The sequence below is a fragment of the Sporosarcina sp. G11-34 genome, from assembly GCF_026931025.1.
Window position 1 is genome coordinate 1 of record NZ_JAHNZW010000022.1, and the last position, 41,204, is coordinate 41,204.

Here is a 41,204-nt window from a genome sequence, read left to right on the forward strand (position 1 = left end):
CTTGCCAAGGTCGGGGTCGCGGGTTCGAATCCCGTCTTCCGCTCCATTTATTTGCCGGGGTGGCGGAACTGGCAGACGCACAGGACTTAAAATCCTGCGGTAGGTGACTACCGTACCGGTTCGATTCCGGTTCTCGGTACCATTTTTTACATGTACAAATATAAGCGCCCGTAGTTCAATTGGATAGAGCACTTGACTACGAATCAAGAAGTTGTAGGTTCGACTCCTGCCGGGCGCACCATTTTTTTGAAAAACATTATAATTCTCGGGAAATAGCTCAGCTTGGTAGAGCACTTGGTTTGGGACCAAGGGGTCGCAGGTTCGAATCCTGTTTTCCCGACCATTAAGTTTTTTAAGCTGGTATTTCGCTTAAACAAACATCTAATACCCTATTAAGGGGCCTTAGCTCAGCTGGGAGAGCGCCTGCCTTGCACGCAGGAGGTCAGCGGTTCGATCCCGCTAGGCTCCACCATTAGTTTTGTTTTAAAAGTATTTTTTATATCTTGGCGGCGTAGCTCAGCTGGCTAGAGCGTCCGGTTCATACCCGTAAGGTCGGGGGTTCGACTCCCTCTGCCGCCATCTTCAAAGGACCTTTAGCTCAGTTGGTCAGAGCAGACGGCTCATAACCGTCCGGTCGCAGGTTCGAGTCCTGCAAGGTCCACCATTTCTTTTGAAGTTTCTGGAGGAATACCCAAGCCTGGCTGAAGGGATCGGTCTTGAAAACCGACAGGGGTGTCAAAACCCGCGGGGGTTCGAATCCCTCTTCCTCCTCCATTATTTTTTTAAAACACGAACTTCGTGTTTTAAAGAAACATTCTATTACTTAGGTTTAGATGGAAAATGTAATTAAAGTAATGTTTATAAAGTTAACTATACTATTATCGCGGGGTGGAGCAGTGGTAGCTCGTCGGGCTCATAATCCGAAGGTCACAGGTTCAAATCCTGTCCCCGCAACCAATTTTAAACGTTAGTAAGTCTTACATAGTATTATTTATACCGTTTATCAAAATAAGTAAATTTAATACACATAGTAACTATTATAATAATATTGTCGCGGGGTGGAGCAGTGGTAGCTCGTCGGGCTCATAATCCGAAGGTCACAGGTTCAAATCCTGTCCCCGCAACCAAAAAGGTCCCGTGGTGTAGCGGTTAACATGCCTGCCTGTCACGCAGGAGATCGCGGGTTCGATTCCCGTCGGGACCGCCATTTTAAAGAAGTGATATATTTATTGGCTCAGTAGCTCAGTCGGTAGAGCAAAGGACTGAAAATCCTTGTGTCGGCGGTTCGATTCCGTCCTGAGCCACCATTTTTATGCGAGTGTAGTTTAATGGTCAAACCTCAGCCTTCCAAGCTGATGATGAGGGTTCGATTCCCTTCACTCGCTCCAATTTTAGGGCCTATAGCTCAGCTGGTTAGAGCGCACGCCTGATAAGCGTGAGGTCGGTGGTTCGAGTCCACTTAGGCCCACTATTCCGCAGTAGCTCAGTGGTAGAGCAATCGGCTGTTAACCGATCGGTCGTAGGTTCGAATCCTACCTGCGGAGCCATATTATGGGGAAGTACTCAAGCGGCTCAAGAGGTGCCCCTGCTAAGGGCATAGATCGCGTAAGCGGTGCGAGGGTTCGAATCCCTCCTTCTCCGCCATAATTTTGGCCCCTTGGTCAAGCGGTTAAGACACCGCCCTTTCACGGCGGTATCACGGGTTCGAATCCCGTAGGGGTCATTAAAGGATTTTCGATGAATTTGTCGAAAAGACCTATCCACAGAGGTTTATCAACACGAACTTTGTGTTGAAAATAGCTATCCATAAAGGTCTATCTGGTATACTTACCGGATAGACCTTTTCTGTATCTCTTATCAAAAATTAGTTTTAATAGTAAAGTAATTACCGTGAAGTATCAATAAAAAACTGTTTCATTTACTGGGTTTTATACAGTAAGTGAAACAGTTTTTTTATTGTTCATTATATTACTAATGGGTTAAGACTCGTTTGGAATATCAGTAATGCTGTTTCCAACGATTTTATCAATATATGAAGTGTCGTCATCATTTTTATCTGAATAAGTTGGATTTTCGCTATCTGTAAAGTCGGATGGGCTGTCAGATGTACCGAACTCTGCGACCTCTTTGAAACTGTTCTCATAATCAAGGGCTCGGCCATCCATCGTACTTTCAAAGGGATTCTTCACTGAGTTTACTGTTGCGTCTTCCTTAACAGATTGTTCTTCTTCTTTGGCGTGTTCGATACATAAGGTCGTATATGGGACAGCTTCCAGTCGTTCGAAAGAGATGTCTTGTTTGCATACTTTACACTTGCCGTAAGTCCCTTCTTCCATTGCCGCTAAAGCGTCATTAACCTTTCCGAGTTCGGATTCAGCATGCTCATGTAGTGCCAAATCCTTTTCTCTGTCAAACAGTGCGGTTCCCATATCTGCGGGATGGTTATCGTACATTGAAAGCTCACCAGATGTTTCCTTAATTCCCTTTTTTGGATAGGTTTCATCCTCAAGTGTCTTTGATTGATCTTTCATTTCAAGTAATGCTTCCTTTAAAGTAGATTTCTGCATGTCATTTATCATATAAATACACATCCATTTCATATTTAAATGTAGTATGGTCATCTTCGTTCAATTAATCAAAAAATATTTATGTATGAAAAAAACTGTCTAATATCCTGAGTGAAGCCAGGAGATTAGACAGTTTTTATTTTTATTAAAACAGATGTCCAATAAGGATACCGATTCCCAATAATAAACCGAACAATGTGTTTGTGATTGCGGTATCTTTCATTGCGGGGGCGACTTGTAATGGTTGAAGATTATTTCTGAATATAGCTATTGCAGCCATTGGTTTTGGAATACTTAAGAAAATGAGTAAAGCCCATGGTGAAAGGCTTGTAAAAATGACGAGTGCGATAATCCAGCCGTATGAAATGATGAAGAACGACATCAGGATAGTAATTGCACTCGGACGTCCTGTAAGAATCGCCAGGGTCTTTCTACCGCTCTTCTTATCGCCTTCAAGGTCGCGGATGTTGTTAGCCATCATAATTGCAGCGACAAGGAGCATACTAGGTACTGAGAGCATGACAGCCTCGGTGGTAACCGTTCCAGTCTGAATATAAAAGGCGATTAGGATAAGGAACATCCCCATAACAACACCGGATACTAATTCCCCGAATGGCGTGTAAGCAATTGGATATGGTCCACCTGTATAGAAGTAGCCAATAAGCATTGAAACGACACCAACTAAAGCAAGTAACCAGGAAGTTTCCATACATATGTATATTCCGATAAGAACTGAAATTCCGTATAAAAGAAAAGCGAGATTTAAGACGGTTTTTGGTTTGACACCATTACGTACAATAGCTCCGCCAATACCAACGGACTTTTCAGTATCGAGTCCTCTTTTAAAATCATAATACTCATTAAACATATTCGTGGCCATTTGGATAAAAATACTGGCAGTGAGCATGGCAAAGAATAAAGGGAAGTGTATTTTGCCATATGTTAAGGCAATCATGGTACCGAGAAAAACAGGCGCGAAAGCAGCTGTTAACGTATGAGGTCTTGTGAGTTGCCACCAAATTCGCCAACCAGTATCGGCTTTTATAGTTTGTTGCAATCGTATTCTCTCCTTATTATTTAGTTAACCTTATTTATTATACTCCAAAAAGTAGGTTCTGGGTATGCTCCTTGCTTATTAAGTATGAGGTGGTGTGATAGAATAGAGGTATGAGATTTTATTATGATCGTATAAAGAGGGATGAAAATGAATCGAAAAATTACAACTACCCGTCATATACCAACTAACGAAGGGGTAAATGATTTACGATTTTTTACGGAAACTATAGAAGTTGGTCGAATTTCGCCACTTGCATTTTTAGAAGCTGGAAATACTTATTATAAGGATCAACATTTTTATTGGCAAAATGCTAATCAAACACTGACACTCGTCGGAATTGGACATGCAGCGGTGTTAACGAGCGAAGGTAACAAAGACCGCTTTTTAGATATTTCAACACAATGGAACGAATTGCGAGCTGCATTAATTAAGGAAAAGAGAGACCGTGCACCTGTACTCTTTGGTGGCTTTTCATTTGATCCGAAAAGTGTGAAGGATTCTGAGTGGGACGCATTTCCCTCGGCTTATTTCTTCGTACCTTCATTTCAATTAACAAGTGAAGGGGGACAAACTTACATATCGATTAACCTAATCAATACAAGCGGGGATGCCACAGAGGAATTTGAACAACTTCGTGAGGAAAGAGATCGACTAATTCATATTGCACAAGTGAATGAATTCGAACCGTCTGTAAAACCAACTGTGGATTCATTAGTCGAAATTGCGAAGCCCCAGTATGTAGAAGCTGTTGAAAATGTGACAACACAAATTAAAAACGGGGATGCAGATAAAGTAGTGATAGCGCGTTCCGTGAAAATGAACTTTAAAGAAGAAGTTTCTAGTGTTGCAGCACTTCATCATATTTCCAATGAACAACAAGAAAGTTATCATTTCGGGTTGCAAAAAGATGGTCAGCTATTTTTCGGTGCAACACCGGAACGACTCATTGAAATATCTAATGGACGAGCGTATTCAGCGTGTGTCGCAGGATCGATTGAGCGGGGTAAAACGGCTGTAGAAGACCGTGAACTAGGAACAGAGCTATTGACTGATATTAAAAACCTAGCAGAGCATGATTACGTCGTTAAGATGATTTCCGAAGTATTTAATGATTATTGTACGCATGTGACGATGCCAAGCGAACCAAAATTAATGAAAATCCGTGACATTCAGCATTTATTTACTCCTATTGAAGGAAATATTGAACAGCAAACGGATATATTTAGTTTGGTTGCTGCGCTACATCCAACGCCAGCACTTGGCGGAGTTCCGACGAATAAATCTATGGAAATCATTCGAGAGCAGGAACAAATGGACCGTGGCTATTACGCCGCACCCATTGGTTGGACAGATACTGAAGGGAACGGAGAGTTTGCGGTTGCGATACGGTCTGCCTTACTCGATGGGGATCAAGCCTATCTGTATGCAGGTGGAGGTATTGTAGCGGATTCGCAGGCAGAAAAAGAATATGAAGAAACTTGGGTGAAATTTAGACCGGTATTACGTGCGCTTGGAGGAAAGTTGAATGGCTAATAAACAATATCTAACAGATTATGTGCGACGTATGACAGGCTCACTAATGAATGCAGGTGTTAAGAAGGTTGTTATTAGCCCGGGATCACGTTCGACCCCACTTGCTTATTCATTTGCATCTACAAAGGAACTCGACGTGTATATGCAAGTTGACGAACGTTCAGCGGGCTATTTTGCGCTAGGATTAGCCAAAGCATCCAGCGAACCAGTTGTTCTTCTTTGTACATCTGGAACTGCTGCATCGAATTACTTTCCCGCGGTAACAGAAGCACATTATGCTCGTATTCCATTAATTGTTATAACGGCTGACAGACCTCATGAATTAAGGGAAGTCGGCGCACCGCAAGCGATTGATCAAATTCAGCTTTATGGAAATCATGTGAAATATAGTGTCGATTTCCCGCTTGCAGAAGATAACAGGGATGTTGAGGATTACATTGAACGCCAAACACAGAGAGCTGTGTCGGTCGCTTTGACGGCTCCAGTCGGGCCAATCCATTTGAACGTACCTTTTAGAGAGCCACTTCTTATAGATTTCGATTTGGCGGTTCCAACGAGGACGTTCAAAAAGCATTTTAAGTCGACTAGCACATTGGATGAATCGACGGCAAAATTCCTGACAGATATCGTGAAAGATACCGAAAAAGGCTTTATTATCGCTGGAGAATTACCAGTAGGCGTAAATAACGAGTCATTTTGGAAGTTTGCCGAAGCGTTGCAGTGGCCTGTTTTATGCGATTCACTGTCCAATCTTCGTTCTCAGGTACCCGAGCAATGTTTACCGCTTTGTATTGACCGTTACGACGCACTCTTGAAAAGTGAACGCTTTGCAGAAAGTGTAGTTCCAGATACCGTTATTCGTTTTGGGGCACAACCTGTATCTAAACCGTTGTCTCTTTATCTGAGAAGGGTGAGACCGGGAACAGTAATCGCTATTGACGAGTCGCCAGAATTTCGAGATCCACTTGGTGTCGTTACTCATCATATTCAATCCCCTGTAGAAGCAATTCTGGAGCTAGTTGTGGATAAAGAACAAACTCCTTACGCAATAAAATGGATTGAAGCTAATGATGTGGCGTCTGAAGTAACTGAAGAAATTACTAAGGTAGCTGGAGACGAGGGCGCCTATGCGCAAATGTTATTCCGTCACTTACCAGATGGTTCTGACATAATTAGCGGGAGCAGCATGCCGATTCGTGATGTAGATACATATTTTGGGAGTACGGCCAAAGATATTACGATATTTGCGAACCGTGGAACGAACGGGATTGATGGTGTTGTGTCCACTGCTTTTGGAATTCAAGCAGCGCGGCAACGACCTACTTGGTTGTTAATTGGTGATTTATCATTTCTCCATGACGTCAATGGGCTGCTCATCTCAAGATTTCATGACACGGATTTAACGATTGTCATCATGAACAATGACGGCGGGGGAATATTTTCCTATCTTCCACAAGCTGAATCAGGTCCACATTTCGAGGAACTCTTTGGTACGCCGACAGGGTTAACATTTGAACATATTTCGGCCATGTACGGCGCGCAGTATAAAGCGATTGAAACATTAGAAGATTTTGAAGTAGAGCTGGCAAAAGAGAAAGTGCAACATGTACGGATTATCGAAGTGTTTACGGATCGAACTGTGAATGTCAAAGCTCACCGAGCGCTGTGGAATGAAATTGTGAAAAGACTCGACGCGAATGAATGAAAAGATCATTCAAGTACGGGGACAAGGGATACATGTAAGAAGTAGTGGTAGCAATTCGTTGCCGGTTATTGTTTTTTTGCATGGCTTTACGGGAAGTACAGCGACTTGGCTGGGTCTCGTTGATATGCTTGAAGGAGAATATAAGACCGTTACTGTCGATTTAACAGGACACGGGAAAACGACTGTACCGAATGAGCCAAGTAGATATTCAATGGCAGAACAAATTACTGATCTCGAGGCTTTGTTTGATAAGCTACAACTAACAAGCTTCACACTTGTCGGCTACTCAATGGGCGGGCGAATTGCGCTAGCTTATACGTATCGCTATCCAACCCGTGTGACGTCGCTGATACTAGAAAGTTCATCCCCAGGAATTAAGGATGAATCAGAAAGACTTGAACGACAAATAGCGGATAATAAACTTTCAGATAGAATTAGACGAGAGGGAATACCACTTTTTGTTGAGTTTTGGGAAAATATCGCTCTGTTTAATTCTCAAAAGAGGTTATCTGCAGAAGTCCAAAGCGCTGTTCGAGAAGAGCGATTGAGTCAAAATGTCACGGGCCTTGCAAATAGCTTGATTGGTATTGGTACTGGAACTCAGCCATCTTATTGGGATAAGCTTCAGACGATAAATATACCAATTTTACTAATTACCGGGGAAATCGACACGAAGTTCGTTAATATTGCCCAGGAAATGATGAAATATTTACCTTTGGCGAAACATCGGACGATAAAAGATACGGGTCATGCAATACATGTGGAAAAACCGACTTTATTTGCTACAATGGTAAAGGAGCATGTTACACAGGTACTTAATTTGAGGAGGTAATTTAATGACACGTCAATGGGAAACCTTACGTACATACGAGGACATTAAATATGAACAGTTTAGCGGGATTGCTAAAATTACGATTAACCGCCCGGAAGTGCGCAACGCATTCCGTCCGAAAACAGTTACAGAATTAATCGATGCATTTTCACGTGCACGAGATGATGTAAATATCGGTGTTATTGTTCTTACAGGTGAAGGCGAAAAAGCATTCTGTTCAGGTGGAGACCAAAGCGTTCGCGGACACGGTGGATATGTTGGAGACGATGAAATTCCACGTCTTAACGTACTCGATCTACAACGACTTATTCGTGTGATTCCGAAACCAGTTGTTGCAATGGTAGCAGGTTTTGCAATCGGCGGCGGACATGTTCTTCATGTTGTTTGTGATTTAACAATTGCTGCGGATAACGCTGTATTTGGACAAACTGGACCAAAAGTTGGTTCATTCGACGCTGGATATGGTTCAGGATATCTTGCACGTATAATTGGTCACAAAAAAGCGCGTGAAATTTGGTTCCTATGCCGCCAATACAACGCACAAGAAGCGTTGGATATGGGCCTAGTGAATACAGTTGTACCTTACGAGCAATTGGAAGACGAAACGGTCCAATGGTGTGAAGAGATGCTCTCTATGAGCCCGACAGCACTTCGCTTCGTTAAGGCAGCTATGAACGCTGATACAGATGGTCTTGCTGGACTGCAACAATTGGCTGGCGATGCGACACTTCTATACTACACAACGGATGAAGCGAAAGAAGGCCGCGATGCATTTAAAGAAAAACGCAAACCGGACTTTGGTCAATTCCCACGTTTTCCGTAAATTTATCTTACAAAAAGCTGCCTATAAAAGGGCAGCTTTTTCTGAATGAAAGGTGAGTTAATTGATACCAAACTGGCTTGTACAACGCGCATATTTAACGCCTGAAAAAATTGCCTTAACATTTAAAGAAGAGCAGTGGACATTTCAACAGCTAGTGGGGGAAGCGAAATTGCTTGCTCAAAAGTTACATACAAACGGCTTGGTTAGTGGGAATCGTATAGCGCTGCTTGGTCCGTCCAATGAAAAGATGGTCTTTATCATTCATGCGTGTATGCTTCTCGGGGTAGAAGTGGTCATGTTGAATAGCCGTTTGACGGAGAAAGAACTCAAGTGGCAAATTGAGGATTCGGATGCGGTTGCCGTCATCGTATCAGATGATTTGGCAGGACTTATAAAAGAGTCATCTATTCGTAAACTCACTTTTTCGTCAATTGGAGAAAGTGAGGAAAAGTCGTTTGACGTTGAAGATACGTGGGAACTGGATCAGACGATAACGATTATGTACACATCAGGGACAACGGGTTTTCCAAAAGGTGTTCGGCAAACCGCAAATAATCATACGTCGAGTGCGCTGTCTTCAGTCTTGAATTTAGGTCTTGATGAAAATGATGTTTGGCTGTGCACAATGCCGTTGTTTCATATAAGTGGGTTTTCAATTCTTGTGCGGTCGGTGATCTACGGGATGGAAGTACGGCTTTATGATAAGTTTGATGCAGTGAAAGTCACAAATGACATTCAAAACGGTGCAGTAACGCGTATATCAGTCGTATCTGTTACTTTGGACAATATCCTACGTGAATTTGAACAGAATGGAACGGTTGCTCATCCGTCATTTAAAACGATGTTAGCTGGTGGTGGTCCAGTTCCGATTGATTACTTGGAACGGGCAAGTCGATGTAAACTACCCGTTCTCCAAACATATGGCATGACTGAAACAAGTTCGCAAACCGCGACTCTGTCTGCAGCAGATGCAATGCGGAAAATAGGCTCTGCGGGAAAACCGTTATTTTTTAATCAAATAAAAATTAATGGAGCACAACAGCCAAACGAAAACGGAGAAGTCTATATTCGTGGGCCACACGTTACATCAGGATATATTGGACGATTCTCTGACCAAAATCCACTTGTGGACGACTGGCTTCCAACGGGTGATATCGGTTATTTCGACGACGAAGGCTATTTGTATATCGTCGATCGGCGTTCAGATTTGATTATTTCAGGCGGAGAAAATATTTATCCTGCTGAAATTGAAAATGTGCTTGCTGCGCATCCTCATATACGTGAAGTAGGTGTTTGTGGTAAGGATAGTGCACTATGGGGGAGCGTTCCCATTGCGTTTGTTGTTGCGTCTGAACAGGTAAGAGTAGAGGACTTGAGGTTGTATTGTGAAGAGCGGTTGGCGCGTTATAAAGTGCCGGCAGAATTCCGTATTGTAAACAAGTTGCCACGCAATGCCTCAAATAAGTTATTACGTCGGGAGTTGAGGGAATGGGCGGATTTATCATAAAAGATATTCGTTTGCACCGCGTTGCTGTTCCACTGAGGAAGCCATTTTCAACCCATCTCCAAACGGTAGTTGAAAGGGAAAGTATTTTCGTTGAACTGATTGATGAAGACGGCGTAATTGGCCTGGGGGAATGTGTTGCGTTCACTTCACCTTGGTATACAGAAGAAACGGTCCAAACGTGTTGGGATGCGCTCGTTAACTGGCTAATCCCAGCTGTGCTTAATAAAACGGTTAGCCATCCATCAAAGCTAAGTGGATTGTTTTCACATGTAAAAGGAAACCGTATGGCGAAAGCATGTCTTGATCAAGCCGCGTGGGATTTATATGCACGGAAAAAAGAAATGCCGTTGTGGGAACTGCTTGGCGGGACAAAAAAACAAATTGACGCGGGCGTTGTATTGACAGGCGGCGTAGATCAAGAACTATTCAATGCCGTTCAGACTGCACAAGTAGCCGGTTATAAACGCGTAAAGTTGAAGATTGACGAGCATATGAAACCAATGAAATTAAAAAAATTAGTGGACGCTTTTTCCGAAATGCTCTTTTTTGCAGATGGCAATGGGATATTCACTCGATTAGGACTAAATGCGTTATTGGAATTTGACCAGGTTGGCTTATCGTTAATCGAACAACCTTTTAAGGAAGATGACTGGAATCATCACATCGAGGCATCTCGCTTGATGAGTACGCCAATTGCGCTTGATGAAAGCATTCGTTCAGTTTGGGATGCGGAGCATCTGGCAAGTAGTGGAGCCGGTTCAATTATCGTCTTGAAACCAGGGCGTGTCGGAGGAACAACCGAGTCGTTAAGAATTGTCGACGTTGCTGTGAAGTATGATTTGCCAATTTGGATTGGTGGAATGATTGAATTCGGTGTGTCGAAGGCACATAACTTGGCGCTGGCTTCGATTTCACAACTGTCGTTACCAGGCGATTTTAGTGCATCGAACCACTTCTGGTATGAAGAGCCAGTGGAGCCGGCTGTCGTTATTGAAAGTGGCGGCATACAACTTTCAAAACTTCCTGGAATTGGTGTGAATTTAAACGAAGAAGTCTTGAGAAAGTATACAATAGAGCGTTATAAAGGAAAAAGTTGAAAGAGCTGTCCGATTAACTCAGGACAGCTCTTGCTTATTTTCCGCTCAGCGCTTTCTCAAGCGTGCGAATATTATATTCCATTAAAGAAAAATAATCTTCTTCATTTTTAATGTCTTCAGTGGTTAGAACACCAAGGTTATGAAGCATGAGTGATTCCGCTCCCACTTCTTTTTGCACAACGCCCGTAATTTTTGACGTGACATTTTGTTCGAACAGTATATATTTCACATCATTTTTCTTCGCTTCTTCAACTAGGGACGCAAGTTGTTTCTGTGAAGGTTCGCTTTGTGAATTCATACCAGCGATTGCGATTTGCTCAAGTCCGTAAGTATCGGCAATATAACCAAAGGCTGCATGTGAAACGAAAAATGTTTTTGTCGGTGCATTTTCAGCCATGTCTATAAATTTACGGTCAAGATCGAGTAAGTCATCGCGTAATTCTTCGAAGTTTTTCTCGAAATCAGCTTTTTTGTCGGGTGCTGCTTCGATAAGTGCTTCTTTAATAGAATAGGCAAGTGCATCACTCAACACTGGAGATATCCAGACATGGGGATCCAACGTACTGTGGTGATTTTCTTCTTCATCCTCGTGATCCTCGTGGTCATGGTCATGATCATGTCCAGCGCCAAGCATATCTTCGGTTATCGCATCGGCCGTCGCAATCATTTTCACATGTTCGTTCTTCATTGTTTTTTCTGCATTTTCTACAAAACCTTCAAGTCCAAGTCCAATATAGAAAAATAAGTCGGAATCTGCAAGACTAATCATATCTTTTTGCGTAGGATCAAAGGTATGTTCGTCGGCACCAGGTGGATAGATTGTTTGTACATCGACAGCGTCCCCGCCAATACGTTCTGTAAAGTACTGAAGTGGATAGACAGTTGTAAAAATAGATAACCGATCTTCAGCAGTCGGCTCATTTTTTGATTCTTTGTCGCTACAAGCGGAAAGTAGTAAAATTATTATTAATGATAAAGTAAGAAGTAGCTTCTTATTCATAGGGAGATTCGCTCCTGTTCCTAAACAGTAATGATTACGGTTTAACTTAATTTCTTTTTTATCATACAAGACTGAAGAAAAATAAGCAACTATATAATTTGTATTAAATAATAAAGTTAAATTAGTAAAATTTAGACTTCTCTTTCTAATTGCACTAAATTGGTTGGTGTCTTATTTGATTCACGAAAAAAAAAAGGTCCAGCGCTAAAGCTGAACCGGGTTTAAAATACAATTAAAAGGTCATTCTTTTTTATCAGGAACGGGATCGAATCCACCTTCATGAAAAGGATGACATTTTGAAATGCGACGAACCGCTAGCCATGAACCCTTTGCGGCTCCGTGTGTTTCAATTGCTTCCAGGCCATAATGCGAACATGTGGGATAAAACCGACATGATGGTGGTGTTAACGGTGAAATTACTTTTTGATATATTTTTATTATCGATTTTAGTATTGTTTTCATTTGAGTTCTCCCTAATAAATACTGGTTGATGTTTAGTATATTGGTTTTAGTGGTAAATTAATAGTAGGACGATTCTATAAAAAATTAAGGAGATGTTTTTTTATGTCAACAGCACTTATTAAAGAAATGAACGTACAGGTTTCAACTTGGTCGGTTATGTATACAAAACTACACAATTATCATTGGTATGTTAAAGGGCATCAGTTTTTTACATTGCATACAAAGTTTGAAGAATTATATGATGAGGCCACTGCGCACATGGATGAAATTGCGGAGCGTATTTTAACGCTTGGTGGAGATCCGGTAGCAACAATGAAGGAACATTTAGAGCAATCTGTTGTAGAAGAAGCTGCTGGAAATGAAAAATCAGATAAAATGGTATCGACTATCGTCAGTGATTTCGATAAGATTATGGCATCGCTGAAAAAAGGCATGACTGAAGCTGCAAAAGAAGACGATGACATGACGGAAGATTTATTGAATGCGATTTATCAAAGTATCGAGAAACACCAGTGGATGCTGAATGCGTTTCTTGGTGAAGAAAATAACTAATTCATAATAGTTATAGGAAAACCATTTAATTTATTAAAAAGTTTCGCGCAACTATCGATATAATGTGCGATATGAATTTCATTATGGCAAGTAAAATTAGAAGATTACAATCTAAAGCAGGCCATCCTCATAAAGGTGCTTCGATTGTCGTAAAATCCTAGCACTTGAAAACATGCATCCCGGTAAAATGGGATGCATGTTTTTTGTCTTCTTAAACCATACTAAAAAATAAAAGGATGGTTTTAGATGAGTAAACATAAAATGTACGTTTCGGTTGTGAATCAGAAGGTATATTCTCGCCCTGAAGATTCCTTGTGGGAATATGAAGTCGAAGTCCCACAGGAGTATGTTAAAATATTCAACGGATTATTTAAGCAAACAGAAGAACTTGAATGGCGAAACTTTTTAAGGGCTCATCTTCCGTTTATTCCTTATCATAATGATCGGGATAATCATGAAATCGATTTGCGAACGCAGAAGGTCTATGCACTAATTCACGAATTTACCGACACCGAATCGAAGCGATTTATTGAAGAACTCCCGTATTTCCGTTGAAATGAACGCTTTCGTTCGCTACACTGAATGAAAGGACGTGTTTGTTATTTTAACTTTCGAGGATTTAAATGGGGCGCGTGTCGAGTTAACATTTGGTGAAAACCGATTTGGAATGCCCGCAAGGCACGTGCTTGCGGTGATAAAGTATAAAGGTAAATGGTTACTGACAAAACATTCGATTCGCGGAGTAGAATTTCCTGGTGGCAAGGCTGAAGATGGAGAAACGATTGAAGAAGCGGTCGTTCGAGAAGTTTTCGAGGAGACAGGTGTAACAATAAGAAACCTTGTAAAATTTGCCGAATACGTTGTTCAAACTGATCAACCATTTTGCAAAGCCGTATTTACCGCAGATGTAGGTCATATTGTTGAAAATCCTCTTCTGCACGAAACCGAAGGAGCCCATTGGCTGACCGATAGTGAGTTGGATCATTGCGAAGAGTTAAGTTTTTATATGAAAGATGCGGGAATGACCGAGATTCGAAAGTGGGTGTCGGCATATGAAAAGTGATGGAGCCATTGAAAGAAGCCGCATTTATCCGTCGCCTAATCCGCAAGTGCGACTCGAAGAAATTACTTATTGGTCGGACGGTTTGAAAGTGAAAGGATTACTTGCTGAACCAATTGCGGATGGGAAGTACGAGGGGATTATTTACTTACGAGGCGGCATGCAACATATTGGAATGGTTCGTCCGTCGCGCATCGCGCAATTAGCATCAAACGGCTTCGTCGTCTTTGCACCTTATTACCGCGGAAATCGTGGTGGGGAAGGTAGGGATGAGTTTGCGGGACCTGATCGGCAAGATGCGGTAAATGCAGTGGACGTATTGAAACAAAGCAAGAAAATCATAACTGACCGAATTCATCTATTTGCATTTTCACGTGGTGGCATTATGGCGCTTTGGACTGCTATTCTGCGGGATGATATTACATCCGTCGTTACATGGGCAGGCGTTTCTGATGTAGTCTTTACATATCATGAGCGACAAGATATGCGTCGCATGATGCGGCGTGTCATTGGAGGAACGCCGAATAATAATCCAGATGCATACCGTGAACGCACAGCCTTATTTCGAATTAATGAATTTAATTCATCCGTACTTATTATCCACGGCAAGCAAGATGAACATGTTTCTTTTGAACAGGCTGTCTTACTTGAAAATGCGCTTCAACGGTATGATAAGAAATACGAAACATGGTATTTTCCTGAGTACACACATTATATTCCGCCAGCCAAGAATATGGAAATCGTTCGTGATTTAGGTGATTGGATGAGGCGGCAGGGGAAATAAGTTGTATGAAGAGCAAATTTGTGTTGCGCAGTGATATGAAGTGGTTAAATGAGCATAACTTTTTAGATCCGAGCATAGCACGCCGTGATCCGAGCAATAACACCGCCAAAGCGAGCATAACACGCCGAGAACCGAGCAATAACATCGCCAAATCGAACATAGACGCTGAAATCCGAGCATAAAAGGCCAAAAGGAAATAGATATCCGTTGGCCTTTTTATATTGAATTATTTAGCAAAGCGTCGACTCTCAATTCAAAAGTGATAACAATTTAAATGAACACAGCAAATTCATGGGTTCGATAATAATTAACACTCTTTCTTTAAAGTATTATTTACATTAAAAACAAAAGGTATCCCATAATGAATGGAATACCTTTTGATATATTATGCAGTTGGACCGCCCTTAAGAGTAATTTCTTCAGAGACAGTACCGAACTTTTTAAAGTTTGAACGGAATAAATCAGCAAGTTCGTTTGCTTTTTTATCGTAAGCAACACCATCAGCCCATGCGTTTCGTGGATTCAACACTTCTGTTGGAACACCTTCGATAGCTACTGGCATTTCTAGTCCGAACACTTCGTTAACTTCAGTTTCAACATCATTAAGTTTACCAGCAATTGCTGCACGCACCATGGCACGTGTATATTTTAAGTCCATACGACTTCCAACACCATAAACGCCGCCAGTCCATCCTGTGTTAACAAGGAAGACTTGTGCATCGTGCTCGTCGATTTTCTTTCCGAGCATTTCAGCATAAACAGTCGCATGAAGTGGAAGGAATGGCGAACCAAAGCAAGTTGAGAACGTAGCTTCTGGAGATGTAATGCCGCGCTCAGTTCCCGCTAGTTTCGAAGTGAAACCGCTTAGGAAGTGGTACATTGCTTGTTCCTTCGTCAATTTTGAGATAGGAGGTAACACGCCGAATGCGTCCGCTGTAAGAAATACAATTGTTTTCGGGTTACCAGCAACAGATGGATCGACAATATTGTCAATAGCCTGGATAGGGTAAGCCGCACGTGTATTTTCAGTTAATGAACCATCATCATAATCAGGAATACGAGAATCAAGGTCAATAACAACGTTCTCTAAAACAGAACCGAAGCCAATGGCACCAAATATTTCAGGCTCTTTTTCCTCCGACAAATTGATACACTTAGCGTAGCAGCCACCTTCGATATTGAAGACGCCATTATCTGACCAACCGTGTTCATCATCACCAATTAGTTTACGGTTTGAATCCGCAGAAAGCGTTGTTTTACCTGTACCGGATAGACCGAAGAATAATGCAACATCGCCATCATCACCAACGTTTGCAGAACAATGCATAGGAAGGATATCGTTTTCAGGTAGCAAGTAGTTCATAATCGAGAAGATCGATTTTTTCATTTCTCCTGCGTATTCAGTACCACCAATTAGAATAATTCGTTTTTCAAGGTTAACAATAATGAAAGTTTCAGATTCAGTTCCATCAACTTCTGGATCTGCTTTAAAAGTTGGAGCTGAAACAATTGTGAATTGAGATTCGTGCGCCTCTAGCTCTTCCTTTGTTGGTCGAATGAATAATTGGTGGACAAAAAGATTATGCCATGCGTACTCATTCACAACTTGGATTGAAAGACGGGAATCGTGTTCTGCACCTGCGAAACCTTTGAAAACAAAGATTTCGTCTTTAGCTTTTAAGTGATCAATAACTTTTTCGTATAAGGAATCATAAATCTCTGAAGAAATTGGACGGTTTACATTACCCCAGTCGATTTTATCCTTGGAAGAAGCCTCTTCCACGATATATCGATCTTTCGGAGAACGACCTGTATATTTCCCAGTTTGAGCAACCACTGCTCCGTCAGCAGTTAGCATCGCTTCTCCCCGAGATGTGGCTTTTTCAACAAGACTTGCTACTGAAAGTTGATTGCTCACGTTTCCGCCAGAAAGTAGATTGTTTAGCTCGTCACTAATTTTCGCTGAAATCATAGTTTATGCACCGTCCTTTTTTAGTTAGCCTTTAGGTTAATTTTGGCTGTTAGTCATCACATTCATTAATTAGTATAACACATTTAAAATAATAAACTATACTTGATAGAAGTGCAACCTATTATAGATGAAAAAATTTGACTTTTGATGATTTTATTCGTAAAATAATATATTGAACGGATACTCTTATCCCGAGCTGGTGGAGGGGCAGTCCCTATGAAACCCGGCAACCTGCATTAAACCGCAAAGGTGCCAAACCTGATGCAAGGTGAAACTCCTTGGATGATAAGAGTGAAGGGTACTTTTGTAATCACGCCTTTCCTCATGTGTTTTACGTGAGCGAGGGGCTTTTTTTATATGCACGCCCTTTGTCCTCGTGTACAAAGCTCGAATTGGTTACGAATCCCTGCCGGTGCAATATGCGGTAGGAAGTGACATGGGAAAATGAGTACCGTATCAATCTCGTAGGATATAAGGAGGAAATATAATGACAAACCGTCGTCTTTTCACGTCGGAATCAGTAACAGAGGGACATCCAGATAAGATGTGTGACCAAATTTCTGATGCCATTCTGGATGCAATTTTAGAAGAGGATCCAAATGCACGTGTCGCATGTGAAACAACGATAACGACAGGACTCGTGCTCGTTGCAGGAGAAATTACTACTTCTACATATGTGGATATTCCAAAAGTAGTTCGAGAAACTGTAAAAGAAATAGGTTATACTAATGCGAAATTTGGCTTTGATTGGGAAACATCTGCAGTATTAACTGCAATTGATGAACAATCGGCAGATATCGCTGCTGGAGTTGACAATGCGCTTGAGGCAAGAGAGGGTTCGATGTCTGATGAAGATATTGAATCAATCGGAGCAGGAGACCAAGGTTTAATGTTTGGTTATGCGTGTAATGAAACACCGGAACTTATGCCACTTCCGATTAGTATGTCACATAGGCTTTCACAGAGGCTTGCTAAGGTACGAAAAGAAGGCATATTGTCATATTTACGTCCAGATGGTAAAACACAAGTAACTGTCGAATATGATGAAAATAATAAGCCGAAGCGTATTGATACAATCGTTATTTCAACCCAACACAATCCCGAAGTAACACTTGAAGAAATTCAACGTGATATTAAGGAACATGTAATTGGACCGGTTGTACCAGCAGACTTAATCGATGCAGAGACAAAATACTTTATTAATCCAACGGGCCGCTTCGTTATTGGTGGGCCACAGGGAGATGCCGGATTAACGGGTCGTAAAATTATTGTCGATACATACGGCGGGTATGCTCGCCACGGCGGTGGTGCATTTTCTGGTAAGGATCCAACTAAAGTAGATCGCTCTGCTTCATACGCGGCGCGTTATGTTGCGAAAAACATCGTAGCTGCAGGACTTGCAGAAAGTTGTGAAGTTCAACTTGCTTATGCGATTGGAGTTGCACAGCCTGTTTCAATCTCGATAGATACATTAGGGACAGGGACTGTATCAGAAGGCAAACTTGTTGAAGTTGTTCGCGAGTTATTTGACCTTCGTCCAGCTGGCATTATTAAAATGCTAGACCTTCGTCGTCCGATTTATAAACAAACCGCAGCTTATGGTCATTTCGGTCGTACAGACATCGATTTACCATGGGAGCAAACGGATAAAGCCGAAGAACTGAAAAACCTAGTTAGTAAATAATGAAAAAGGCGTTGGAAGATGGATGATACTCCTCTTCTAACGCCTTTTTTATACGGGGATTTTATCGATTCGCAGGATACTTCCTTGTTAAGTCTGCTAGATACCCAATTTATGGTCCGTTTAGGGAGACTGTTGTATTAAATCGTCGCAATTTTTATTATAGTGGTATGATAAATGAGAGTATTCTAACGACTGGTTAAAATTGCAATATTACTTTTGTATACTTTTATAGTACGCTCCCTTTTCCGCGTAATCACTTACGACACGTTCCATGTCCGCGCGGTCTGCGTCATTTAGTTCTCGAACAACTTTCGCCGGGGATCCAAGCGCAAGCATATTTGGTGGAATTTTCTTGCCCGGAGGAACTAAACTTCCGGCACCGATGAATGCGCCCTCCCCGATTTCAGCACCATCCAAAATGATCGAGCCCATACCAATTAACGCACCTTTTCTTACTGTGCAACTATGTAATGTCACTTGGTGTCCAACGGTTACCTCGTCTTCAATAATGAGTGGGAACTGTGGACTTTGATGAAGACAGCTTAAATCTTGAATGCTAACTTTTTTACCGATGACAACAGGTGACACATCACCTCGAATTACTGTACTGAACCAAATTGAAGATTGGGCACCAATGGTTACATCTCCCGTGATTGTTGCATAATCAGCAATAAAAACAGAAGGGTCGATTTTTGGTAATTTGCCTTTATATGGGTAAATCAAAGCATTCTCCTCTTTTCTATAGGTAGTGTATAATTATCGTACCAAACATCATGTTTTTATTGAATAAATAAGGGAAGTATATAAAAAAAACATTTTGAAAACTAGGGGGAACGTTCATGTGGAAATGGGAAGCTGAAGGGCAACCAAAGGCAGTAGTTGCAATAGTCCATAGTGCATATGAGCACCATAGCCGGTATGCATGGCTAATTAAAACATTAAGAAATAATAATTTTCACGTAGTCATGGGGGATTTACCAGGACATGGATCGCAAGCAGTTCCAAGCGTTCACGATGAAAAATTTGATTCATATATAGGGTACGTAAAAGAGCTTCTAAAAATCGGAATACTTGATGGGCTGCCATTATTTATTATGGGGCATGGATTGGGTGCAACGATTGTTATGCGCATATTGCAAACGGAGGAAGTGTTGTGTGCGGGAGTCATTCTAAGTTCACCTTGGTTACACTTGGATCATCAACCATCAAAATATTCGAAGGTGCTTTCGAAGTTATCTTCATCTATGAAGGTAGACCATAACATCAGCACAGAATTATTAACACGAGATCACGAAAGTTACATAGAATCGCGTGCCGATAAACATTATAGTTCAATGATTACAACGGGTTGGTATAAGGAATTGCAAAACTTTATGAAAACGGTGGGCCAACACCAAGGTGCAATTCGAAATACGCCCGTCCTTCTTCATGTCGCAGGAAATGATAAAATTACAGACAGTTCCTACGGAAAGAAGTGGCTGCTCAATCAAAACTTAACGGAATTTCAATTCAAAGAGTGGAAGCGTCTGTATCATGACGTATATCAAGAACCAGAACGAGAAGAAGTTTACTTGTATACGGAATCATTCATGCACGGAGCGTTACGATCACTTGGCTATATTGTTTGAAAATAAAATAAAAATAGGGGAATCCTCTAAAAATGAATAAAGACGCCAACTATTATATAGATAAGCTAAAACTTGAACGTCATCCAGAAGGCGGTTATTACAAGAGTAGCTTTACATCGGAAGAAGAAATTGAAGCATTTGGAACTAAGAGAAGTTTGTTCACAAATATTTATTTCCTTCTTGGGTCAGAAGATGTATCGCATTTTCATCGTCTTAAATCAGATGAGGTATGGTATTATCACGCGGGAAGTCCGTTACTTGTGCATATAATCGATGAGCAGGGAAGTTACCGTGAAATGAAAGTTGGCCTTAATATTGAAAACGGGGAAATGCCACAAGTCATTGTGCCAAAAAACTCAATATTTGGTTCATCGGTAATCGAAAACGGTACTTTTTCACTTGTTGGTTGCATGGTATCACCTGGCTTTGATTTTGAAGATTTCGAGCTGTTTACGCAGGAAGAATTACTTGTTCCATATCCTCAACATGAAAAGGTTATTAAAAAGTTAGCTTATAAGAGTCTTTGAAATTCTGGTTGACGAATTGCTTTCTGGAATTTAGGGCATACTTTCACTATCTTTGATTAGCAAAGGAGTGAATGACATTGCCTAAAGACAGAAAGAAATCAAAGCCTAAGAATAGCTTGGATGTTCTTAAGCAAACGAAGATGAAAGGTGAGGAGTTTTCTCACGAAGAGCGAATGACGAACGAGGTTGCTTCGACTGAGTATATGGGCGGCGGCAAAAACCGCGGAGGCCTAACCGAAGATCGTCTTGAAAATGGAGAATAAAATATGAAAGTGACAGACACCTTACGCGTTTTATTCGTTTGGTTGACTGTCACTTTTTTATTAATTTGGAAGGGCATTAAAAATAATAGGGTCAAAATGGAATGGATGAATCCCTTTTTACAGACCAACCTATAACACCTACTGTAAAAGTAGCGTATATGAATTTATAGGGAAGGAGGGAATTACTCATGTTGAAAAAAACGCTACCACTACTTGCTTTAGCAGGTATTTTGCTCGTTGGCTGTACCAATAACGAGGAGATTCCAAAAAAAAACGATACACCCATGGAGAAAGTCCGCGACGATGCAAGAGAAATTAAAGATGATGTAGAAAACGATGTTGAAGGGCATGACTTTAACGATGACAAGGAAGTTATCGAAGAAATTCGAAAAGGGGACAGTGATTATGATCCCGAAATTCATGAAGAAAGAAATATAGATTAAAAACCATTGAAAATTACAACCGCTAAAATGAAGTTGTGTGATCAAGGGGATTCGTGATTTTATCATTGCCTAAGAAGATATTATGAGGAATATATATAACGTTGAACCTAAAAAGTTCAGCGTTTTTTAGTGTTTGCATAAACTAAATAATACCTGTAAATAAAGTGTTTATTCTTATGGTATATGATAAATTAGAGGGACTGTAAGTTGAAGGAGCACAAGACATGACTGATTTTTTTGAGCGAAAAAAGATAGAGCTAGGCATTGATTTAAATGATGTGCAAAAGAAAGCAGTATTAAAAACAGAAGGACCGACGCTTGTTTTGGCGTGTCCAGGTTCCGGAAAAACGACGACGATGATTATGAGAATTGGCTATTTGATAGAAGAAAAACGAGTGGATCCCAAACGTATTAAGGCGATTACATTTAGCAGAGTATCTGCCCGGGACATGTCGGAGCGATTCAAGCGATTCTTTCCGTTGAGTAAACCCGTTGATTTTTCGACGATTCATAGTTTGGCATTTATGATTACACGTACATATTTTGAAAAACAAGGGATCACGTATGACTTGATTGAAGGTGGCGGTAGAGGTAGACAAGCCGTTAATAAATCATTTTTATTAAAAGGCATCTATAAAGAGGTGTTGAAGGATGAGTGTACGGATGATGAGCTTTCATCGCTATCTACTTTCATTAGTTTTATCAAAAATAGAATGATTCCGAAGAAGGAATGGACGGACTTGAAGGGTCCTATAGATAAGGCTGGGCTTATTGCAGAAAAGTATGAAAAACTTAAAACGCGTGATTCACACCATCTGCTTCTAGACTTTGACGATATGCTCATCTATGCAGAAGAAGCGCTGCGGGTAGATGAAGATTTAAGTGATCAATTTCGTTCAAGATTCGATTATATATTAACAGATGAAAGTCAGGATACATCGCTTGTTCAACATAAAATTGTCGAGCATCTTGTAGCGCATCACGGAAATCTTTGCGTTGTCGCAGACGATGACCAATCGATCTACACATGGCGCGGGGCGGAACCGGATTATTTACTTGAATTCCGCAAGGTTTATCCGGAGGCGGAAGTGTTGATGATGGAGCGGAATTACCGTTCTTCGAAAGAGATTGTGGACACGGCTTCGAAGTTTATTAAACGAAATAAAAAGCGTTATCCGAAAGAAATGTTTACGGAAAATGATGCTGCGACACCAATCGTTCTGAAGCAGTTGGATGATCCCAAACGTCAATTGGAATATGTGACGTATGAATTGCTAGGTGAGAAGGAATTAAGTGAAGTTGCGATTTTATTCCGAAATAATTCATCATCTACAATGTACGTGAGTGAATTGCATAGACGGGGCATTCCGTTTTATATGAAAGACGCGGACGATAAGTTCTTTACCCATTGGGTGGTAGAGGATATATTGAATTTCATGAGACTTAGTTTTAATACAACACGGAAAGATATTTTCGCGAAAATCATTATGAAAATGAATGTTTTCATTTCGCGATCCATGCTGACGAAATTTGAAAACAGCCAAACAACGGGCAATGTGTTTGATGACTTTATTCGAACGGTTGATTTGCAAGACCGTCAAATTAAAAAGTTAATGGATTATAAAAAAGGCTACGAAGTCATTCCAGAGATGCGACCAATGCGCGTCATCCAATTAATACGTAATGACCTTGGTTATGAAGCTGCGCTAAAAAGTCGAGCAGAAAAATTCGGATTCCGTATTGATAATTTGCTTGAAATACTCGACACGCTTGAAGGGATTGCTTCTCCACTTCGGACGATGGTTGAATTCGCAAATCGGTTGAAGGAATTGGAAGAGGCCGTGCAAAATGCGAAATTCAATCCGCCCGAAAACGCGGTCACCTTATCGACATTCCATAGCGCAAAGGGATTGGAATTTAGAAGGGTGTTTATGATAGATCTTCAACAAGGGATTATTCCAGCTGAAGAAGATGAAGAAAACGAAGAGCTGATGGAAGAAGCGAGAAGGCTCTTTTACGTTGGCATCACGCGTGCCAAGGAACGATTGGAATTGCTTTCTTATAGAAGCGATGATGGAAAGAACAAAGAGGATTCGCGCTTTGTGAATGAAGTCCGGGGACTACTTCTGAAACCAAAGGAACTGAAGGCACAAATTGATTCTGGAAAAGTTTCGGCATCAACGAAGGCAGTCGTTCCGATTAATCCAAATGGTATTAGAAGCAGCGACGAAATTAAGGTTGGTATGACCGTGAAACATCGTGTCTTCGGGCAAGGTGAAATCATATCACGAGAAGGCAAAGAAATTCATATTCAATTTGGTGAAATGATGAGAAAGCTTGACCTTGAAACTGTGCTCACTATGCGTCTATTGGAGATGGTTTAACTTTGAAAAAGATTCTATGGATAGGATTGGTTGGTGCATTGGGTGCGGTATTGCGAACGACGATTGGCCAAATGATCCACAATGAAGCGGGCTTTCCTATCGCAACGTTTACGGTTAATATCATCGGGACGTTTCTCTTATGCTTTCTTGTGGCAGGAATGGTTGAGAAGTTAAGCAAGGAAAAAGCGGTTCAAGATGCGATTACAACAGGCCTTCTTGGTTCGTTTACAACATTTTCGGCCTTGAGTATGGAGACGGTTTTACTTGTTGAAAATGGGCAGAGTTTAATGGCGCTTTCGTACGTTGGCTTAAGTATTCTATTTGGGCTTGGTGCAGGTTTACTTGGCTTTTATTTTGGTCGTAAGAAGGTGGCAGTATGACGTTTCTGGAACTTTCGATGGTGGGACTTGGTGGATTTCTCGGTGCTGTCGTTCGGTATTTTGTTTCAATGCGAATGAACCGTTCTGGGCGTATTCCGGTTGGTACATTGACGGTTAATCTTGTCGGGGCATTTCTCATTGGTTGTGTGTTCGGATTGGACTTGTCAATGATGTGGACGTTCTTTTTGGCATCGGGTCTTGCGGGTGCGCTGACAACTTTTTCTACGTTGAATAAAGAACTTATTGAGTTGTGGCGGAATGGGCATAAGAAAAAGGCACTTGTGTATGTGCTTGTGACGTATTGTGGTGGAATTATTTTGGCGCTGTTTGGTTATTATTTAGGTTTATATTTATAAATTGGTGTGCTTAGGGAATGCCGTTGATATCCGCTCCAGGTGAAGGCTAATTAGGCCACTGAAAAAGTCCGAATTGCTTTCAATCACGTCGATTTCCGTTCCGAGCGGACAGTGCGGAAAGTTACAGTTCGATCTTTCCCTGACGCTTTCCGCGGGCGAGCGCTTAAATGCGGAGAGATGAACTACAATCTTTCCCTGCCGCATCGTCGCAAAAGCCGTTCTTCGTGACGGCTCTTCCTGCGGGGTCTAAATCGAGTACATGTATAATTTCTGTAAAGGACACAGAAATTATACAAACCGAACCCTACGTCGTTCGGTTCGCTATTTCCGCTGGAGTCGCCGCTCTGCACTCCAATCAACTAAGTTTCGGTATGTCAATTCATTGCCTGTCTAAGGTCTAGTTACGCACATTAAATTTGTACTTATTAGCTCCTCGACGTGACAAGCATAAAACCCTGTCCTCATACATAAAACATAGAGACGGACAACCGAAGGATGATGGATTGAACGATATTTGGTTTGTGGGATTTATTGCTACTTTTTTTGGTGTGGGAATTGGTGGAGTACTTTCATTTTTTATCAACGGTTTTAAGAGAAGCGTAGGTACGATTTACGCGGTATGTACGGGGTTAATATTGGGTTTAATTAGTTTTGAAATTGCGCCTGAAGCGATACGGCTAGGGAATTGGATAGTCTTGGCATTAGGGTTTATAGCGGGGGTCGTCTTGTTTAAGGCAATCCATGCGATACTTGAGGTACAATTACACAAACGTCCTGATTTAAAGAGTGGTTTTTTGTTAGCGCTGATTATTTCGATTCATAACTTTCCGATTGGCGTTATTCTTGGAACGAGTGAGGAGTCGGATATAAGCACGTCCCTATTGCAAACGCTTATACTTCACAATATTCCCGAGGGTATGATCTTATTTACGCTGTTGTTTATTGCGGGTTTTCGTTTCCTTCCGTTGCTTCTGCTATCTTTTGTACTCGCTGTTCCTGTAGCGGCCGGTGCATTACTTGGTGAAGTGATAGGCACGCAACATCATCTTCTCTGGGCCTTCTTATTAAGTTTGACGGTTGGCACAATTTATATGGTAACGATGAAAGAAATACTGCCAGAAGCAAGGAAACACTCATCTAAAAGGTATAGCTTATTTGTTACCGTAATTGCATTTTGTCTCATTGGTGCTTATGTTATTTACCTTTAAAAGTAGGGAAAACCATATAAATCTCATTGAACTAGCGAATGAGATTTATATGGTTTTTTGTTTATTATTAATTATTCTAGTGAACTGTTAAGATAGGGTTAAAAGATAAAGGGTGGGCTATATGAAAAATAAAAATGAGCGACCAAAGATGCCAAAGTGGAAGGGTAAATCTAGCATAACAACGATTATCGGCGTCATAGTAATTGCCTTATTTATGTATTTTACATCTGGTGAAGATCTGGAAGAGGCGAGTGCGCCGGGACATATTCCAGTTGAACTTGTAAAAACAATTGATGGCGACACGATTAGAATTATGTATGAAGGTAAGGAGAGAAAACTTCGTTATTTATTGACCGATACGCCGGAACTAAACCACAAACAACAGGGGAGACAGCCATTTGCTGAAGAAGCAACAAAACGAAATGATGAGTTGTTAAAGAGTGGAAATGTGGAAATTGAATTTGATATAGGAGAACGAGAAGACAAATATGGAAGGCTTTTGGCTTATGTATATGTTGACGGGGAAAGTGTTCAGCAGCAACTTATTGAAGAAGGATTAGCACGAGTTGCGTATATCTATCCTCCGAATACAAAACACCTTGATCCGTTTAAAGCGGCTGAGGGTAAAGCTCAGCAAGCAGCAATTGGCATATGGTCGATTGAAGATTATGTGACCAATCGCGGTTTTAGTAATTAAGGTTAATTGCTTTGAAGAATGAAATTTGAATGAGCTCATTCGTATGGTTATGGGGAATCTTGGGACTCTATTTTGTTTGTTGAGGAAAGGGATGATTTTAATGGGGGAAGATACTGCGTTCAGTTGGACAGGGAGAACGGATCATGAGACCGAATGGGAAAGTTTCCGTTATCACCAAATTATTAAGGACGAGCATGGGAATTCGTGTGGCCTAATTGGGTTTTGTTCGGACGAAGGTGTGAGGCGTAATAATGGTCGAGTCGGGGCTGGTGAAGCGCCGAATGCTTTACGAGCAGCGCTTTCCAATACGGCGTGGCGACTTCCAACAGGAAATCATCTTGTGGATGCGGGCAACATCGTTTGTGTAGGTCAACAGATGGAGAAGGCGCAACAGGAACTAGGTTCGGCTGTAAAGAGGACCTTGGATAACGGAGGCGTGCCAATCATCCTTGGTGGGGGCCATGAGACGTTGTACGGTCATTACTTAGGTGCGCGCAAGTATCTTGGTGAAGAAAAAAAGCTTGGAATTATTAACATCGATGCGCATTTCGATTTAAGGCCGTACGATGAGCAATCATCTTCTGGGACTATGTTCCGTCAAATTATGGAAAACGATCCGAATGCAGGATACCTCGTACTTGGCATTCAACGTTACGGGAATACAGAAAGTTTATTCCAAAAGGCAGCGGAGCTTGGGTGTGAATATATTTGTGAAGATGAACTAGATGAAAAGTTATGGGGTGCGGCGATTGATGCATTCATCTCCCGCCATGATGCTGTTATCGTCACGCTTTGTATGGACGTTGTTGATGCCGCAGCGGCGCCGGGTGTGAGTGCACCGTCCCCATTTGGGCTGGATCCTAAAGTTGTCCGTTCGATGATTCGTAAGGCAGTTGGAAACTCAAAAACGTTGTCATTCGATATCTCCGAAGTGAATCCATCTCTTGACCCCGATGGACGGACAGTGAGATTAGGTGCGGCATTTGTGAATGAAGCGGTAATGGGTTTTAGTGCCTTGGGAAGATAAAGTGAACAGTATTAGTCAGTAACCCATTGCGTTGGATAGTACAAAATAATAGTTGAAAGGGCCGCTAATTCGCACATGAATTAGCGGCCTTTTAATTGCCTTTAATTGTTGCAAGGTATGTCTAATCATACAAACCAAATCAAACTATTCTACTCAAATCCAAATTATCGTCTGTCTCCACATAAAATTTTGATAAAGCCTCGCCAAACAGTAAAGATACCAAACACAATCGACTAAATTGGCATCTATAATTATTTAATTATCAGATATATTATAATACCATGAGCATTGAAATTGATTTTTTAGTCATGTATGCGGTATCATAGAATTAATGATAGTCATGCTATCATTTTGCGAAAGTTATTACACTACATAATTGGGGGATTGGCTATGCCAGCAAAAAGACCAGAACAATGGGATAAAGAAGTTGATGTAGTAGTTGTAGGAACAGGCGGTGCTGCATTTGTATCAGCTATCTTAGCTGCTGATCAAGGTGCAAAAGTGTTAATGCTAGAAAAGACTCATCAGGTCGGAGGAACGACTGCATTCTCTGGTGGAATACCATGGATACCAATGAATCGCTATATGAAAGAGGCGGGCGTTGAAGATAGTCGTGATGCAGCGATTACATTTATCAAACGCTTATCACTAGGCAGAGAACCAGATCCAAAATTAATTGAAGTATTTGTTGATAATGGACATGTTATGGTTGATTATTTACATGAAAATACACCATTACGCTTTGTAATGCCTGAAGGTTACTCTGAATACTATGCACATCTTCCAGAAGCATTACATAAAGGGACACGTTCGATGGATCCAGTACCATTCGATTTAAATACAGTTGGTGAATGGGCTCCACTAGTTCGTCAAAACCCTGTTTTCCCACCACTTACACTAGCTGAAGGTGGCGCAGTTGGAGGCATCGACTTCGCAAAACTAGGTGAGCGGATGGAAAATAATATTGTTACAATGGGTCGTTCACTTATCGGTGCATTGCTAAAAGCCGCACTTGATCGTGATGTGGAAATTAAAATAAACACACCGGGTAAAGAACTTGTGCTAGATGACGAGGGTAATGTCATTGGTATTGTTGCTGAAAATAAAGATGGAGAAAAGATCTTCATCGGTGCTCGAAAAGGTGTCGTATTAGCATCTGGTGGATTTGAATGGAACCAGGAATTAATCAAAACATTCCTAAAAGGTCCTATTACACATCCAATGTCTCCACCGGGTAATGAGGGCGATGGACTAATCATGGCTATGGAAGCTGGAGCTGCTCTTGGTAATATGAGTGAAGCCTGGTTCTATCCAACAATGGTAGATCCAACGTTTGAATATGAAGATCACGTTATGAATCAAACAGGCGGCGGACGATCAGGCCCGAACAGTATTATTGTCAACAAGTATGGTAAGCGTTTTGTACATGAAGGTACAACATACAACGACATGCCACGCGCAACTTTCGACTTCGACCCTGTTAAACTAGAATATCCGAACGAAGGACCCGTGTGGATGGTATTCGATCAGCAATTAAAAGATTCAACGATGATTGTTACAATGATGCCAGGTGAGGATGCTCCTGATTGGGTAGACCAAGCCGAAACATTAAGCGAGCTTGCTGAAAAAATTGGCGTAGATGCTGATGGCCTCGAAGCAACTGTTGCACGTTGGAATGAACACTGTGAAAAAGGGGAAGACCCTGATTTCCACAGAGGGACTACTCACTTTGAAAATATTCTAGGTGGCGGCGGAAATGCCGAAGCCAACCTGGGTAAAATCGAAAAAGGTCCATTCTATGCTGTGCAAGTTTTCGCAGGTGCACTTGGCACAAGCGGTGGTCCACGTATTAATGAAAAAGGTGAAGTAATGAGCCTCCGCGGAAATGTAATTAACGGTCTTTATGCGGCAGGTAACGCAGCTATGAGTATCTTAGGACCCGTATACCCAAGTGCTGGCGGAACAATAGGGCCAGGTATGACAATGGGCTATATTATCGGTAAAGAAGTTGGAACAAAAGATTCACGTGAAATTTAATTTAACAATAAAAGAGGGAGTGACTTAATATGCCGAACGGAACACATACAATCGAACTTCAAGTACCAATCGAAAATATTTGGGATCTTGTTAGCGATATGAATAAATGGGCACCATTAGTACCTGGTTATATCGAGCATGAAATTATAAGTGACAAACAATCGACGTGGAAGTTTAAAGGCGATTTGGGTTTCATGAAGAAAACTGTTAAACTCCAAATCGATATCCAAGAATGGATTGAACCAACAAAAGTTACATTTGATTTAAAAGGTTTGTCGGATAACTTTACTGGCGGGGGTTACTTTACCGCTGAAAAAATCACAGAAAACTCTACCAGAATGACTGGTCACTTAGACATTACAGCAGGTGGTATGATGGGGCCTATGGTTAACACGATTCTGAAAAATTTTGTTCCTGATACAGCGAAAGAATTAACTGAAGCAATCGGAGCAGAAATCATTGAAATCGAAAAGGTAAACGTTTAAGAAAAACGGTTATCATGACGATATGAAAAGACTACACAAGGAATTAATTATCCTGTGTAGTCTTTTTTGGTTTTATATAGTCAAGAAAGATATTTTTTACAATATTTGCTTGTTGACTAGGCAAGGTGACCAGATTACCCAACTTTACACTTTCGAAAAAGGATAGCTTCCTTGTGTAAATCCCAAAAACGTTTGAAATAGCGAGCAGTGTTTCCTCAAAGGAAAGATCCTGACGTATGGATTGATCCTCTTTACCCTCTTTAATAATTTCTGAAATAACAATTACGATATTTGCATATGCCTTATGGTAGTTGGCTATATTTTCCATATGTTCTTGTGAGAAAGCCGCATATATTTCAAATGCTTCCAGTAGTTTCATACTATCTAATTCCTCTTGATCAGAAATTTTTACGTAATGATTTAGAAGCATTTCAAATTTTTGGAAACAGTTTCCCTCACTCGCTAATATGCGCTCAAACTTCGGTAGTCTATCTTCTAAAATATCCACCATAACCGCAATAATCAACTTGTTTTTCTTAGGGAAATAACGAAAGATAGTTGCTACGCCAAGTCCAGCTTCATCAGCCACATCTTGCATTGTAGACCATTCGAAACCTTTCTGAGAAAAAACAGTGAAGGCAGCTTGTAGAATATTATTTGATCGCCGCTTTTTATATGTCATTATGAAAACCCCTTATTATTAACTAATAAAATTAACAGTAATAATGAATATATTACAGGATTAATGCATGAATATCTAATCAAGTGATTCAATAAATAGCGGGATGTGTTCTATTAATTTAAGAAGTACGTATGCAAGAATATAATTACTGGTAATTCAAATAAATGCATGTACATACAAATCTGGATAATTATCGTATGGATTCTAATGTGACTTGGCAGTTGGGATACAATGCTGTACATTCATCAAACTTAATATTAATGAGCAAAGCAACTTTATTTACTTTACATACTTAGTAAGTTAAAATTACCTAACAAGGATAACAATTGTCGCCGTTAGTAAATCTAGAAGTTTTATAAAATAAAGTAATTGTGAAAGTGGTGATATAAATGCAGATGAAAACGGGTGTTGAACAGTCGGTATATGCCATCTTACTACTCAATATGTTACCAGATAAGGCGGTGTTGCCTGGTGAAGCGATTAGTCAGCAGTTGGAGACATCACCAAGTTACTCGCAAAAGTTATTGAGGAAATTAGTAAGTGCCAACTTGATTTCTTCTGTTTCAGGGGTAAAAGGTGGCTTCAAACTAAATAAGAAACCAGAAGACATTCGGATATATGATGTTTATTTGGCAATAGAGGGACATCAATCACTTTATTCGCCTAGTGGTATTCTGGATGACATGCTCGACTTGGAAAAAGATGATAAATGCTGTTTGTTAACGGACTTGATGGATGAGGCTGAATCTGCGTGGAAGACTGTGCTGAAGCGCGAAACAATCGCCTCGTTATCTAAGGAAATTCAGTCAGATCGCTTTGCAGAAAAAGTAGCTTCTTTACAAAAGTTAATTAACGAAAAGATGGTTAAATAAAAGGAAGTATCGATAAGGTGGTAACTAATATGGAAAACTTCCAAACACATAATGGTTTTGCACGAACCTATGAAGAAAACAAATTAACGCTTGGACTTCTATTTCCTTTAGAATCTTACGTTGGAAGTTTTCCGAAAATGGATTTACAGGAGCAAATGGCACTCGCTAAAAAAGTAGATGATTTAGGGTTTGCTTCGTTGTTTGTAAGAGATGCTCCGCTCTACGATCCGAATTTTGGGGATGTGGGATTTCTTTATGACCCACTGATGTTTTTAACATACGTGGCGGCGCATACTGAAAAGATTGCGCTTGGTACGGCAAGTATCGTCACGACATTACGCCATCCATTGCATTTGGCAAAGTCTGCAGCAACGCTAGACAGTTTGTCGAATCAACGCTTTTTGTTTGGCGCAGCAACTGGGGATCGTCCCATTGAGTTTCCTGCATTTAAAGTGAATCCTAGCGATAAAGAAGACTTATATCAAGAGTCGATAATGGTAATGAAACAGGTATGGAAAGAATCATTCCCACAAATACAAACAGGGCGCGTCGACATGACAGTGGGAGATGTTGTTCCGAAACCGGTCTTAGGTGATATCCCCATTTTTGGAACAGGTTATTCTGGCCAAACAATAGAGTGGTTAGCAGAACATACAGATGGCTGGTTATTTTACCCACAACCTGTCAATGAGCAGCGTGCGCTTATTGAGAAATGGCATGAGGCGGCTGGTCGATTTAAACCGTTTGCACAACCTGTAGGACTTGATTTATCTGCGAATCCGAATGAAGCCCCAAAGCCGATAAAAGGTGGATTTAGGGCGGGTCATAAATTTATAATTGATTATCTACATGCATATCAAGATGCTGGGGTTAATCATGTCGTGTTTGGATTAAAGGCTGGTAGGCGCCCTGCTGAAGAGGTCATTCAAGAATTAGGAGAATATGTGCTCCCTCATTTTCCAACAATCAAAAAGTAAAATAGAAAGAAGTGAAGAATGATGATAAAAGGATTAGGTCGTATCAATGAATTGGCAAAAATACAGCGTGAAGTTGGGTTGACTGACGCTGAAAAAGTTGAGCAGAAAGCATTACGAGAAAACTATTTACGTGAAATTCGCGGACAAGTACTCGATACCTTTTCTGGACTAACCGTGCTCGATCCGCTTGGCAATGATGTAACACCTGATAAAGTGCGCAATGTAATTAAAGAGTGAATAGAGAAGGGAAGTTTTACAAAGTGAAATTAAGCGTATTAGATCAAGCACCGATAACGAGCGGAAATAACGCCGCGGATGCTTTAAAAAAGGCAGAAGAATTGGCAATATTAGCAGATGAATTAGGCTACACAAGAATGTGGATGGCCGAGCACCACGGCACAAATACGTTCGCCAGTTCAGCACCTGAAGTAACCGCGGCGCATTTAGCAGCGAAAACGAAGAACCTTCGTATTGGTACGGGTGGCGTCATGATGATGCATTACTCACCGTTAAAATTAGCAGAAGTGTTTAAAACGCTAAGCGCATTTTCACCGGGACGTATTGACTTCGGGGTAGGCCGAGCACCGGGTGGCGACAATAACGCAATCTATGCATTATCTGAAGGACGCCAACCGATGACGAATAACATGTACGAAAAATTCGAACTCGCTTTAGAATTAATTAATGATGAGGTACCAGAAGATAATTTATACAATAAAACAATCGCAACGCCTGCTCAAGTTGTATTGCCTGAAGCTTGGCTACTGGGATCGACTGGGAACAGTGCGATTCAAGCAGGGCGCATGGGTGTTGGTTACTCGTTTGCACAGTTTTTCATGGGTGGCATGACGAAAGAGATTTTAGATGCATACCGAAAAAACTTTGAGCCTACTGTGTTTATGGAGAAACCAGAAATTAAAGTAACGTATATGGTAACAACAGCCGAAACAAAAGAAGAAGCTGAGTACGAAGCTTTGCCGCAAGATATTTGGCGTCTATTGTTTACAAAAGGGCGTATTGGCCAAGTTATATCACCTGAAGAGGCTCAAAACTTCCAGTTAAGTGAAATGGATCGGATGACGATTCAACAAAATCGTAATATCCACATAGTCGGTTCAGCAAAAGAAGTTGCAACTAGATTACAAGAGGAGCAAGCACAATATGGATTCGAGGAGGCCATGATTTGTAGCATTCCGCATTCTCAGGAAAAACGCCTAGAAGTGTATCGCTTATTGGCGCGCGAATTATTCTAAACCTAAGATAGGGGATGAAATGATGGACAGCCTAACCAAATCATATTTTGATAACCTGGAAGCAAAGGACAAGGATCTTCAATTCGAAGCCTTCAACAACATTAAAGCAGCCATCGACGAAGAAGTTGACTGGGCTTATGAAGTTTGGAATCAATTAAAGGACTGGTTAACAGACCCAGATAATCACCGACGATCAAGAGGGGCCCAGTTCCTTTCAGGTCTTGCAATTAGTGATCCTGAACAACGAATGCTTCAAGATTTTCCAGCCTTATGGGAAGTGACCAAAGATCCTAAATTTGTAACAGCTCGCCATAGCCTGCAATCGATTTGGAAAATAGGACTAGCTGGGGAAGAGCAAAAAGACTTACTCATAGCTCATATCAGTGACCGCTTTCGGAATGGCGCCGAAGAAAAGCACTATACCTTAATTCGATTTGATATGATTCAAGGTCTGCGGAACTTATATGACGAACTAAAAGATGAAACAATTAAGCAAACTGCAATGGCTTTAATTGAAACTGAAGAAGCTGAGAAATACAGAAAGAAATATTTATCTGTATGGAAATGACTTGAACTCGCTTCGGAACGAAAAGTTAGAGGGGGGACGATTTATATTGAAAGTACTCGTAGTTGGCGCAAATGGCCAAATTGGAAAACACCTCGTCAATTTGTTGAAAGAAAGTGACGAGCATACTGTTAGGGCAATGGTTAGAAATGAAGAGCAAGTAGAGGCATTTGAAAAAATGGGCGTTGAAACAAGGCTTGCAGATTTAGAGGGTAGCGTAGAGGCAATTAAAGAAGCAACAGAAGGTTGTGATGCAGTCGTATTTGCAGCCGGATCCGGTAGCCATACAGGTGCAGATAAGACAATGCTCATCGATCTCGACGGGGCTGCTAAAACAATAGAAGCCGCACAAGAAATCGGCATTAAACGCTATGTTATGGTTAGCGTGATTCAAGCGGATAATAGAGACAGTTGGGGAGGTACACCAAGTTATTATATGACAGCCAAGCATCACGCTGATAATATATTAAAACAAAGTGGCCTAACGTATACGATTGTTCGTCCTGGTGGTCTTTTAAATGAACCGAGTACAGGGAAAATCAATGCGGCTGATAACATTAAAACTGGTTCTATCCCACGTGAAGATGTGGCTAAAACAGTTTTTGAGTCTTTGGCGAATGAAAAGACATTTAATCGTTCATTTGATTTAATATCGGGTGAAACTGAAATTTCTGATGCACTAAATAATATAAAATAAAAGTATCCCTGTCATTTGTAACCAAATGGCGGGGATATTTTTCTCTTACGCAACAAAATTCATCATGGGCTAAATTGGGCAATGCTAGTTTTGTGCTGAAATATGGTGTAAATCGTTTTAGCAGGCTTGTGATCAACGTCGACAATCAGCTTATTGCTTTCGGTCGTCACAAGGTACATGCCATTTCCTAGGGAAGTAACCTCATTAACGGGAGACACCCGAATTGCTTTAAGCACTGACGAATCATCCATCAAAACTGTTAATCTTTCCTCAGATTTATAATGATGATATATATCTTTAGGGTTGATATAAAGTAAAATTCCAGCTAGTAAAAAAAGAGCTCCGTACTTAATTAATTTCCTCACAAATAGCCTCCTATCTGTGCCCCGTGGAGATTGTTTATTTCAATGAAAATTTCTCTTCATAATTTGTCGCCTGCTTCAATGCTTTTTCCTCCGTTGGAATCCGCACAGATAACATCCAAATATTTAACATTGTAAATAAGATGGCAGTGAAATAAGCACTGAAAATAAGAGGAAGGACGAGTAACTCGGTAGTCACAATAACGTAATTAGGATGGCGAATAAACGCATAAGGCCCTTTTTTCACAACATCCGCACCTGGTAAAATAATAATTTTCGTATTCCAAAATTTCCCGAGCGACGTAAGGCACCAAATCCGAGCAACTTGTGCAACGAGAAAAACTGAGAGGTAAACAACCCACAATGGTGAAAGGGGTCGATTAACGATGACTACTTCAAGCAGGAGTGAAACGAAAAACATAACATGCATGGTTACCATAATCGGGTAATGTCTCGCACCCACTTCAAATGCCCCTTGATTCCTCATCCAAGTTTCATTTCGTTTTGCAATAATTAGTTCAGTGAGTCGTTGGATAATGACAATCGTAATGACGAAAGCAAAAAGCAAGTTGTCTTCACCTCATTCCCATTTTAATAACAGAAGTTCACCGCAAAATCCGGGGCCAAGTGCCGCCATCAATCCGTAATCACCGACTTCAGGTTCACTTTCCATAAAGCGCTGGAGCACATAAAGGATTGTGGGCGATGACATATTCCCGTTCTCACGTAAAATATTGCGAGAAACATCAGTTTTAACAGACTCAAATCCAAGTGCCTTTTCATACGCTTCTAGCACTTTTTTTCCGCCTGGGTGTGCAACGAAATGGGCAATGTCCTCTTTGTTTAACCCATTTGTGCTAAGGAACTCATGGACGAATGGTCCAAGCCATTTGGTAATAATACTTGGAATGCTTTTTGAGAAAATAACATGAAGACCACTATTTTGAACATCCCAGCCCATAACACCTTCCGAATTGGGCATTAACTTCGATGTTGTAGCGATAACTTTAGGCATCGGTTTATTGACTTTAACTGTAGATTCACGCCCAGCAACTAACGCACATGCGACGCCATCAGAAAAGAGGGAAGCCCCAATAAGATTACTCTTTGAATAATCATCTTTTTGGAAGGTTAGGCTGCATAATTCTACGGAAAGAACGAGAACATTAGCTTTGGGATAAGCTAAGCAATACTCATATGCCCTGCTAATTCCAGCGGCACCGCCTGCACAGCCCAATCCCCAAATCGGAACACGTTTAGTATCATCTCTAAATGGGATTAGATTCATAATGCGGGCTTCGATACTCGGTGTTGAAATTCCACTACTAGAAATGAAGAAAATCGCGTCTACCTCAGAGGGTTTGATTGGCATACTGAGCATATTATCGCCCTCAAGACATGATTGAACGGCTTGTACACCGTAACTAACCGCATGATCAATATAAAGATCATTTCTTTCTTTAAAATCATGTTCTTTTTCAAACCACTCTAGTGGCATACAAATATTGCGTTTCTGAATATCGCCATTATCAAAAACTTTTAAGAGTCTTTCAATGTCAGTAAACTTCTCACTAAATAATGCTCTTGTTAATTCAACCGCTTGTTGTTGTTTGATTTCATGAGGTGGTTTAAATGTGCTAACTGAAAGAATTTTAGGCATGGTTACCTCCGCATGTTCTTATTTTCACCACTGTAATTGTCCGACTACTCTAAACTCTGGTACGTAGGCATGTCCACTAAGAAAAATATTTCAATCATGTATTATGAAGTTACTATTGTGTCTGGAGGGTATAAAATGTCTATTAAACTGAGCATATTAGATCAATCACCGATATCTGAGGGGAGCACTGCAACCGAGTCCTTAAAATATACAGCTGAACTTGCTAAGAAAGCAGAAGAATGGGGCTATACCCGATTCTGGGTTTCAGAACATCACGATGCAACAACACTTGCTGGTTCTTCACCGGAAATATTAATGGCACATCTTGCGACAATCACTTCGACAATACGGATTGGATCGGGCGGCGTTATGCTCCCACATTATTCAGCTTATAAAGTTGCTGAGAATTTCAAGTTGCTTGAAACTCTATTTCCAGGAAGAATTGACGCTGGCGTTGGACGTGCTCCAGGTGGAATGCCACGAGCTACATATGCACTTAATAACGGTGAATACCGAGACGTGAAGAAATTTCCGCAACAAGTGGACGATTTGACCATGTATTTGAACGACACGATGCCGCCTGATCACCCGTACTTTGGTTTGAAAGCAACACCACTTACAAAAGAAGCACCCCCAGTTTGGATGTTGGGGTCGAGTCCGAGTTCTGCTGCACTTGCTGCTGAGAAAGGCTTGCACTATATGTTTGCACAGTTTATTAACGGAGAAGGTGGCCCTTCATCTGCTGCCCATTATCGCAAGGCATTTATCCCTTCTGCCTCTTTACAGAAACCGTATCAGGCCGTTGCTGTCTTTTTTGCGTGTGCAGAAACAGATGAAGAGGCGGAGCGAATAATATCGTCGCTAGACCTTTCGCTAATGATGTCTGCACAGGGAATGCCTTCAAAAGGAACCCCTTCGCCGGAAAAAGCAATGGCTTATTCTTATAGTGATTTTGAAAAACCGTATATCCTTGAAAACCGGAAACGAATAATTATCGGCACCCCGAAAACTGTACGTGCCCAAATAGAAAAACTCGCACAAGAATTTGGCGCAGATGAAGTTATGCTCGTTATGATTGCGTATGACTTTCAGGACAAGCTTAAGTCTTATGAATTAATAGCAAAAGAGATGTTGTAAATATACTCATATCATTGTATGCGTAGGACGTTGTTAGTATGAGGAGAATGGCTATTGGGTATTTAATACAATTAGCTGTGGTAGATGCTATGATTGACTAAATAGTTAATTGGGGGGCTCCTATTGTTTACGCATAAAATTGATGAGGATTTGGCACTGAAGCTTATTGAATTAAGGGATGCAGAAAGTGTTTTTGAGTTAACAAATAACTCGAGGGATTATTTGCGTGAATGGCTTCCTTGGTTGGATATTACAACTAAACTTGAGGATACAAAAGGGTTTATTAACATATGTTTAAAAGGCTATTTTGAAAATAAGAGTATGAACACAGTGATATTATTTAAAGGTGAAATTGTGGGGATTGCTGGTTTTAACGAGATAAACTGGTCAAATAAAACAGCGTATATTGGGTATTGGCTTGGTGAAGAATTCCAAGGAAATGGCATTATGACGAAGGTAGCCAGTACATTGACTGATTATGCTTTTAATGAATTAAACTTAAATAAAGTTGAAATTAGAGTTGCTGAGGAGAATGAGAAAAGTAGAGTGATTCCTGAAAGGTTGAGTTTTGTAAAAGAGGGAAGTATTAGACAAGCAGAATGGTTGTATGATCATTATGTAAATCACATAGTTTATGGCATGTTGGTGGAAGAATGGAATGGTAAAAACGAATGATTTTGCAAGATATATAAATGAGGAGGAATAGTTATGGACTTAATCTCAACACCTTATAGATTAGAGGAAAAGCCGAAACATATTGCTAAATTAATGACACTAGAAAATGTGTCTGTTGTGAATATCCAACTAAAAAAGGACGAAACGATTGCCGAACACGATTCAAAAAGGGAAGTCATAATTATTGTGCGAAGGGGTGCGGTAATATTTGATGTTGAAGGAACTGAACAACTTGTAACCCAGGACAATGTATTGCATATGTCACCGCTTGAAAAACATAGTCTGCGGGCAACGGAAGATGCGGACCTAATGGTATTACAGGTCATGCCATAAGTGTTGACCAACCTTGCTACATTATTAAAACAGTGCTATGATGTTCGAACGGCAAAAAAAAGCGAGTGATAAATATGAGTCAACTTATAGATACAACCAAACAGCATATTTTAGAACCCCAAACCCTAGACTAAAACCAGTCTAGGGTTTTTGTTGCCTAAGGGAAAGAATTCTATTGGAGGTACAAAATTATGAGTAGAAAAAAGAATGCAGATGCCTCAATCATCGCTGTGTGGATTAGTTTAATTAGCAATATCATACTGACTATACTAAAGATTGTTGTGGGGACACTCTTTCACAGTCCCGTACTTCTTGCAGATGGGTATCACAATGCGGGAGATGTTGTGGCAAGTGGTGCAGCTTTAACATCTATGCGTATATCCAAACTACCAGCTGACGAGGATCATCCCTATGGACATGGTAAAGCTGAAGTAATTAGTTCCGCGATTGTTGCAATTATTTTAGGATTGGCAGCCATTTATATTGCTTATGAATCCATCTCAGCTATCTTTAGTGAGCCTGAAAAAGCGAGCATAATTGCCTTTATTACAGCCGTTATTTCTCTTGTTTGGAAGCATGTCTTATACTTATATACGATTCGAATTGGGAAAAAAGCAAATAGTAAAGGCCTAATCGCAACGGCTTATGATCATCTTGCCGATGTGTATGCGTCATTAGCAGCGGTCTTGGGGATAGGACTCGCGCTTTTAGGAGATTTATATCAAATCAAAATTCTCGCTTACGGCGACCCAGTCGCGGGCATTATTGTAACGATTTTAGTTTTCAAGCTGGCTTATCATCTTGGAAAAGAAGCATTGGATACACTTATGGAGAAAAGTGTCAGTTTGGAAAGATTGGCTGAATTCACTTCACTGATCAATTCGGTCCCAGAGGTAAGGCGTATAGATCGCCTCCGTGCAAGGGAACATGGACATTATGTGCTGGTAGATCTTCGTGTAGGTATCCTAGGAGATTTAACGATTCAAGAGGGCCATGATATTTCTCGTAAAATAAAAAAAATGATTATGGCAGCACATCCTGATGTGGATGAAGTGCTTATTCATATTAATCCCTGGTATGATGAAGAAAAATAACATTGACGGTAAGGGGTATGTTTAGATGAAAATTGCATTATTTGGCGCAACAGGCCGAGTGGGCACGGAAGTCCTGAAACAAGCATTGGCGGCAGGCCATGAAGTGGTTGCGCTCGTCCGTTCACCTGAGAAATTAGCCGGGAATGATAAACTTACAATTATTCAAGGAGATGTACGCGATGCGGCAGCAGTTTCACAAGCGATTTCAGGTGTGAACGTTGTGTTTAGTGCAATTGGTACAGATAAGACAACGACATTGACTGAAGCGGTCCCTCATATGATTGATGCAATGAAAGAAGCAGGTATCAATCGAATTGTCACAATAGGAACAGCTGGTATTTTACAAAGCAGAATAGAGACAGAGAAATTACGCTATGAAGCGGGCGATTCGAATCGTCGACTGACATTTGCCGCAGAAGAGCATCATAAAGTGTACGATATGCTTCGAGAATCAGAGCTAGAGTGGACCATAATTTGTCCGACTTATTTACCTGAAGGTGAAGCGGTAGGTAACTATAGAACTGAACGAGATTTATTGCCAGAGGACGGTAAAAAAATCACTGTCGGAGACACAGCAAACTTTGCTTATGAAGAATTAGTAGAAGGTAATCATATCGGATTTCGTGTGGGCATTTCATATTAATAGTAGAAAAAAACGCTGAACATATAAATGTCAGCGTTTTTTGTGTGCGCCCAGCATGGGCGTAATCTATAGGGTGTAAGTCCCGAACTGTGAAGGTAGAAGTAACAGTTAGCTTAACGCAAGGGTGTCCACGGCGACGTGGAATCTGAAGGAAGCGAGCGGCAAACCTCCGGTCTGAGGAACA

Annotated in this window: 45 protein-coding genes, 16 tRNA genes and 1 riboswitch; of the genes, 51 read left to right on the forward strand and 10 right to left on the reverse strand. The window is 40.9% G+C overall.

Features of this window, described 5'->3' with window-relative positions:
- Positions 1–53 precede the first annotated feature (53 nt).
- The 16 genes from KSU66_RS19850 to KSU66_RS19925 all read left to right on the forward strand — a co-directional run bounded on the left by KSU66_RS19850 (position 54) and on the right by KSU66_RS19925 (position 1,723).
- Positions 54–142 (forward strand) — tRNA-Leu (locus KSU66_RS19850).
- A 22-nt stretch (positions 143–164) separates the two neighbouring features.
- Positions 165–241: transfer RNA gene (locus KSU66_RS19855), tRNA-Arg, on the forward strand.
- A gap of 25 nt (positions 242–266) precedes the next feature.
- A tRNA-Pro gene (locus tag KSU66_RS19860) sits at positions 267–343 on the forward strand.
- Between the two features lie 53 nt (positions 344–396).
- Positions 397–472: transfer RNA gene (locus KSU66_RS19865), tRNA-Ala, on the forward strand.
- Positions 473–505: 33 nt separating this feature from the next.
- A tRNA-Met gene (locus KSU66_RS19870) sits at positions 506–579 on the forward strand.
- Between the two features lie 8 nt (positions 580–587).
- Positions 588–664: transfer RNA gene (locus KSU66_RS19875), tRNA-Ile, on the forward strand.
- Positions 665–681: 17 nt separating this feature from the next.
- A tRNA-Ser gene (locus tag KSU66_RS19880) sits at positions 682–774 on the forward strand.
- Between the two features lie 108 nt (positions 775–882).
- A tRNA-Met gene (locus KSU66_RS19885) sits at positions 883–957 on the forward strand.
- A gap of 95 nt (positions 958–1,052) precedes the next feature.
- Positions 1,053–1,127: transfer RNA gene (locus tag KSU66_RS19890), tRNA-Met, on the forward strand.
- A gap of 4 nt (positions 1,128–1,131) precedes the next feature.
- Positions 1,132–1,207, forward strand: a tRNA-Asp gene (locus tag KSU66_RS19895).
- A 24-nt stretch (positions 1,208–1,231) separates the two neighbouring features.
- Positions 1,232–1,307 (forward strand) — tRNA-Phe (locus KSU66_RS19900).
- 7 nt (positions 1,308–1,314) lie between these two features.
- A tRNA-Gly gene (locus KSU66_RS19905) sits at positions 1,315–1,388 on the forward strand.
- A gap of 6 nt (positions 1,389–1,394) precedes the next feature.
- A tRNA-Ile gene (locus tag KSU66_RS19910) sits at positions 1,395–1,468 on the forward strand.
- Between the two features lie 4 nt (positions 1,469–1,472).
- Positions 1,473–1,547, forward strand: a tRNA-Asn gene (locus tag KSU66_RS19915).
- A 6-nt stretch (positions 1,548–1,553) separates the two neighbouring features.
- Positions 1,554–1,644, forward strand: a tRNA-Ser gene (locus KSU66_RS19920).
- Between the two features lie 7 nt (positions 1,645–1,651).
- A tRNA-Glu gene (locus tag KSU66_RS19925) sits at positions 1,652–1,723 on the forward strand.
- A gap of 256 nt (positions 1,724–1,979) precedes the next feature.
- On the opposite strand, the gene KSU66_RS19930 is transcribed toward KSU66_RS19925, so the two are convergent.
- Positions 1,980–2,567 carry a TraR/DksA C4-type zinc finger protein gene (locus KSU66_RS19930; RefSeq protein WP_269053200.1) on the reverse strand — a complete coding sequence of 196 codons (588 nt, stop codon included), beginning with the start codon at positions 2,565–2,567 and terminating at the stop codon, positions 1,980–1,982.
- A 145-nt stretch (positions 2,568–2,712) separates the two neighbouring features.
- Positions 2,713–3,624 (reverse strand): 1,4-dihydroxy-2-naphthoate polyprenyltransferase, encoded by a 912-nt coding sequence (locus KSU66_RS19935; protein WP_269053201.1) that lies wholly within the window; start codon positions 3,622–3,624, stop codon positions 2,713–2,715.
- 147 nt (positions 3,625–3,771) lie between these two features.
- On the opposite strand from KSU66_RS19935, the gene KSU66_RS19940 reads away from it, so the two are divergent.
- From KSU66_RS19940 to menC, 6 genes are all read left to right on the forward strand, one after another.
- Positions 3,772–5,157: an isochorismate synthase gene (locus KSU66_RS19940; protein WP_269053202.1), complete on the forward strand. Its 1,386-nt coding sequence runs from the start codon at positions 3,772–3,774 to the stop codon at positions 5,155–5,157.
- Positions 5,150–6,862: a 2-succinyl-5-enolpyruvyl-6-hydroxy-3-cyclohexene-1-carboxylic-acid synthase gene (gene menD / locus KSU66_RS19945; RefSeq protein WP_269053203.1), complete on the forward strand. Its 1,713-nt coding sequence runs from the start codon at positions 5,150–5,152 to the stop codon at positions 6,860–6,862. Before KSU66_RS19940 ends, menD begins: the two co-directional genes overlap by 8 nt.
- Positions 6,855–7,694, forward strand: coding sequence for a 2-succinyl-6-hydroxy-2,4-cyclohexadiene-1-carboxylate synthase (menH, locus tag KSU66_RS19950; protein ID WP_269053204.1), 840 nt, complete (start codon positions 6,855–6,857; stop codon positions 7,692–7,694). Before menD ends, menH begins: the two co-directional genes overlap by 8 nt.
- A gap of 4 nt (positions 7,695–7,698) precedes the next feature.
- Positions 7,699–8,517 (forward strand): 1,4-dihydroxy-2-naphthoyl-CoA synthase, encoded by an 819-nt coding sequence (gene menB / locus KSU66_RS19955; protein ID WP_269053205.1) that lies wholly within the window; start codon positions 7,699–7,701, stop codon positions 8,515–8,517.
- Positions 8,518–8,578: 61 nt separating this feature from the next.
- A complete protein-coding gene (locus KSU66_RS19960; protein WP_269053206.1) occupies positions 8,579–10,024 on the forward strand; it encodes an o-succinylbenzoate--CoA ligase in 1,446 nt (481 codons plus the stop codon).
- Positions 10,006–11,121, forward strand: coding sequence for an o-succinylbenzoate synthase (menC, locus tag KSU66_RS19965; protein ID WP_269053207.1), 1,116 nt, complete (start codon positions 10,006–10,008; stop codon positions 11,119–11,121). Before KSU66_RS19960 ends, menC begins: the two co-directional genes overlap by 19 nt.
- 34 nt (positions 11,122–11,155) lie before the next feature.
- Here menC and KSU66_RS19970 read toward each other — a convergent pair whose 3' ends face one another.
- On the reverse strand, positions 11,156–12,121 hold the full coding sequence (locus KSU66_RS19970; protein ID WP_269053208.1) for a metal ABC transporter solute-binding protein, Zn/Mn family: 966 nt from the start codon (positions 12,119–12,121) through the stop codon (positions 11,156–11,158).
- A gap of 240 nt (positions 12,122–12,361) precedes the next feature.
- Positions 12,362–12,583 carry a membrane protein insertion efficiency factor YidD gene (gene yidD / locus KSU66_RS19975; protein ID WP_269053209.1) on the reverse strand — a complete coding sequence of 74 codons (222 nt, stop codon included), beginning with the start codon at positions 12,581–12,583 and terminating at the stop codon, positions 12,362–12,364.
- 102 nt (positions 12,584–12,685) lie between these two features.
- Here yidD and KSU66_RS19980 point away from each other — a divergent pair, with 102 nt between their 5' ends.
- The 5 genes from KSU66_RS19980 to KSU66_RS20000 all read left to right on the forward strand — a co-directional run bounded on the left by KSU66_RS19980 (position 12,686) and on the right by KSU66_RS20000 (position 15,161).
- A complete protein-coding gene (locus KSU66_RS19980) occupies positions 12,686–13,135 on the forward strand; it encodes a Dps family protein (RefSeq protein WP_269053210.1) in 450 nt (149 codons plus the stop codon).
- A gap of 246 nt (positions 13,136–13,381) precedes the next feature.
- The gene (locus KSU66_RS19985) at positions 13,382–13,690 is read left to right on the forward strand and encodes a transposase (protein ID WP_269053211.1); all 309 of its coding nucleotides are present in this window, start codon (positions 13,382–13,384) and stop codon (positions 13,688–13,690) included.
- Positions 13,691–13,727: 37 nt separating this feature from the next.
- Positions 13,728–14,198, forward strand: coding sequence for an NUDIX domain-containing protein (locus tag KSU66_RS19990; protein WP_329958867.1), 471 nt, complete (start codon positions 13,728–13,730; stop codon positions 14,196–14,198).
- A complete protein-coding gene (locus KSU66_RS19995; RefSeq protein WP_269053212.1) occupies positions 14,188–14,979 on the forward strand; it encodes an alpha/beta hydrolase family protein in 792 nt (263 codons plus the stop codon). The genes KSU66_RS19990 and KSU66_RS19995 overlap by 11 nt, the downstream gene beginning before the upstream one ends.
- 5 nt (positions 14,980–14,984) lie before the next feature.
- Positions 14,985–15,161 (forward strand): hypothetical protein, encoded by a 177-nt coding sequence (locus KSU66_RS20000; protein WP_269053213.1) that lies wholly within the window; start codon positions 14,985–14,987, stop codon positions 15,159–15,161.
- 203 nt (positions 15,162–15,364) lie between these two features.
- On the opposite strand, the gene pckA is transcribed toward KSU66_RS20000, so the two are convergent.
- Entirely contained in the window at positions 15,365–16,951 is a 1,587-nt protein-coding gene (pckA, locus tag KSU66_RS20005; protein ID WP_269053214.1) for a phosphoenolpyruvate carboxykinase (ATP), read from the reverse strand.
- A 183-nt stretch (positions 16,952–17,134) separates the two neighbouring features.
- Positions 17,135–17,243, forward strand: a riboswitch (SAM riboswitch).
- Between the two features lie 192 nt (positions 17,244–17,435).
- On the opposite strand from pckA, the gene metK reads away from it, so the two are divergent.
- Positions 17,436–18,635: a methionine adenosyltransferase gene (metK, locus tag KSU66_RS20010; protein ID WP_269053244.1), complete on the forward strand. Its 1,200-nt coding sequence runs from the start codon at positions 17,436–17,438 to the stop codon at positions 18,633–18,635.
- Positions 18,636–18,845: 210 nt separating this feature from the next.
- Here metK and KSU66_RS20015 read toward each other — a convergent pair whose 3' ends face one another.
- The gene (locus KSU66_RS20015; protein ID WP_269053215.1) at positions 18,846–19,358 is read right to left on the reverse strand and encodes a gamma carbonic anhydrase; all 513 of its coding nucleotides are present in this window, start codon (positions 19,356–19,358) and stop codon (positions 18,846–18,848) included.
- Between the two features lie 116 nt (positions 19,359–19,474).
- Between KSU66_RS20015 and KSU66_RS20020 the strand changes: the two genes are divergently transcribed.
- The 12 genes from KSU66_RS20020 to KSU66_RS20075 all read left to right on the forward strand — a co-directional run bounded on the left by KSU66_RS20020 (position 19,475) and on the right by KSU66_RS20075 (position 30,070).
- A complete protein-coding gene (locus KSU66_RS20020) occupies positions 19,475–20,263 on the forward strand; it encodes an alpha/beta hydrolase (RefSeq protein ID WP_269053216.1) in 789 nt (262 codons plus the stop codon).
- 32 nt (positions 20,264–20,295) lie between these two features.
- Positions 20,296–20,790: a cupin domain-containing protein gene (locus tag KSU66_RS20025; RefSeq protein WP_269053217.1), complete on the forward strand. Its 495-nt coding sequence runs from the start codon at positions 20,296–20,298 to the stop codon at positions 20,788–20,790.
- Between the two features lie 77 nt (positions 20,791–20,867).
- On the forward strand, positions 20,868–21,053 hold the full coding sequence (locus KSU66_RS20030; protein ID WP_269053218.1) for a hypothetical protein: 186 nt from the start codon (positions 20,868–20,870) through the stop codon (positions 21,051–21,053).
- A 188-nt stretch (positions 21,054–21,241) separates the two neighbouring features.
- Positions 21,242–21,496 carry a hypothetical protein gene (locus KSU66_RS20035; protein WP_269053219.1) on the forward strand — a complete coding sequence of 85 codons (255 nt, stop codon included), beginning with the start codon at positions 21,242–21,244 and terminating at the stop codon, positions 21,494–21,496.
- 224 nt (positions 21,497–21,720) lie between these two features.
- On the forward strand, positions 21,721–23,880 hold the full coding sequence (locus KSU66_RS20040) for an ATP-dependent helicase (protein ID WP_269053220.1): 2,160 nt from the start codon (positions 21,721–21,723) through the stop codon (positions 23,878–23,880).
- Positions 23,881–23,882: 2 nt separating this feature from the next.
- The gene (locus KSU66_RS20045; protein WP_269053221.1) at positions 23,883–24,260 is read left to right on the forward strand and encodes a fluoride efflux transporter FluC; all 378 of its coding nucleotides are present in this window, start codon (positions 23,883–23,885) and stop codon (positions 24,258–24,260) included.
- The gene (crcB, locus tag KSU66_RS20050; RefSeq protein WP_269053222.1) at positions 24,257–24,616 is read left to right on the forward strand and encodes a fluoride efflux transporter CrcB; all 360 of its coding nucleotides are present in this window, start codon (positions 24,257–24,259) and stop codon (positions 24,614–24,616) included. The genes KSU66_RS20045 and crcB overlap by 4 nt, the downstream gene beginning before the upstream one ends.
- A 503-nt stretch (positions 24,617–25,119) precedes the next feature.
- Complete coding sequence (locus KSU66_RS20055) at positions 25,120–25,824, forward strand: ZIP family metal transporter (RefSeq protein ID WP_269053223.1); 705 nt, start codon at positions 25,120–25,122, stop codon at positions 25,822–25,824.
- 121 nt (positions 25,825–25,945) lie between these two features.
- The gene (locus tag KSU66_RS20060; RefSeq protein WP_269053224.1) at positions 25,946–26,521 is read left to right on the forward strand and encodes a thermonuclease family protein; all 576 of its coding nucleotides are present in this window, start codon (positions 25,946–25,948) and stop codon (positions 26,519–26,521) included.
- 100 nt (positions 26,522–26,621) lie between these two features.
- Positions 26,622–27,548: a formimidoylglutamase gene (gene hutG / locus KSU66_RS20065; RefSeq protein WP_443029013.1), complete on the forward strand. Its 927-nt coding sequence runs from the start codon at positions 26,622–26,624 to the stop codon at positions 27,546–27,548.
- A gap of 390 nt (positions 27,549–27,938) precedes the next feature.
- Positions 27,939–29,585, forward strand: a complete 1,647-nt coding sequence (locus tag KSU66_RS20070; RefSeq protein ID WP_269053226.1) for an FAD-binding protein — start codon at positions 27,939–27,941, stop codon at positions 29,583–29,585.
- Positions 29,586–29,614: 29 nt separating this feature from the next.
- On the forward strand, positions 29,615–30,070 hold the full coding sequence (locus tag KSU66_RS20075) for a CoxG family protein (RefSeq protein ID WP_269053227.1): 456 nt from the start codon (positions 29,615–29,617) through the stop codon (positions 30,068–30,070).
- A 43-nt stretch (positions 30,071–30,113) separates the two neighbouring features.
- Here KSU66_RS20075 and KSU66_RS20080 read toward each other — a convergent pair whose 3' ends face one another.
- Positions 30,114–30,752: a TetR/AcrR family transcriptional regulator gene (locus KSU66_RS20080; protein ID WP_269053228.1), complete on the reverse strand. Its 639-nt coding sequence runs from the start codon at positions 30,750–30,752 to the stop codon at positions 30,114–30,116.
- A 389-nt stretch (positions 30,753–31,141) separates the two neighbouring features.
- On the opposite strand from KSU66_RS20080, the gene KSU66_RS20085 reads away from it, so the two are divergent.
- Genes KSU66_RS20085 through KSU66_RS20110 form a run of 6 tightly spaced genes read left to right on the forward strand, consistent with a single transcriptional unit; the run spans position 31,142 to position 35,116 of the window.
- The gene (locus KSU66_RS20085; protein ID WP_269053229.1) at positions 31,142–31,624 is read left to right on the forward strand and encodes an RrF2 family transcriptional regulator; all 483 of its coding nucleotides are present in this window, start codon (positions 31,142–31,144) and stop codon (positions 31,622–31,624) included.
- Positions 31,625–31,653: 29 nt separating this feature from the next.
- Complete coding sequence (locus tag KSU66_RS20090) at positions 31,654–32,601, forward strand: LLM class oxidoreductase (RefSeq protein WP_269053230.1); 948 nt, start codon at positions 31,654–31,656, stop codon at positions 32,599–32,601.
- Positions 32,602–32,622: 21 nt separating this feature from the next.
- Positions 32,623–32,838 (forward strand): DUF896 domain-containing protein, encoded by a 216-nt coding sequence (locus tag KSU66_RS20095; RefSeq protein WP_269053231.1) that lies wholly within the window; start codon positions 32,623–32,625, stop codon positions 32,836–32,838.
- 23 nt (positions 32,839–32,861) lie between these two features.
- Complete coding sequence (locus KSU66_RS20100; RefSeq protein ID WP_269053232.1) at positions 32,862–33,854, forward strand: LLM class flavin-dependent oxidoreductase; 993 nt, start codon at positions 32,862–32,864, stop codon at positions 33,852–33,854.
- Positions 33,855–33,876: 22 nt separating this feature from the next.
- Positions 33,877–34,422 carry a hypothetical protein gene (locus tag KSU66_RS20105; protein WP_269053233.1) on the forward strand — a complete coding sequence of 182 codons (546 nt, stop codon included), beginning with the start codon at positions 33,877–33,879 and terminating at the stop codon, positions 34,420–34,422.
- A gap of 46 nt (positions 34,423–34,468) precedes the next feature.
- Positions 34,469–35,116: an SDR family oxidoreductase gene (locus KSU66_RS20110; protein WP_269053234.1), complete on the forward strand. Its 648-nt coding sequence runs from the start codon at positions 34,469–34,471 to the stop codon at positions 35,114–35,116.
- A 62-nt stretch (positions 35,117–35,178) separates the two neighbouring features.
- Here the strand turns inward: KSU66_RS20110 and KSU66_RS20115 are convergent, their stop codons facing one another.
- From KSU66_RS20115 to KSU66_RS20125, 3 genes are read right to left on the reverse strand one after another with little or no spacing between them, the layout of a single operon-like run.
- On the reverse strand, positions 35,179–35,481 hold the full coding sequence (locus tag KSU66_RS20115) for a hypothetical protein (protein WP_269053235.1): 303 nt from the start codon (positions 35,479–35,481) through the stop codon (positions 35,179–35,181).
- A 34-nt stretch (positions 35,482–35,515) separates the two neighbouring features.
- Complete coding sequence (locus KSU66_RS20120) at positions 35,516–36,046, reverse strand: isoprenylcysteine carboxyl methyltransferase family protein (RefSeq protein ID WP_269053236.1); 531 nt, start codon at positions 36,044–36,046, stop codon at positions 35,516–35,518.
- A 12-nt stretch (positions 36,047–36,058) separates the two neighbouring features.
- Complete coding sequence (locus tag KSU66_RS20125; RefSeq protein WP_269053237.1) at positions 36,059–37,138, reverse strand: type III polyketide synthase; 1,080 nt, start codon at positions 37,136–37,138, stop codon at positions 36,059–36,061.
- Between the two features lie 135 nt (positions 37,139–37,273).
- Here KSU66_RS20125 and KSU66_RS20130 point away from each other — a divergent pair, with 135 nt between their 5' ends.
- The 5 genes from KSU66_RS20130 to KSU66_RS20150 all read left to right on the forward strand — a co-directional run bounded on the left by KSU66_RS20130 (position 37,274) and on the right by KSU66_RS20150 (position 41,020).
- Positions 37,274–38,275, forward strand: a complete 1,002-nt coding sequence (locus tag KSU66_RS20130; RefSeq protein WP_269053238.1) for an LLM class flavin-dependent oxidoreductase — start codon at positions 37,274–37,276, stop codon at positions 38,273–38,275.
- A 123-nt stretch (positions 38,276–38,398) separates the two neighbouring features.
- Positions 38,399–38,950 (forward strand): GNAT family N-acetyltransferase, encoded by a 552-nt coding sequence (locus KSU66_RS20135; RefSeq protein ID WP_269053239.1) that lies wholly within the window; start codon positions 38,399–38,401, stop codon positions 38,948–38,950.
- A gap of 33 nt (positions 38,951–38,983) precedes the next feature.
- Positions 38,984–39,283, forward strand: coding sequence for a cupin domain-containing protein (locus tag KSU66_RS20140; protein ID WP_269053240.1), 300 nt, complete (start codon positions 38,984–38,986; stop codon positions 39,281–39,283).
- Positions 39,284–39,474: 191 nt separating this feature from the next.
- A complete protein-coding gene (locus KSU66_RS20145) occupies positions 39,475–40,377 on the forward strand; it encodes a cation diffusion facilitator family transporter (RefSeq protein WP_269053241.1) in 903 nt (300 codons plus the stop codon).
- A 25-nt stretch (positions 40,378–40,402) separates the two neighbouring features.
- Positions 40,403–41,020, forward strand: a complete 618-nt coding sequence (locus KSU66_RS20150; protein ID WP_269053242.1) for an NAD(P)-dependent oxidoreductase — start codon at positions 40,403–40,405, stop codon at positions 41,018–41,020.
- Positions 41,021–41,204: the final 184 nt, after the last annotated feature.

What these genes read in the sequence shown, in the direction of transcription:
- KSU66_RS19930 (WP_269053200.1), bottom strand. Translation starts at nt 2,567, where the DNA reads ATGCAGAAATCTACTTTAAAGGAAGCATTACTTGAAATGAAAGATCAA.
- KSU66_RS19940 (WP_269053202.1), top strand. Translation starts at nt 3,772, where the DNA reads ATGAATCGAAAAATTACAACTACCCGTCATATACCAACTAACGAAGGG.
- menD (WP_269053203.1), top strand. Translation starts at nt 5,150, where the DNA reads ATGGCTAATAAACAATATCTAACAGATTATGTGCGACGTATGACAGGC.
- menH (WP_269053204.1), top strand. Translation starts at nt 6,855, where the DNA reads ATGAATGAAAAGATCATTCAAGTACGGGGACAAGGGATACATGTAAGA.
- menB (WP_269053205.1), top strand. Translation starts at nt 7,699, where the DNA reads ATGACACGTCAATGGGAAACCTTACGTACATACGAGGACATTAAATAT.
- menC (WP_269053207.1), top strand. Translation starts at nt 10,006, where the DNA reads ATGGGCGGATTTATCATAAAAGATATTCGTTTGCACCGCGTTGCTGTT.
- KSU66_RS19970 (WP_269053208.1), bottom strand. Translation starts at nt 12,121, where the DNA reads ATGAATAAGAAGCTACTTCTTACTTTATCATTAATAATAATTTTACTA.
- yidD (WP_269053209.1), bottom strand. Translation starts at nt 12,583, where the DNA reads ATGAAAACAATACTAAAATCGATAATAAAAATATATCAAAAAGTAATT.
- KSU66_RS19980 (WP_269053210.1), top strand. Translation starts at nt 12,686, where the DNA reads ATGTCAACAGCACTTATTAAAGAAATGAACGTACAGGTTTCAACTTGG.
- KSU66_RS19985 (WP_269053211.1), top strand. Translation starts at nt 13,382, where the DNA reads ATGAGTAAACATAAAATGTACGTTTCGGTTGTGAATCAGAAGGTATAT.
- KSU66_RS19995 (WP_269053212.1), top strand. Translation starts at nt 14,188, where the DNA reads ATGAAAAGTGATGGAGCCATTGAAAGAAGCCGCATTTATCCGTCGCCT.
- KSU66_RS20000 (WP_269053213.1), top strand. Translation starts at nt 14,985, where the DNA reads ATGAAGAGCAAATTTGTGTTGCGCAGTGATATGAAGTGGTTAAATGAG.
- pckA (WP_269053214.1), bottom strand. Translation starts at nt 16,951, where the DNA reads ATGATTTCAGCGAAAATTAGTGACGAGCTAAACAATCTACTTTCTGGC.
- KSU66_RS20020 (WP_269053216.1), top strand. Translation starts at nt 19,475, where the DNA reads ATGTGGAAATGGGAAGCTGAAGGGCAACCAAAGGCAGTAGTTGCAATA.
- KSU66_RS20025 (WP_269053217.1), top strand. Translation starts at nt 20,296, where the DNA reads ATGAATAAAGACGCCAACTATTATATAGATAAGCTAAAACTTGAACGT.
- KSU66_RS20035 (WP_269053219.1), top strand. Translation starts at nt 21,242, where the DNA reads ATGTTGAAAAAAACGCTACCACTACTTGCTTTAGCAGGTATTTTGCTC.
- KSU66_RS20040 (WP_269053220.1), top strand. Translation starts at nt 21,721, where the DNA reads ATGACTGATTTTTTTGAGCGAAAAAAGATAGAGCTAGGCATTGATTTA.
- crcB (WP_269053222.1), top strand. Translation starts at nt 24,257, where the DNA reads ATGACGTTTCTGGAACTTTCGATGGTGGGACTTGGTGGATTTCTCGGT.
- KSU66_RS20060 (WP_269053224.1), top strand. Translation starts at nt 25,946, where the DNA reads ATGAAAAATAAAAATGAGCGACCAAAGATGCCAAAGTGGAAGGGTAAA.
- hutG (WP_443029013.1), top strand. Translation starts at nt 26,622, where the DNA reads ATGGGGGAAGATACTGCGTTCAGTTGGACAGGGAGAACGGATCATGAG.
- KSU66_RS20070 (WP_269053226.1), top strand. Translation starts at nt 27,939, where the DNA reads ATGCCAGCAAAAAGACCAGAACAATGGGATAAAGAAGTTGATGTAGTA.
- KSU66_RS20075 (WP_269053227.1), top strand. Translation starts at nt 29,615, where the DNA reads ATGCCGAACGGAACACATACAATCGAACTTCAAGTACCAATCGAAAAT.
- KSU66_RS20080 (WP_269053228.1), bottom strand. Translation starts at nt 30,752, where the DNA reads ATGACATATAAAAAGCGGCGATCAAATAATATTCTACAAGCTGCCTTC.
- KSU66_RS20085 (WP_269053229.1), top strand. Translation starts at nt 31,142, where the DNA reads ATGCAGATGAAAACGGGTGTTGAACAGTCGGTATATGCCATCTTACTA.
- KSU66_RS20090 (WP_269053230.1), top strand. Translation starts at nt 31,654, where the DNA reads ATGGAAAACTTCCAAACACATAATGGTTTTGCACGAACCTATGAAGAA.
- KSU66_RS20095 (WP_269053231.1), top strand. Translation starts at nt 32,623, where the DNA reads ATGATAAAAGGATTAGGTCGTATCAATGAATTGGCAAAAATACAGCGT.
- KSU66_RS20105 (WP_269053233.1), top strand. Translation starts at nt 33,877, where the DNA reads ATGGACAGCCTAACCAAATCATATTTTGATAACCTGGAAGCAAAGGAC.
- KSU66_RS20125 (WP_269053237.1), bottom strand. Translation starts at nt 37,138, where the DNA reads ATGCCTAAAATTCTTTCAGTTAGCACATTTAAACCACCTCATGAAATC.
- KSU66_RS20130 (WP_269053238.1), top strand. Translation starts at nt 37,274, where the DNA reads ATGTCTATTAAACTGAGCATATTAGATCAATCACCGATATCTGAGGGG.
- KSU66_RS20140 (WP_269053240.1), top strand. Translation starts at nt 38,984, where the DNA reads ATGGACTTAATCTCAACACCTTATAGATTAGAGGAAAAGCCGAAACAT.
- KSU66_RS20145 (WP_269053241.1), top strand. Translation starts at nt 39,475, where the DNA reads ATGAGTAGAAAAAAGAATGCAGATGCCTCAATCATCGCTGTGTGGATT.
- KSU66_RS20150 (WP_269053242.1), top strand. Translation starts at nt 40,403, where the DNA reads ATGAAAATTGCATTATTTGGCGCAACAGGCCGAGTGGGCACGGAAGTC.